This is a genomic window from Roseicella aerolata (assembly GCF_020523605.1).
In the GTDB taxonomy this organism is placed as follows: Bacteria; Pseudomonadota; Alphaproteobacteria; order Acetobacterales; family Acetobacteraceae; genus Paracraurococcus; species Paracraurococcus aerolatus.
The window spans coordinates 111,591-160,341 of sequence record NZ_JAJAQI010000007.1 but is presented as its reverse complement, the minus strand read 5'-3'; the positions used below and the strand labels follow the sequence as shown (position 1 = coordinate 160,341).

The window sequence follows — 48,751 nt, the reverse complement described above, 5'->3', positions numbered from 1 at the left end:
CGCGCCCGCACCTTCACCACATAGGACGGACTGACCAAGAGCCGCTCGGCCACCTCGCGTATCGGCTCGCCCTCGGCCGCCAGAACCCGATCCCGCAGGTCCTGCCCATAGGCCTGCCCGCGACGCCACGCCATCGAAGCCTCCAGCCCAAGCTGGACACCTACGAATCACACCACCTCGCGCCGCAGCCAATCACAAGCCGATTCCAGCCAGGGCTACTCGGGTCTAGGTCATGGATGGCAGGGCAGAATCTCGCTCCCGGGCGTTCACGCCCGTCCGCGACCCGCTCTGGCCAGGGCCGGAGTATTCTCCCGCCGCACGGCCGGCATGAGGATGCCTTGATGCCCCGGCCGGACGCGCCGGCGGAGCGAGGAGTGGCGCATGATCCAGGCCCTGCAACCCTCTCTCCGTCTCCTGCCCGGGATCGCCCTCTGCATCGGCATCGCGCTGGCCGCGCATCTGCTGGAGGCAGCGGAACGGCAGGCCTTCCGCCATCCCTGGCTGGATACGCTGGTGCTGGCCATCCTGCTCGGGGCCGCCCTCCGGACGGGGTGGGAGCCGGGGGAGCGATGGCGGCCCGGCCTCCGCTTCAGCGCCGGGCCGCTGCTGGAGACGGCCATCGTCCTGCTTGGCGCCTCGCTCGACCTGCGGCTGGTGCTTGCCGCCGGGCCGGCCCTGCCGCTCGGCATCGCCGCCGTCGTCCTGCTCTCCCTGCTGGCGAGCTACGGCGCGGGCCGGATCCTCGGCCTGCCGCATCGCATGGCCGTGCTGGTCGCGGCGGGCAACGCGATCTGCGGGAATTCGGCGATCGCGGCGGTCGCGCCCATCATCGGCGCGGGCGCGCGGGAGGTCGCCTCCGCCATCGCCTTCACCGCCGTGCTCGGCGTCGGGCTGGTGCTCGGCCTGCCGCTGCTGGCGCCGGCCCTCGGCCTCTCGGCACAGGGTTACGGCATGCTGGCGGGAATGACGGTCTATGCCGTCCCGCAGGTGCTGGCGGCCACCGCGCCCTTCGGCAGCCTCAGCATGCAGGCGGGCACGCTGGTGAAGCTGCTGCGCGTGCTGATGCTGGGGCCGCTCGTGCTGGCGCTCTCCCTCCTGGCGCGGCGCCTCCGGCCGCCAGCACCCGGGGAGGCGGCGGGGCGGCGCCCGGCCGGCTACATGCCGTGGTTCATCATCGGCTTCCTGCTGCTGGCCCTGCTCAACGCCCTCTCCCTGGTGCCGCAGGCCGCGCTGGCGCCGCTGCGCCTGGCGGCGGGGCTGCTGACGGGCATCGCCATGGCGGCGCTCGGGCTCGGCGTCGATCTGCGGGCGCTGGGGCGGGTGGGCGTGCGGGTGACCGCGGCGGCGGCGGCCTCGCTGCTGGTCCTCATCGGGCTCAGCCTTGGCGCGATCCGCCTGCTCGGCCTGGCATGAGAGGCATCCAACCCCCAGGCACCGGCGCGCCGTCCCGGCGGGAACGATGCCATGGGCCTCGCGCTTACCGGGCGAGACCGCAGGACGGCGACGGGAGCCGGAATTTCGTGCGCAGCCTTCACGACGCAACCGTCGTCCTCCAGCGGCACCGGCCCGGCGCCCGGCTGGCCCTCGCACGGCGGGCGGGACGCCACCGCTCTCACCACCCGGCCCCGCGCGCGTTGAACGGCCCCTGGTGATGGGCGGAGAGGAGGACAGCTGGCCATGGCGGCGACATCCGGTGGCATGGCGCGCCGCGCCGTGCTCGGCCGCGGATTTGCGGTGATGGCGGCCTCCCACGCCGGCGGGGCGGGCGTGCCGCCCGGCCATGTGGTCCTGCTGGGGGATTCGATCCTCGACAACAAGGCCTATGTCGGGGGCGGCCCGGATGTCGTTACTCAGCTCCGCTCCCGCCTGCCGGCGGGCTGGCAGGCCAGCCTGGCCGCGGTGAACGGCGCGGTGACGGTGGATGTCGCCCGCCAGCTCGCCGGCGCCCCGCGGGAGGCGACGCATCTCGTCGTCAGCATCGGCGGCAACGACGCCGCGCGGCAGGAGCCGGTGCTGGGCGAGCCGGCGCGCAGCGTGGGGGAGGGGCTGGCGCGGCTGGCCGGCGTGCAGGACCGGTTCCGGCAGGACTATCGCGCGATGCTCGCCACCGTGCTGGCGCAACGCCTGCCCACCGCCCTCTGCACCATCTACGACCCGCGCTTCCCGGATGCGCAGCGGCGGCGGCTGGCCATTGCGGGGCTGACGCTGTTCAACGACGTCATCGCGCGCGAGGCCTTCGCGCGCGGCCTGCCGCTGATCGACCTGCGGCTGGTCTGCAGCGAGGAGGCCGACTTCGCCAATCCCATCGAGCCCTCGGCACGGGGCGGCGCGAAGATCGCGGCCGCCATCGCCGGCTTCGCGGCGGCGCAGGAGGCCGGCGGGCGGCGCTCGATCGTCCATGGCGGTGGCTGATCCCCTGGCGCCGGGGCTGCGAGGCCCCGGGACGGAGGCCGGCACCGCTTGCGGCGCCCGGCCAGGGCCGGCAGAGGCCGCGACGCAGGCACGGCGTCCTTGTCCGGATGCGGTGACGCATTCGGGCCACTGGTATTGTATGGCAATGATGGCCAGGCGGATTCACGCCTGTCCGCGATCCGCCCCGGCGCGTTGATGGCGGGACGAGGCCCGCCCGGGACAGAGGTGCGAGGATGGGTGACGGCACGGCAATCAGCGGGGAGGAGCGGGCCGGGCCGGGCACGGCCCCGGTGCTCCGTGGCCGCGTGCCGCTGCTCGGCATGCTGCCGGCGCTCGCCCGCGACCCGCTCGCGGTGTTCGAGCAGGCGCGCGCGCTCGGCGACGTGGTGCAGATCGCCATGCCGGGGCGCCACCCGCTCTTCCTGCTCGCCCATCCCGCGCATATTCGCGCCGTGCTGCAGGAGAACCATGCGAATTACCGCCGCACCCCCTTCCATGACCGGCTGAAGGCGGTGCTCGGCGAGGGGCTGGTCACCAGCGAGGGCGCGCTCTGGCAGCGCCAGCGCCGCCTGCTGCAGCCGGCCTTCCGGGCCGAGCGGATCCGCCGCTTCGTCCCCGCCATGGCTGCCGCGGCGGCGGAACTGGCCGGGCGCTGGGAGGCAGCGGCCGCGGCCGGCCGGATCCTCGACATCTCGCAGGAGATGTCGGACCTCGCGCTCGACGTCGCGGTGCGCTGCATGTTCGGGCGGGAGCAGCGCGGCGGGGATGCCGCCATCAGCGCGGCGCTGCTGGTGGTGCAGGAGTGGATGTCCGGCCGCTTCTGGTCGCTCGCGCCGGACTGGACGGAACGGCTACCGACGCCCGCCAACCGCCGCTTCCGCCACGCGCTGGCGACGCTCGACGCGGCGGTCGAGGGCATCATCGCGGCCCGCCTCGCCGCCGGCGAGACCGGCGAGGACCTGCTGGGAATGCTGCTGGCGGCGCAGGGGGAGGACGGCACCGGCGTGGATGCCCACCAGGTCCGTGACGAGGCGATGACCATGCTGCTCGCCGGGCACGAGACCTCGGCCGCGGCGCTGACCTGGACCTGGCACCTGCTGGCGCAGCACCCGGAGGCGGCGGAGGCGGTGCGCGCGGAACTGGCCGGCGCCCTCGACGGGCGGGCGATGCCGGAGGCCGGCGATCTGGGAAGGCTGGAGTTGACGCGGGCGGTGCTGCAGGAGGCGATGCGGCTCTACCCGCCGGTCGGCTGGTTCGGCCGGCTGGCCGCCGGCCCGGACCGGATCGGCGGCTGCGCGATCCCGCGCGGCGCCATCCTGGCCCTCAGCCCCTGGCTGGTGCAGCGCGACCCGCGCCACTGGTCCGACCCGGCGCGCTTCGACCCGGGGCGCTTCGCCGGCGGGTCGCGGCCGGCGCCCTACACCTATTTCCCCTTCGGCGGCGGGCCGCGCACCTGCATCGGCAACCACTTCGCCATGACGGAGATGCTCGCCGCCCTGGCGGTGCTGGTGCCGCGGGTGCGGCTGCGCCATGCGACGGAGGCGCCGGTGCGCCCCGAGCTGATGATCACCCTGCGCCCCGCCGGCGGCCTGCCGATGCGCGCGGAGCGCCTGCCGCAGGCGCCCTGACCGCCGGGGCCCGAGGCCGGCGCGCCGCTCAGCCGCGGCGGATGTTCCAGAACAGCGGCAGCCCCTTCAGCATGCCCGTCAGATCCTCGCGGAAGGCCGTCGGCTGGTAGAACTGGCCGAGCGGCACATAGGGCACGTCGAGGAAGGCCTGGCGCTGCATCTCCCGCCCGATGCGGCGGCGGGCATCGTCCGAGTCCGATTGCAGCCATTCGTTCCGCAGCTCCTCCAGCCGCGGGCTGGTGGACCAGCCGAAGGTGGCGCTGAGGCCGCTGCCGCGGATGAAGTTGTGCGCCGCCGGGTTGAACTGGTTCACCCCCGCCGTGTAGGTGCAGAAGGCGTTGTAGCCGCCGCGCTCCGGCAGCTCGCGGTTCGCCTGGCGCCGCAGGGCGGAGCCCCAGTCCATCGCGGCGTAGTCGAGGTTGAGGCCGAGCTGGCGGAAGGTGTCCGCCACCACCTCGCTCATCGCATTGATGGCCGGGAAGTCGGTGGGCGCCATCAGCAGGACCTTCTCGCCCTTGTGGCCGGCCTGCTCCAGCGCGCGGCGGGAGGCGGCGATGTCGCGCGGGCGGGTCAGCGCCTCCATCCCCTCCTCGCTCGCCATCAGGGAGCCGGGCGTGAAGAAGCCGACGCCATCGCGCCAGAGCGCGCGATCGGTGCCGGCGACCGCCGTCATGACATCCGCCTGGTTGATGGCGCCGAGCAGGGCGCGGCGGATCGCCGGATTGTCGAAGGGCGGGTGCAGGTGGTTCGGGCGCAGCATCCCGATCGCGCCGGTCGGGTCCAGCACCTCCACCTTCAGGCCCCGCGCGCGGCGCAGCGTCGGCAGCAGGTCGGAGGTCGGCTGTTCCCACCAGTCCACCTCGTTGCGGCGCAGCGCCGCGGCGGCGGTGCTGGCATCCGGGATGGTCAGCCACTCCACCCGGTCGAACTGCGCCAGCTTGGGCCCGGCAAGCAGGCTGGCCGTGCCCCCCGGCCGCGGCACATAGCCATCGAACTTCGCATAGACGGCGCGGGAGCCGGGCACGCGTTCGGAGGCCAGGAAGCGGTACGGGCCGCTGCCGACCATCTCGCTGATCGGCAGGGCCGGGTCGGTGCTCGCCAGCCGCTCCGGCATGATGAAGGCGACATTGGCGCCCGGCTTGCCCAGCGCATCGGGCAGCATGGGGAAGGGGCGCCGGAGGCGCCAGCGGACCACACGGTCGGAGGGGGCCGCGATCTCCTCCACCACCGCCATGACGGCCAGGCCGAACTGGTCACGCGCGCCCCAGCGCTTCACGCTCGCCACCACGTCGCGCGCCCGCACCGGCTCGCCGTCATGGAAGCGCAGGCCCTCGCGCAGCGTCATCACCCAGGTCCGGCCGTCATCCTCGATGACATGGCCTTCCACCATCTGCGGCTGCGCGCGATAGGCATCATCCCAGCCATAGAGCGTGTCGAAGACCAGGAAGGCATGGTTGCGGGTGACGAAACCCGTGGTGGTGATCGGGTCGAGGATCGCCAGGTCGGCCTGCGGCACGAAGCGCAGCACGCGCTGTTCCTGCGCGGCGGGGAGGCGCGGCGCCGCGAGGAGTGCGGCACCGGCGGCGGAGGTCCTGAGGAGGTCGCGACGCTGCATCGGCTGGTCCCTTCCCGAAGGGGCGGCAACCCGGACAGGTGCCACCCGCCGGCGCGAGCGTGCAGAGGCCGCGCTGCACTGGCAAGGGTTCCGGGACCCGGGGCCAGGCACGGCAGCCTGCCCACTCCCCCGGATGCGCCTTGCGCTCGGCAAAGACGGCATGCCGGGGAAGGCCGCGGCCGGCGATCGGCCCGCACCCCGGCCCTTGCCGCCCCGGCCCTGCGGGGCTTGGATGGCCACCAGCCAGACGAGGAAACGAGCATGCGGAAACGCCAGATCCTGGCCGGGGCGGGGGCCGCCGCCCTGGCGATGCGCCTGCGTCCGGCCCTTGCGCAGTCCTCCTTCCCGAACGCGCCCATCCGCCTCGTCGTGCCCTTCCCGCCGGCGGGCACCACCGACATCTTCGCCCGCATCTTCGCCGAGCGCTTCGGCCGCGAGCTCGGCCAGGGCATCGTCGTGGAGAATCGCGGCGGCGCCGGCGGGCTGATCGGCGGCGCGGAGGTCGCCCGCGCCCGGCCGGACGGCCATACGCTGATCTTCCACAGCCCGACCTCCGGCGTGACCGGGCCGCTGACCCGCCGCGTGCCGCCCTATGACCCGGTCACGGGCTTCGCGCATGTCGCCATCCTCGGCATCACGCCGATCGTGCTGGCGGTCAGCCCGCGCCTCGGCGTGCGGACGCTGACCGAACTGGTGGCGATGATCCGCGCCAAGCCGGGGGAGCTCAGCTACGGCAGCTCCGGCATCGGCGGCGGTCCGCACCTCTCGGCGGAACTGCTGCGGGTGCGGGCCGGCGGGCTCGACATGGTGCATGTCCCCTATCGCGGCGCGGCGCCGGCGATCCAGGATGTGCTGGCGGGCAACCTGTCCTTCATGGTGGATACCTTCACGCCGCTGCTGCCGATGCACCGTGATGGGCAGCTCCGCATCATCTCCGTCTTCGGCACCGAGCGCGCGGCGGTGGCGCCGGACATCCCGACGGCGCGGGAGGAGGGCCTCGACCTCGTCACCCGCATCGCCAACTACCTCTCCGCCCCGCCAGGCACGCCGGCCGACCGGCTGGAACGGCTCGGCGCCGCGGCCCGCGCGGTGATGTCGAGCCCGGAGATGCGGCGGGAGCTCGAGGGCATCGCCTATGTGCCCATCACCGACTCCGGCCCCGAGCATGCGCGCCGCTTCATCGCGGAGGAAGCCGCGCTCTGGGCCCCGGTGATCCGGGCCGCGAATATCGAGATCGAATAGCGGCGCGGGGCGCCCAGGGAGGATCCATGCTGAAGCTGACGGACAAGGTGGTGTTCCTGACCGGCTGCGGCTCCGTCGGGCCCGGCTGGGGCAACGGCAAGTCCATCGCGGTGCTCTTCGCCCGGCAGGGCGCACGCATCTATGGCGTCGACATCAATGAGGCGGCGGCGCGCGAGACCCGGGCGATCATCGAGGGCGAGGGCGGCACCTGCGTCACTGCCGCCGGCGACGTCACCGATGAGAGGCAGGTGGAGGCGCTGGTGGCGGACTGCCTGGCGCGCTTCGGCCGGATCGACATCCTGGTGAACAATGTCGGCAAGTCCGAGCCCGCCATCGCCGGGGAGATGGAGGTGGCCCTCTGGGACCGCCAGATCGACATCAACCTGAAGAGCGCCTTTCTCTGCTGCCGGGCGGTGCTGCCGATCATGGAACGGCAGGGCAGGGGCGCGGTGGTCAGCATCGCCTCCACCGCCGGCATCCGCTACACCGGCAAGCCGCAGGCGGCCTATTGCGCCGCCAAGGCCGGGCTGATCCATTTCAGCAAGACCACCGCCATCAGCTACGCCCAGCGCGGCATCCGGCTGAACTGCGTGCTGCCGGGCCTGATGTACACGCCGCTGGTGCAGAAGCTGGCCGAGGAATTCGCGGGCGGCGACCTGGAGGGCTTCGTGGCGAAGCGCAACGGCCAGGTGCCGATGGGCCATATGGGCGAGGGATGGGACGTGGCCCATGCCGCGCTGTTCCTGGCCTCCGACGAGGCGAAGTACATCACCGGCACCGAGCTGGTGGTGGATGGCGGGCTGACCGCGGCGACACGCTGAGCCCGGATGCGAGAAGGCCCGGCCGCCGTGGCAGCCGGGCCATCCTGTTCTACTCCTCCAGCGCTTCCAGCACCTTCGGCGGCGACATCGGCAGGCTGTAGAAGCGCTTGCCGAGCGCGTCGTAGACCGCGTTGGCGATGGCCGCGAGCGGCGGGACGATCGGCGCCTCGCCCACGCCGCGCACGCCCTGCGGGTGCTTCGGGTTCGGGATCTCGAGCATCACCGGCTCGATCATCGGCACGTCGGAGCAGACCGGCATGCGGTAGTCGAGGAAGCCGGCATTGTCGAGGCGGCCCTGCCGGTCATACAGGTATTCCTCGCTCAGCGCCCAGCCGATGCCCTGCACCACGCCGCCCTGGATCTGCCCCTCGACATAGCTCGGGTGCAGGGCGCGGCCGACATCCTGCGCCGCGGTGTAGCGCAGCACCCGGACGATGCCGAGATCGACATCCACCTCGACATCCACCACATGGGTGGCGAAGCCCGGATCGGCGCCCTGGGTGTTGAGCTGCACGCCGGCGCCGATAGGCCCGCCCATCTCATTCGCCTTGGCCGCCAGCTCCTTCAACGTCAGCGGCGGGAACTGGCCGGCATTCGGGCCGGCCGGTCGCGCCTCGCCATTCTCCCAGGTCACCGCCTCCGGGTCGATCTTCCAGATCTTCGCGGCGCGCTCGCGGAGCTGGGTGATCACCTTCTCGGTCGATTGCGTGACCACCATCGCCGAGGCGAAGGTGACGCGGCTGCCGCCCGTGAGGTTGGAGAAGCCGATGGAGGAGGTGTCGCCGATCTGCACCGAGACACGGCCGTGCTCGATCCCCAGCAGCTCCGCCGTGACATTGGCGATGGAGGCGCGGGAGCCGCCGACATCCGGATGGCCGGTGGTCACCAGGACATTGCCGTCCTCGGTGATGTTCACCTGTGCCGAGGATTCACCGCCGGCATTGTACCAGAAGCCGGAGGCGACGCCGCGGCCGCGCCTGACGCCCGGGCGCGGGTTGCGCTCGAGCGGCGCCTTGTAGTGTTCGTGAGTCCTGATGGCCTCGACCGTCTCCTCGAAGGTGACCTTGCCGAAAGTGGCGCCATAGGCGGCCTTGCTGCCGGGCTTGGCGCTGTTCTTCAGCCGCAGCTCCAGCGGGTCCATCCCCAGCTTCTCGGCCACCTCGTCCAGCACGCATTCGGCGGCATAGGCGCCGAGCGGCGCGCCCGGCGCGCGATAGGCCGCGACCTTGGAGCGGTTGGAGACGACATCGAAGCCGACCGAGAGGACGTTCGGGATCTCATAGGGCGCGAAGGCGCAGCCGACCGGCCCGCGCAGGGGCCCGCCGGGCAGGCAGCCCGCCTGGATGTAGAAGGTGCCCTGGGCGGCGACGATGGTGCCATCCTTCTTCGCGCCGATCCTGACGGTGCTGAAGGAGCCGGAGGTCGGGCCGGTCGCCCGCATCACCTCCTCCCGCGTCATCACCATCTTCACGGGACGGCCGGACTTCTTCGACAGCAGCAGGGCCAGCGGCTCGAGATAGATGATGGTCTTGGCGCCGAAGCCGCCGCCGATCTCGGCCGGGATCGCCTTGATGTTGCTCTGCGGCACGCCCGTCAGCAGCGAGGTCATGGCCCGGACCATGAACTGCCCCTGGGAGGAGCTCCAGATCGTCGCGCGCCCATCGGCGGCATAGCTGACGGTGCAGGCCTGCGGCTCGATATAGCCCTGGTGGACGGGGCGGGTGCGGAAGGTCCGCTCCACGATCACATCCGCCTCGGCGAAGCCGGCCTCCACATCGCCGAGCTTCGCGGTCATCGTGCCGGCGATGTTGGAGGGCTTGCCCTCATGCTTCAGGAAGTCATGCAGGATCGGCGCGTCCGGCCTGATCGCGTCCTCGATCTCGATGACATGCGGCAGGACCTCGTAGTCCACCTCGATCAGCCGGCAGGCCTCGGCCGCTACCTCCTCGTTGATGGCGGCGACGGCGGCGATGGGGTGGCCGTGGAACAGCGCCTTCTCCCGCGCCATCACGTTGCGGCACATCCAGCGCATGTCCTGGATGCCGAGCATGACGGACTTGTCGACGGGGAAGTCCACGATGTCCCTGGCCGTCACCACCGCCTTCACGCCCGGCAGCGCCTCGGCCTTGGACGTATCGACCGAGCGGATGACCGCATGCGCATGCGGGCTGCGCAGCACCTTGCCCCAGATCATGCCGGGCATGGTGTTGTCGGCGGCATAGGCGGCGCGGCCCGTCACCTTGTCCGCCCCGTCCGGGCGGACGGTGCGGGTGCCGATCCACCTGTTGCCCTCGACCTGGAGCTTGTCGCTGATGACGTTCATTGGGCAGTCTCCCGCATCTCGGCGGCGGTCTCGAGCACCGCGCGGACGATCTTGTCATAGCCCGTGCAGCGGCAGAGATTGCCGGCCAGGCCGAAGCGCACCTCCGTCTCCGTCGGGTCCGGGTTCTTCTCCAGCAGCGACTTCGCCGCGATCAGCACGCCCGGCGTGCAGATGCCGCATTGCAGCGCCGCCATCTCCAGGAATTTCTGCTGCAGCGGGTGCAGCGCCTCGCCCCGGGCCATGCCCTCGATGGTGCCGATCTCATGGCCTTCGGCCTCGGCGGCCAGCATCAGGCAGGCGCAGACCAGGCGGCCATCCACGGTGATGGAGCAGGCGCCGCAATCGCCGGTGCCGCAGCCTTCCTTGGTGCCGGTCAGGCCCAGGGTGTTGCGCAGCACGTCCAGCATGCTCTTGTCCGGCTCGCAGAGGAACTCGGCCGGCTCGCCATTGATGGTGGTGGTGACATGGACCTTGGCCATGGCGATCAGTTCCCCCCTGCCCGCTGCGCGGCGATGGCGGCGGTGCGCTTCAGCAGCACCCCGGCGACCTTGATGCGGTAGGCGATGGTGCCCCGCTTGTCGTTGATGGGCCTGCAGGCGGCGCGGCAGGCGGCGGCGGCGGCCTCCAGCGCCTCCTCCTCCAGCCGGCTGCCGATCAGCGCCCTGGCGGCGTCCTCGACCAGCAGCACGGTGGGCGCCACGGCGCCCAGGCCGACGCGCGCCGCGGTGACGGTGCCGCCCTGCAGGGTCAGGCTGACGCCGCAGCCGACGACCGCGATGTCCATCTCGGTGCGCGGGATCATGCGCAGATAGGCGTCGCCCGAGCCTGCCGGCCGCGGCGGCAGGGTGAAGCTCACCACGATCTCGCCCGGCGCCAGATGGGTGCGGCCCGGCCCGGCCGGCACGGCTTCCACCGGCATCTGCCGGCGCCCGTTCGGGCCCTGCACGGTCACCACCGCGCCCGCCGCGATCATGGCCGGCACGCTGTCCCCGGCGGGCGAGCCGTTGCACAGGTTGCCGCCGGGCGAGGCGCGGCCCTGCACCTGCTTGGAGCCGATGAGGTTGATCGCCTCCAGCACGCCCGGCCAGGCCTTGCCGAAGCGCGGATGCTCGGCGAGCGTCGCGCCGGAGATGGCGGCACCGATGCGGAACCCGCCCTCCGGCGTCTCCGCGATCTCGGTCATCTCCGCGATCTTCTTGATGTCGACGATCAGGCCGGGCTTCACCACGCCGTTGCGCATCTGCACCAGAAGGTCGGTGCCGCCGGCCAGGATGCGCGCCGCCCCCTGGGCGGCGGCGAAGGCGCTGACCGCTTCCTCGAGCGATCGTGGCGCCAGGTATCGGATATCCGTCATGGTCGATCCCTTGGTCGTTTCCGGTCCCCGCTGCCTCCCGTTGGCTCGGGAAGACGCCCCAGGTCAGGCGCAAGGGGGTGGAACGAGGCTAGTCTGGCCGGCGGGACCGGCATAGCCCCCTCCGGGCCCCGGCGGGTACGGGGGCCCTTGGCCACATGCCGCCCGGCGGCGCATCATCGCGGTCCCTCCGCAAGAGATGACTGCGCCATGGCCCTCCACACGCTCCGCGCTGCGCCCGAGACCGTCCGGGCCGGCGCCTTCAGCGCTGGTTTTCCGCCCGTGCTCCACATCGCCTCCGGCGACAGGGTGGAGGTGCAATGCGTCTCCGGCCGGGCGGAGGTGCTGCCGCCACCGGGCAGCGGCATGGCGGTGCCGCCCGAGCTTTCGGCCATCATCGCCGCCAATCCCGGCGCCGCGACGGGGCACATCCTCACCGGCCCGATCGCGGTCGAGGGCGCCGAACCGGGCGATACGCTGGAGGTGCGGATCGAGCGCATCGAGCCCGGCGCGGACTGGGGCTACACCATGGTCGCGCCGCTGATGGGCACGCTGCCCGAGGATTTCCCCGAGTTCCACCTGTTCCACAGCGCGGTGGACCGGGCGCGCCGCACCTGCCGCCTGCCCTGGGGGACGGAACTGGCCCTCGCCCCTTTCTTCGGCGTGATGGGCGTGGCGCCGCCGCCCGCCTTCGGCCGGATCTCCTCCAAGGAGCCGCGGATCCATGGCGGCAACCTCGACAACAAGGAGCTTCAGGCGGGCAGCACGCTCTTCCTGCCGGTGCATGTGCCGGGCGCGAATTTCTCGGTGGGCGACGGGCATGGCGTGCAGGGCGATGGCGAGGTCTGCGTCACCGCCCTCGAGATGTGCCTGACCGGTACCTTCACCTTCCTGTTGCACAAGGGGACCGGCCAGCGGATGCCGCGGGCGGAGACGCCGACGCACTACATCGCCATGGGTCTGAACGAGGATCTGGACCAGGCGATGAAGCAGGCGCTGCGGGAGATGATCGCCTTCATCTGCGGCCGGACGAACCTCTCGCGCGAGCAGGCCTATGCCTTCTGCTCGCTGGCCGTGGATTTCCGCGTGACGCAGACGGTGAACGGCGAGAAGGGCGTGCACGGGATGCTGCGGAAGGGCCTGCTGTTCTGATCCGGCGGGCGGCAGGCGCCGCTCAGCGCGGTTCCGCCGCCTCCTCGTCCTCCGCCTCCGCCGGCCGGTCCTGCGGGCAGGTGGCGGCGCGCCGCTGCCGGTAGGCGCTGCGCAGCACCGCATAGGCGTCGAGCGACTCCGCCTCCAGCCGCGCCAGCGCGTGGTGGATGCCGGCATAGCCGACCAGCGCATCCCCCGTGCCCCAGGCGAGGACGATATCCGGCCCCAGCGCCTGGGCGAGCGCGGCCGTGGTGGCGAACTGCGCCCCGGCATCGCGCAGCGTGGAGGGGCCGAGCAGCGGCAACACCAGGAAGGGGCCGCTCGGCACCCGCCAGGCGCAGAGCGCATCCGCGACACCGAAGGGACGCCGCGGATAGCCGAGCGCGGCGGCCCGGTCCTCCACCCCGCCCAGGCCGAGCGTGGAGTTGATGCCGAAACGCGTCGCCGCGTTCCAGGCAAGCCCGGCCTGCCCGGCGGCGAGGCCGCTCGCCGCCGTCACCGGCTCGTTCAGGTTGGCGAGCGCATTGGCCAGGCCGCGCCGCGCCTCCGGCGTAGTGGTGGCGTGGTAGATCTCCACCAGCGGGCCGAGCAGCCGGGCCTGGACGCCCTGGTTGAAGCCGTGGATGCGGCGGTTCACCGCCTCGAAGGGGTCCGGCGCGGCGCGGGCCGGGGCGGGCTGTGCCGCCAGCAGCGCCGCGCCGAGGAGCAGGAGGCGGATGCCTTGCCGCCAGGTCATTGCCATTCCGTTCTCCCGGCCATCGCCCTCGCTGCCATGCGCGTCACTCCAGCCGCGCCCGCCGCAGCCTGAGCGCATTGCCGACCACGCTGACCGAGGACAACGCCATTGCCGCCGCCGCGATCACCGGCGAGAGCAGGATACCGAAGGCCGGGTAGAGCACCCCGGCCGCCACCGGAACGCCTGCCGCGTTGTAGGCGAAGGCGAAGAAGAGGTTCTGCCGGATGTTGCGCATCACCGCGCGCGACAGCCGACGCGCCCGCAGGATGCCGGTGAGGTCGCCGCCCAGCAAGGTGACGCCCGCGCTCTCGATCGCCACATCCGTCCCGGTGCCCATGGCGATGCCCACCTCGGCCGCCGCCAGCGCCGGCGCGTCGTTCACCCCGTCGCCCGCCATGGCCACGCGCCGCCCATCCGCGCGGAGCCGGTCCACCACCTTCTGCTTGTCCTCCGGCAGCACCTCGGCCACCAGCTCGGCAATGCCGAGCCGGCGGGCGACCGCCTCGGCCGTGGTGCGGTTGTCGCCGGTCAGCATCACCACCCGCACGCCCTCCTCGGCCAGGCCGGCGAGGGCGGCCGGCGTCGTCTCCTTCACCGGGTCGGCGACCGCGACCAGCCCGGCGGGCCGGCCATCCACCGCGACGAAGAAGGCCGTCGCGCCCTCGCCGCGCAGCCGCTCCGCCTCGGCGGCGACCGGGGTCGCGTCGACGCCCTGCTCCTGCATCAGCCGGGCATTGCCGACCGCGACCTGCCGGCCCTCGACCCGCCCGGTGACGCCGCGGCCGGTCGGGGCGTCGAACGCCTCGACCGCCGGCAGGGGAAGGCCGCGGGCCTCGGCGGCGCGCACCACCGCCTCGGCCAGCGGGTGCTGGCTCGGCCGTTCCAGCCCCGCCGCCAGGCGCAGCACCTCCGCCTCCGCAAAGCCCGGCCCCGGCGCCACGGCGACCACCTCCGGCCGGCCGCGGGTCAGCGTGCCGGTCTTGTCCACCACCAGCGTGTCGATGCGCTCCATCCGCTCCAGCGCCTCGGCATTCTTGATCAGCACGCCGGCCTGCGCGCCGCGCCCGACCCCGACCATGATGGACATCGGCGTGGCCAGGCCGAGCGCGCAGGGGCAGGCGATGATCAGCACCGTGACCGCCGCGACGATGGCATAGGCGGCGCGGGGATCGGGGCCCCAGACCAGCCAGGCGACCGCGGCGAGGACGGCGATCGCCACGACGGCCGGGACGAACCAGGCGGAGACCTCATCCGCCAGCCGCTGGATCGGCGCGCGGGAGCGCTGGGCCGCAGCCACCATCTGCACGATCCGCGCCAGCACCGTGTCCTGGCCCACGCGGTCGGCGCGCATGACGAAGGCGCCCTGGCCGTTCAGCGTGCCGCCGATGACGCGCGCGCCCGGCGCCTTCGCCACGGGCACGGACTCACCGGTCACCAGGCTCTCGTCCACATGGCTGCCGCCCTCCAGCACCTCGCCATCGAGCGGCACCTTGTCACCGGGGCGGATGCGCAGCCGGTCCCCGACCGAGACCTCCTCCAGCGGCACCTCCTCCTCCGTCCCGTCCGCCCTGATCCGCCGGGCCATGGCCGGGGCGAGGTCGAGCAGGGCACGGATGGCGCCGCCGGTGCGCTCACGCGCGCGCAGTTCCAGCACCTGGCCGAGCAGCACCAGCACGATGATCACCGCGGCCGCCTCGAAATAGACCGCGACCGATCCGTCCGGGGCACGGAAGGCGGGCGGGAAGAGGCCGGGCGCGATGGTCGCCACCAGGCTGTAGACCCAGGCGACGCCGGTGCCGAGCGCGATGAGGGTGAACATGTTGAGGCTTCGGTTCACCACCGAGAACCAGCCGCGCTGGAAGAAGGGCCAGCCCGCCCAGAGCACGACCGGCGTGCCGAAGAGCAGTTGCAGCCAGTTCGAGGTGGAGCGGCCGACCAGATGCTCGAGCCCCAGCAGGTGCCCGCCCATCTCGAGCGCCAGCACCGGCAGGGTCAGGACGAGCCCGATCCAGAAGCGGCGGGTGAAGTCCACCAGCTCCGGATTCGGCGCGGCCTCCGCGGTCGCCAGTTCTGGCTCCAGCGCCATGCCGCAGATCGGGCAGCTGCCGGGGCCGATCTGGCGTATCTGCGGGTGCATGGGGCAGGTGTAGATCGTGCCGGGCGCGACCGGCTCGGCGCGCAGGTCCCGTGTCTCCGGGCCGCCGAGATAGCGGGCCGGGTCGGCCAGGAATTTGGCCCGGCAGCCCGCGGAACAGAAATGGAAGGGCTGCCCGGCATGGTCCGCGCGGTGCTGCGTCCGGTGCGGATCGACCTTCATGCCGCAGACCGGGTCCGTCACCAGCCCGGCGCTGGTGGCGGCGTCATGGTGGTGGCCGTGCGCGGGGCGGCGCGTGCCGGTGGGCTGCGGCTCCATGGACTCCACTCCTTCTGGCGGTGGCAAGGGCAGTACCGGGCGGCACCTGCGTGGCCCGCCATGGAGGGCGCGATCCACATCACGCCGCCCGCCTGGCGCGCCGCCGTTCCCAGGCCCGGATCGCCCGGACTGTGCCCGGGCGATCCGGGCCTGGCTTTCTCGAGCCAGCGATTCACGCCCTGGCGTGCCCGCCCGCGGCGCGCGCACTCAGGGCGATCGCGGGCTAATGCGTGCCGTGGGCGGCCGCGCCTTCCGCCACCCCCGGCATGCCATGCACCATCCCCGGTGGCACGGCGATGGCGTCGGCATCGCCGGGATAGGCGGCCATGGTCGCACGCATCAGCGCGATCTCCTGGCTCTGGTCGGTGATGATGTTGACGTTGAGGATCTTGAGGAAGCCGTTGCGCGCCTCCGGATCCGCGTTTTAGCCGCGCGCCATGTCGAGCGCCGCCGCGTGATGCTCGATCATGCCCTTGGCGAATTGCACGTCGCGTGCGCTGACCGGCCCGGCGGGGTCGAGCGGGCCCGGGATGGGCACCGGCAGCACGCGCCAGTGCTGGCCGAGATTCTCGGTGGCCATGGCGCGGATGGCGAGCCGGGTGATGCCGAGATCGAGGATGCGCACCGGCTCCTCCAGGCGGCGCGCGACGTCGTCCATCAGCGCGATCTCGTAGCGCTGGTTGGCGATGATGGCGCGCGCGAGCCGCCGCATCCGCGGGCTGGAGGAAGCCGGGTCGCGCAGATACGCCTCCGACATCGTCACCGCCCCCTCATGGTGGCGGCGCATGCCGTCGACATAGCGCCGGTCCGCGCGGATGGCGGCGTCGAAGGGCGCCTGCTCGCCGGGCGGGAGCAGCATGACGTCATGCCAGGTGCTGGGGCCGGCGGGCGCGTTCGGCTCATAGGTCCGGGTAGGATCGTAATTGCCTTCGAAATCCTCGGTCTGCTGGGCAAGGGACGGTGCCGCGAGCAGCGCCGTCGCGATGGCCAGCACGCCGAGCAGGTGCTGCCGCATATGAGGGCCTCCTGCGCTGGCACGAAGGGAGGAGGGCGGCGGGTCCGCCGCCGGGCGCAGGTCGGGATGGGCCGGTGCCTCCTCGTGCCGTCCTTGCGGCGGCAACGCCGCTGATGCGGCGCGGATGTATGCCGCAATGCTTTGTCGCACTGTGTCGGCCTGGATGCGTGATCCTTCGGCTTGCACCTGCCTGCTGTCAGGGGCTTGATTCTGCATGCCGAAAGGGGGACGGAGCCTGCGCCTGCCGCGCCCGGCTTCCGCATGGTCCGGCGATGCGGCACAGACCCGGCCTCCTGCGTTGATCCAGGACAAGGCCGACGCGCCGGGCGCAGGTGAGGCTGGCACGGCATCGCGGCCAGGCCGGCCGCCCGGCAGCAAGGCCGTTGGAGGGACGCCATGACAGGAGTTTCGGTGATGGGTATCCGCGGCGCCTTCGCCCTTGCCCTCGCGCTGGGGTTCGCCGGTCCCGCGGCGGCGCAGCAGGCGCAGGACGCGGACCATGCCGCGCATCATCCGGAGGGCCAGCAGGTGGCGCAGCAGCCGGCGCCGCCCGCGCCGCCGCCAGCCGCCCCGGCGCCAGCGCGGCCCGGGACACCCGGCATGGGCATGCCGGGGATGGGAATGCCCGCCCCGGGCGGCATGCCGGGGATGGGCATGCCAGGAATGGGCATGCAGGGCGAGATGGGCCAGATGATGCAGATGATGCAGCGCATGATGGCGATGCGCGGCGGCATGCAGCCCTTCCGGCGCATCGAGGGGCAGATCGCCTATCTCCGCACCGAGCTTCGCATCACCGACGCCCAGGCACCGCAATGGAATGCCTTCGCCGATGCGGTCCGCACCGCGGCCGGGCAACTGCGCCAGGCCCATGCCCAGCCGGGCCAGGCCGGCCAGACGCCGACCGCGCCGGAACAGCTCGAGCGGCGCGCCGCGATGCTTGCCACCGAGCTGGAGGCGACGCGCGCGGTGGCGGCGGCCGCCGGCTCGCTCTACGCCGTACTGTCCGAGGAGCAGAGGCGCACCGCCGACGAGTTGATGGCGGAGCATCTCCGCGGCATGCGGATGCGCGGGCTGTGACCGGCCGGCGCGGCGCGCTGCGCCTCGGGCTCCTCGCGCTCGGCGCGGCCGCGATGCCCGCCTGGGCGGCCGGCCCGCGGATCGAGGTGTGGAAGGACGCGAATTGCGGCTGCTGCGAGGGCTGGGTCCGCCATCTGCAGCGCGCCGGCTTCGCGGCGCAGGCGCGCGACGTCGCCGACATGGCGGCGGTCAAGCGCGCCCATGCCGTGCCGGAGCCGCTGTGGTCCTGCCACACCGCCCTGCTCGAGGGTTATGTCATCGAGGGCCATGTCCCGGCCGGCGACCTGCGCCGCCTGCTGGCCGAGCGGCCGGCGGCGCGCGGCCTCTCCGCCCCGGGCATGCCGGCCTCGGCCCCCGGCATGGACATCCCCGGCGAGCCCTATGACGTGATTCTGTTCGGCGCGCCGGAGGGGGAGCGCCTCTTCGCCCGGCACTGACCCGCCGGGCCCCATGACGAAGATCCCGCCCACCTGATATCCATCCGGCAAAAGGACAAGCCTGGGGGTGGGAAGCGCATGGCGGACGCGGCGGAGGAATTCGACTTCATCGTCACCGGGGCTGGCTCGGCCGGCGCCGTGGTGGCCGCCCGCCTGTCCGAGAGCGGACGGCACCGCGTGCTGCTGCTGGAGGCCGGGCCGCCCGACACCAATCCCTGGATCCATATCCCGCTCGGCTTCGCCCGGACCTATGTGGACGGACGGGTGAACTGGCGGTTCGAGAGCGAGCCGCAGCCGCGGCTGAACAACCGCCGCATCTATGCGCCGCGCGGCCGCACCCTGGGCGGCACCAGCTCGATCAACGGCATGGTCTATATGCGCGGCCATCCCCGCGACTATGACGAATGGCGCCAGCGCGGCTGCACCGGCTGGGACTGGGATTCGGTGCTGCCCTTCTTCCGGAAGGCGGAGAACCAGCAGCACGGCGCGAACGAGTTCCATGGCACCGGAGGGCCGCTCGAGGTCTCGGACCAGGCGGCGGGCTCGGCGCTGGCGGATGCCATGATCGCCGCGGCAGAGAGCCTCGGCATCCCGCGCAACCCGGATTTCAACGGCGCGCGCCAGGAGGGCACGGGCTATTACCAGACCACCACGGGCGGGCGCCGGCGCTGGAGCGCCGCGAGGGCCTATCTGAAGCCGGCGCGGGGACGCCCGAACCTCGTCATCCGCACCCTGTCCCAGGCGACGCGCGTGCTGATCGAAGGCGGCCGCGCCACCGGCATCGAATACCATTCACCGCAGGGCCGAAGGTCGGCACGGGCGAGGCGGGAGGTAATCGTCTCCGGCGGCGCCTACGGCTCCCCGCAACTGCTGCTGCTCTCCGGCCTCGGCCCCGCGGAGCATCTGCGCGGGATGGGGATCGAGGTGGTGCGGGACATGCCGGCGGTCGGCGCCAACCTGCACGACCATTTCGGCATCTACCTGATGTGGCGCTGCACCCGCGCCATCACCATGAACGACCTGGAGAACAGCTGGCCGCGCAAGATCCTGGCGGCGGCGCAGTACGGGCTGTTCCGCTCCGGCCCCATGGCGGTGAACGGCATCCGCGCCGGCGTCTTCACCCGCACCGACCAGCGTCTGGAGCGACCGGACCTGCAGATCAACCTGCTGGAATGGAGCACCCGGGAACGCTCGCGCGACCGCGTCATTCCGCACGACTTCCCGGGCTTCACCCTGGGGCCGGTGCATCTGGCGCCGGACGGCCGCGGCACGGTGCGGCTGGCGAGCCCCGATCCGCTGGCGCCGCCCGCCATCAGCTTCGGCTTCCTGCATTCCGACTACGACATGCGCGCCATGGTGGCCGGTGTGACGCTGGCGCGGGCCATCGCCGGCCAGCCGGCCATGCGGCCCTTCGTGGCGGAGGAGATCCTGCCCGGCCCGGCCTATGGGGACGGGGCCGATCTGGAGCGCTTCGTGCGGGAGAACGGCGTCTCCAACCACCACCCGACCAGCAGCTGCGCCATGGGGGCGGGGAGCAACACGGTGGTCGATCCGCGGCTGCGCGTGCACGGCATCGGCGGGCTGCGGGTCGCGGATGCCTCCATCATGCCATCCGTCCCGGCGGGCAATACCAACGCCCCCTCCATCATGGTCGGCGAGAAGGCGGCGGCGATGATCCTGGAGGATGCGGACTAGGTCCCGGGCCGGTCTGGGCAGGCCCGGGGAGCGGCGGCGGGTTCCGGCCCGGCTGCGCCGGCGATAGGCTGGCGGAAACGGAGGACCGCCGCATGCCCGACCCCACCCGCCTGCTGCTCTGGACCGATACGCCCGGCCCCTATCAGGAGGCGATCACCGCTGCGGGCCTCGCGCCGCGCCTGCGCATCGACACCCTGGCGCGCACCGCCACGCCGAGCGGGGAGCAACTCGCGGAGACCGAGGCGATGCTCGGCTGGGGCGTGCCGCCCGGCCTGCTGCCGCGGATGCCGAAGCTGCGCTGGGCGCAGTCCCTGACCGCGGGCGTGGAGGGCTGGCTGGCCCTGCCCGACCTGCCGCCGGACCTCATCCTCACCTGCGCCCGCGGCACGCATGGCGAGTCTATGCCGGAGAACATCCTCGGCGCGCTGTTCCACCTGACCAAGCCCTATGCCGCCATTGCCGAATCCCAGAAGGAGAGCCGCTGGGTCCGCCGCGTGTCGCAGCCGCTGAACGGCCGGACGCTCGGCATCCTTGGCCTCGGCGCCATCGGGCAGGAGGTGGCGCGGCTGGCGCATGCGCTGCGCATGACGGTCATCGGCACCCGCCGCAACCCGGCGCCGCTGCCGGGCGTGGAGGTGCTGCCGCCCGAGCGGACCGACGAGGTGCTGGGCCGCGCCGACTTCCTGCTGCTGCTGCTGCCGGCGACGCCGGCGACCGAGAATTTCATGAATGCCGAGCGCCTGGCGCGCATGAAGCCTGGCGCCTGGCTGCTGAATTTCGGCCGCGGCAACGCCATCGTCGATGCCGATCTGATCGAGGCGGTGGCGGCGAGGCGGATCGCCGGCGCGGTGCTGGACGTGTTCCGGGAGGAGCCGCTGCCGTCCAGCCACCCCTTCTGGACCACGCCGGGAATCATGGTGCTGCCGCATATCGGCGGCCTGCACCCGGAGCGTGACAGGGTGGTGGCGCGGCTGCTGGTGGAGAATCTCGGCCGGTTCCTGGATGGCCGCCCGCTGCTGCAGGTGGTGGACCGCGCCATCGGCTACTGATACCGACCCGCATAAATGCTGACGCATTTCTGCGGCCTCAGTCGCCGGCGCCGCCTCCGGCGGCTTGGCTACGCGCCATAGGGCGCGGCGCCCATCCGGGCGCTCAGCCGCCTGCGGCGGCTGCAGGTCAGCCATTATGCGGGACAGTATGATACCCGACCGCGGAAGATCCTGGCTTTCCGCGGCGGGTACCGCGTTGGGTTGGTGTGGCGGCTGCGCGCCCAACACGTCCAGCAAGAGAGTCATACCGGCCGCACGACCGCCAACCATCGGTCAGGAATTCGCGCGACCAGCATGACGCCCGGCGCCTCCGCCCTTCGGGGAGGGGAGGCGCCTGGGCATGTCGGCCGGCCGCAGGAAGGCCGGTCAGCCCCGCTCCTGCAGCCAGTCCAGCGCCCCGATGCCGGGCAGGAAGAAATATTCCCCGCCGGCGAAGCGGACGAAGGTCTTCACATCCACCTTCCAGCGCAGCGGCCGGTCCGGCACGGTGAAGGGGCCGGCCGGGCCGCAGAGCGGATCCGTCTCTCCCTGCAGCGTGGCGAAGGCCTTGTTCAGCACCCAGGTCTGCTGGATGAACTCGAACTGCCGGGTGATGTCCGTGTTCAGCGCCATGAACAGCAGCCCGCGTTCCCGCTCGCCATCCCTCTCGCCCTCCTCGAAGTCGGGGCCGAATTTCCGGCCGCGGCGCAACAGGCGGTGGTTGTTCGCGGACTCCAGCGCATCGGCGCAGGCCGCCGCATCCGGGGCCAGGCCGTCGCGCGGATTGGCGCGGCGCACATGCGAACCGATGGGACAGCCGAGGCCATGCCGGTCCGTCCCGAAAAAGCCGAAGGCATTGTCCGGCCCCTGCGCCGTGCGCGCCATCTGCCGGTTGCCCGGCAGCAGCAGGTCGCCATCCCTCTCGCGCCCGACCACCCGCTCCGCCAGCCAGACGGCATCCTTCCGGAGCTCCGCCGCGGCGGCCCGCATGGAATCCCAGAACGCCTCGACATACTGGTGCAGCTCGCGCACCACCAGGTAGCTGCCGTTGCGGCCGAGGTCGAAGAGGTCCGAGTTCTCCCGCTCGCCGACCGGGATCAGCGGGCCCGGCGCCGGCTCGTCATGCGCATTGCTATGGCCGAACAGGAACTCGCCGAGCGGCACGCCATGCCACGGGTCGCGCGCCTGCCCGGCATGGTGGCCCGCCACCCCTGGGCCGTAGGGAATGGGCTGGGAAATGCCGTCGGCGAAGCCGAAATGCTCCCGCGCCACATGGTCCGGATCGAAGCGCAGCGAGAGCGGCAGGCGGCAGGCGACCTGCACGCCCACATCCTGCAGGGCCTCGGTCACCTGCCTGGCCCAGTCCTGCGCGTCCTGGTCGTCGCGGGCATAGAGCACCAGCAGCGCATGCACCGTCAGCGTCGTCGCGTCCGCGCCGGGGGGATTGCAGCTCCAGCGCGGCGCCTCCCCGTGCAGCAGCCCGTGATCCGAGAGGTCACCCAGCCGGCGACGGCGGTCGGGGTGGTGCATGCCTTCCCAGAAGGGGCGCTCGAAGCTCGCCTGCACGGTCCGGCGATCGAGCCCGAGCCGCTCGAGCCCGGTCGCGGTGAAGGCGATGGCGGCGGATCTGGTGCGGTTCGCCTCCTTGTCCGCCGCGGTGGTGACCGGTGCCACCTGGCGCAGCGCCCGGAGCCAGCCGCGCTCCGACCCGCTGGCATCGAGAAAGAGCGCGACCGCGACGGGCAGGTGGGCAAAGGCGCTGACCACGAAGCCTTGGGTATCCCGGGCAATCCCGGGCGCCAGCGCCCAGTGCTGCTTCGGCGCCCTGCCTAGAGCCGTGCCGTCCATGCCTCTGCCTCCTCCGCTTCCATCCCGGCCTTGCGCAGGCCCTCCGCGATCGCGTGCTGGCGCTCGATCTGTTCCACCGTCAGCGTCGGATAGGCGCTGAACCAAAGGTTGCTGGCCGCCATGGAGGAGCGCGCCCAGGCCTTGAAGCGGCGGCCATGCGTCGCGCCCTCGAACCAGAGGAAGCGGGTGGGCGGGAAGCCGACGCCACTGCTCCAGGCGAGCGTCAGGCCGTTATGTGCCTTCTCGATGAAGTCATCGAGATAGCTCTCCCAGGTGCCGTCGAAATTGCTGAAGAACATCAGCCGGCCGCCATTCGAGATCAGCGCCCAGTGCGCGAAGTGGATGGTGCGCATGCTGGCGAGGTAGCCGGCGCGGGCGCGGGGGCGCACGCGCAGCAGCAGGCCGAGGCCGCGCAGCCCGGCGCGGATGACGATGGCGCGCAGCACGCCGGGCTTCACCAGCACCACGCTGCCCATGTGGTTCTGCGTCAGCCTGTCCTCGCGCGCGGACATGCGCGCCACCTCTGCCTCATCCACCGGCGGCGCGTCCTGCGGCGGGTCGCAGCGTTCCAGCCGGCGGATGCGGGCAAGCAGGGCGAGCAGGACGGGCAGGATGCCGAGGACGAGGAGCACCGCCGCCGCGCCGAGGATGGCCGGCGAGCGTGGGACCTGCACGGTTGGCCCGGCCTCCCGCAACTCCCGCCGCAGGAGGACGAGGCTCGGCAGGCAGGCGAGCAGCGAGAGGACCGGCACCGACCACCAGGGCAGCAGCGCCCAGGCAAGGATGGCGGGCAGGCCGAGCCCCAGCAGCACGAGGCCGGCGAAGCCGAGGAGACGCGCCCAGTCGCCATAGTGCTCGGCATCCGCAATGCGCGGCGGCCCGGCGCTGTCCAGCCAGGGGAACTCCCGCCGCATCTCGGCGCGCAGCCAGGCATGGATCTGCTGCGCCGTCATGCCGGCGAATGTCGCGCGCGGTTCCCGCCGCAGCCTCTCCTGCACCGCATCGAACAGCACCGTCTCCTGCTCGATCCGCGCGCGGCTGAGGCCGCGATTGCCCTGGTGGCTGATCGCCGGGAGGGTGGCGCGTTTCGCGAGGTAGGGCGCGAGCGGGGCGGTCGCGCCGTCCCGGGTGATGGCCTGGAACAGCGCCGCATCGGCATCGCGCGGCGGCTTGCAGCAGCGGAGCATGTCGCGCAGATGCGGGCCGATATGCGTCTCCAGCATCTCCCAGAAGGGGGCGGGCGGGCCGTCGAAATTGGCTTCGATCACCAGGACCGGGTCGTGATGATCATCCGGGAAGATCGTCACGGACAGGAAGTGCAGCACCGGCACCTCCCGGCAGAGCTCGTTGAAGGGCGGGTGCGTCCCGCTCTCCTCCTCCCGCAGCGCGTCCAGCTTCCGGCGCAGGATCTCCGCCCGCTTCGGCTCCACCTCCAGCACGACGGAGAGGATGGTCTGCCGCGTCGCGTGGCGGGCCGCCTCGTCCCGGGCCCTGGCGGCGGTGGGGGCGGCCCGCGCGGGGGCGGTCCCCGGGCGGAAGGCGGCGATGCTGCCAGGGGCGGCCTCCGCGCCCCTGGCCAGGGAAGGCGTCAGCTCCGCGCTCTGGCTCGACATCCTGTGGCCTCCGGTCCGACGCGAAATCCTAGGCGCCGGGTGAGGGATGTCACCACCGGAATGGCGGGCGCCCTGCCTGCGGTGTGACCGGGCGCACAGCGAAACCGGTGTGCCGTTCAGCTCTGCGTGGGCCTGCGGAACAGCGCGTCCGCCAGCAGCACGACGACGCCGCAGACGATGGCGGCATCGGCGATGTTGAAGACGTACCAGTTCCAGCCCCAGGCATGGGCACGGATGAAATCGACCACCGCGCCGAAGCGCAGCCGGTCGATGACATTGCCGATCGCGCCGCCGATGATGGCGCCGAGCGCGACCGCGACCAGCCGCGTCTCGGCCTTGGCCAGCCAGCGCAGCAGGAAGCCGGCGATGACGGCGGCCAGCAGGGCGAGCATCAGGTGGTTCAGCGGCCCGTCGCCGGAGAGCAGGCCGAAGGTGACGCCGCGGTTCCAGACCATGGTGAAGTCGAGCCCGAAGGGCCCGGCTTCCAGCAGCGGCAGGTTGCGCAGTTCCGGCAGGCGGAGGCCTTCCAGGATCCACCACTTGCTCGCCTGGTCGGCCAGGAGCAGCAGGGCGGCGACGACGAGTCCGAGGCGCAGGCCGGCGCGGGCCGGCAGCACCGCGGCCCCCTGCGTCCCGGCCGGGGCGGCGTCGCTCACTGCGCCTCCACCACCGCCTCGCAGCGGCGGCAGAGGGTGGGGTGGGCGCCGGACTGGCCGACCTCGGGCAGGACGCGCCAGCAGCGGTCGCATTTCGTGCCAAGTGCAGGCTCAACCCTAGCAGCGAGTGGGCTTGTTGGCTTTGGACCCGAAGCGCCTTGAATGATACCTACGGCGGAGACGATCAGAACCTCTTGCCAGTCTTCTTCCAACAACAACTCGGCATCGGCCTCGGTCAAAGAAGTCTCCTCACCCTCTTCGACCTCTTCGCCGACCCCGAAGAACACGGCAGCTTGCAAAGATGAACCAATCTTCCCAGCGCGCCGCATGCCTTCAAGCGAAGGATAAACAAATCGGCGCACTTCGCGCACTTTCCGCCATTTCTCGGCAAGCGCCGCATCCTTCCACCCCTCCGGCACCAGCGGGAAGTCGGTCAGGTGCACGCTGCCAGTCTCGTCCGGGAAGCGGGCCAGCCAGGCTTCCTCGGCGGTGAAGACCAGCACCGGCGCCAGCCAGGCGCAGAGGCAGCGGTGCAGCACGTCCAGCACCGTCCGCGCGCTGCGGCGGCGGTGGCTGTCCGGCGCGTCGCAGTACAGCGCGTCCTTGCGGATGTCGAAATAGAAGGCCGAGAGATCGGTCGCGCAGAAATTGTGGATCTCGGGATAGATCCCGGTCCAATCGTAGTCCTCGGCCGCCTTGCGCACCCGCGCATCCAGCTCCGTCAGCCGGTGCAGCACCCAGCGCTCCAGCTCCGGCAGCTCGGCATAGGAGACGGTCTCGTTCTCCTCGAAGCCCGCGAGGTTGCCGAGCAGCCAGCGCAGCGAGTTGCGGATGCGCCGGTACAGCTCCGCCTGCTGCTTCAGGATCTCCGGCCCGATGCGGAGGTCCTCCGCGGTGTCCGAGTTCATCACCCACAGCCGGAGGATGTCGGCGCCGTACTGCTTCATCACCTCCTGCGGGGCGGTGACGTTGCCGAGCGACTTCGACATCTTGCGGCCCTGCTCGTCCAGCACGAAGCCATGCGTCAGGATCGCCTTGAAGGGGGCGACGCCATTGGTGCCGACGGATTCCAGCAGGGAGGAGTGGAACCAGCCGCGATGCTGGTCGGAGCCTTCCAGGTAGAGATCGGCCGGGAAGGGCAGCTTGTGGTCGGGCAGGACGAAGGCGTGGGTCGAGCCGGACTCGAACCACACATCGACGATGTCCATCACCTGCTCATAGGCCGCCGGGTCGCGTCCCTCGCCGAGGAAACGCGCCGCCGCACCCGGCCTGTACCAGGCATCCGCCCCTTCCGTGCGGAAGGCCTCGACGATGCGCTCCATCACCGCCGGGTCGCGCAGCGGCTCGCCACTCGCCTTGTCCACGAAGACGGCGATGGGCACGCCCCAGGCGCGCTGGCGGCTGATGCACCAGTCCGGCCGCGCCGCCACCATGCTGCCGATGCGGTTGCGGCCCTGGTCGGGGACGAAATGCGTGGCGTCGATCGCCGCGAGCGACTTCTCCCGGATGCGGTTGGCATCGTCCATGGCGATGAACCACTGCGGCGTCGCCCGGAATATCACTGGCTTCTTGGACCGCCAGCTATGCGGGTAGCTGTGCGTCAGCCGCGACTTCGCCACCAGCGTCCCGGCGGCCTCGCAGGCGGCATAGACCGCGTCATGCGCCTTGAAGACATGCAGGCCGGTGAAGCCGGGCGCCTGCACCGTGAAGGTGCCGTCGTCATGCACCGTCTCCGGCACCGGCAGGCCGAACTGGCGCCCGAGGTTGAAGTCATCCTCGCCATGGCCGGGGGCGATATGGACGAAGCCGGTGCCGGCCTCGGTCGTGACGAACTCGCCGGGCAGCAGGGGGACGTCGAAGTCATAGCCGCCATGGCCCGCTGGGCCGCGCAGCGGATGCGCGGCGATCGCGCCGGCCAGCTCCGCGCCCTTCAGCACGCGCCGGATGGTATGCGCGCCGAGCTTCGCATCCTTCTCGAATTGCGGCAGCAGCGGCAGGGCGATCAGCAGCGTCTCGCCGACCTTCAGGTGGCTGCCCTCGCCCACGCCTTCCACATGCACCAGGGCGTAGTCGATCTCCTCGCCATAGGCGACGGCGCGGTTGCCGGGAATGGTCCAGGGCGTCGTGGTCCAGATCACCACGCTGGCGCCGGCCAGGTCCCCGGCCGCCGCCCGCTCCAGGCGGAAGCGCGCCCAGAGCGTGGGGGAGACATGATCGTGGTACTCGATCTCGGCCTCGGCCAGCGCCGTCTTCTCGACCGGGCTCCACATCACCGGGCGCAGACCGCGATAGAGCGAACCGTTCATCAGGAACTTGCCGATCTCCCGCACGATGGCGGCCTCGCTCGGCAGGTCCATGGTCGCGTAGCGCCCGGCCCAGTCGCCGAGGACGCCGAGGCGCTTGAACTCCTCCCGCTGCACGCCCAGCCAGTGCTCGGCATAGGCGCGGCACTCCGCGCGGAATTCCAGGACGGGCACGGCGTCCTTGTTCTTGCCCCGGGCGCGGTACTCCTCCTCGACCTTCCACTCGATCGGCAGGCCGTGGCAGTCCCAGCCCGGGACGTAATCGGCATCCCTGCCGGCCATCTGGGCGGCGCGGTTGATCACGTCCTTCAGGATCTTGTTGAGGGCGTGGCCGATATGCAGCGGACCATTCGCATAGGGCGGGCCGTCATGCAGGACGAAGGTCTCGCGGCCCCTGGACTGCGCCCGCAGGCGGTCCCGCAGGCCCAGGCGCTCCCAGCGCTCCAGCCATTGCGGCTCCCGCTTCGGCAGGTCGCCGCGCATGGGGAAGGGGGTCTCGGGCAGGAAGACGGTGCCGCGGTAGTCGCGGGCGGGGGCTTCGGTCGGGCTGTCGGTCATGGTCTGGTTCCTGGCCGCCGGCAGCGGGCGCCGCGGCGGAGCGGTGGATGCGCGCGGAAGATCCCGGCCCTTGTCTGACGGGCGGGCCGATTCAGACCGCCGGGGCCGGGCGCGGCCATGCCGCGACCCCTTCGGTCATCGGACCGCCTCAGGCGAGGACCGGGCCAGGAATTCGGCCGGTGCCGGCGTGACGCGCCCAACGCTGCATGAAGCGGTTATGCGGAGCGGAGCGGGGCCGGGTCAAGCGCCCGCGGCACCGGGGGGAGCTGAGGGAGGGGCGGCGCTCAGGGCTCCCATGCCGCCAACAGGGGGGCGGGCGGGGCGAGCAGCACCTCCTCGCAGCGGCGCCGCGCCTCCGCCCCGCCCTCCAGCCCCGCCAGCAGGGTGCAGAATAGCCGGGCCCGCAGCGGCCATTGCTCCGCGGCCGGGGGCGCGGCACCGGCCTGGAACCGCGCCGGCCCGAAGCCGCCCAGCGCCGCGGCAGCCGACAGGAGGGGCGGCAGCACCCCTTCCGCGCTGTCCTCCGCCGCCCGCAGCGCGACCTCCCCCGCCGGGCCGAGGCCGATGGCGACCATCAGGCCGGCCCCGGCATCCCGCCGCAGGGCGAGGAACGCGGCCGCCAGGACGGGGCGCAGCACGGCGGGCACGACCGCCGGCAGGCCGGGCATGGCGCCGCGCGCCGCCTCCGGGTTCAGTTCCAGCACCGCCGCATCCGCGGCCAGCATCGCCTCGACCACCCGGTGGTGGAACGGGCCGGGCTCCGGGCCTTCGGGCAGCACCAGCACCGCGGCATCGCCGAGCAGCCAGCCGGGGGGCAGGGTCAGCAGGGCGGGGAAAGGCGCATCGGCGCCGGGCGGGTAGAGCCAGAGCGGCTCCCGCCACAGCGGATCGGCCGCGACCGGGCCGGGCGCCAGGGCGAGGAGGACGAGGAAGACCAGGGCGGAACGCCGGCGCGGTGCGGACACGGGCAGGTCTCCCTTGGCCGGAACGGCCGGGCCGGCAGAATGGGAAAGGCCCGAAGCGGGAGCTGTGCTGCGCGGCACACTCCTTTGTCAGGGAGCCCCGATAGCGACCGGCGCAAGTCGGCGGGTGGTCCGGCAGGCGGCCGCAGGGGCGGCCCGCCATCAGCCCAGGGCGGCCCTCGCATCCTCCGCGTCCTGCGCGATCGCCGCCTTCAGCTCCTCGAGTCCGGCGAATTTCGCATCCGCCCGCAGGAATTTCACCAGCCGCACCCCGATCTCCTGGCCGTAGAGGTCGCCCGACCAGTCGAAGATGTAGGTCTCCAGCCGGGTCTCCGGATCGCCGCCGAGGGTCGGCCGGCGGCCGATATTCGCCACGCCCTTCGCCTCCGTCCCGTCCGGCAGGGCGACGGTCACGGCATAGACCCCGCGCGCCGGCTCCAGGTGCCGGCCCATCCACATATTGGCGGTCGGCCAGCCCAGCACGCGGCCGAGCTTGTCGCCATGCACCACCGCGCCGCGGATCTCCCAGGGCCGGCCGAGCATCGCCGTCGCCCGTTCCGGATAGCCGTCCTGCAACACGCGGCGGATCCGGGTGGAGGAGATGGGCCCCTGCGCATCCACGACCGGCGGCACGATGGTGGTGCCGATCCCGGCCGCCTCGGCCAGGCGGGCCAGCACCGTGGCATCCCCGCCGCGGCGGTGGCCGAAGGCGAAATCCTGGCCGCAGGAGAGGTGGACGGCGCCCAGGCCCTCGCGCAGCACCTCCGCGAAGAAGGTCTCGGCCGGCATGCCGGCCAGTGCGGCGTCGAAGCGCAGCGCGAAGACCACCGCGGCGCCGGCCGCCCCCAGCGCCGCCGCCTTGGCCGGCAGCAGGGTCAGGCGGAAGGGCGGGTCGTCGGGGCGGAAATGCTCGCGCGGATGCGGCTCGAAGGTCACGACGCCGAGCTTCGCGCCGGGCCTGGCCGCATGCGCCGCCTGCAGCACCGCGTGATGGCCGCGATGCACGCCATCCATGTTGCCCAGCGCGATGGTGGCGCCGCGCAGCTCGGGCGGTACCTCGCGCCAGTCCTGGATGATGACGGGCGGCGCCGATCCGGACCTCCGGGGCTCCGCCCTCCGGTCATCGGAGCCGTTCGAGGGCGGCGCCGATTCAGACCTCCGGGCCTTCGCCCTCCGGTCATCGGAGCCGTTCGATGGCGGCGCCGATTCAGACCTCCGGGCCTTCGCCCTCCGGTCATCGGGACCGTTGGCGGGCGTCATTCCGCCGCCTTGGCCCGCGCCGCGCGGGAGGGGACGGAGACGAAGGCCTCGCCCTCCAGCACCGGCTCGCCCCGCACGGTGCAGAGGGTGCGCAGCGTGGCGCGGTGCTTCTCCGGATGCAGCGCCAGGACCTCCACGGTCGCCGTCACCGTCTCCCCGATCCGGACCGGCGCGCGGAATTTGAGGCTCTGCGACATGTAGATGGTGCCGGGGCCGGGAAGCTGGGTGCCGAGCACCTTGGTGATCAGCCCGGCGGCCAGCATGCCATGCGCGATGCGCTCGCCGAAGATGCTGTCCTTCGCATAGTCGGCGTTCAGGTGCATCGGGTTGGTATCGCCGGTGACCGCGGCGAAGAGGACGATGTCGGCCTCGGTGATGGTCTTGCCGAAGCTGGCGGTCTGGCCGACCGAGAGATCCTCGAAGAAGAGACCGTCGGACATGAGGGATCCTGCCTGATGCGCCGGCCGGTCTAGCCCTCGGGGCTGCGAGCGACAAGGATGGCGCCCCCAGCCCCGAAAGGATTCGCCGCATGCCCGTGACCGAGATCGGCCCCTCCGACCGCCTGCTCGCCGAACTCAGGACCTGGGTGGAGCACGAGACGCCGACCACCGATGCGCGGGCGGTGAACGGGCTGCTCGACCGGGCGGAGCGGGATCTGCGCGGCCTGGGCGCGGCGATCGAGCGGCTGCCGGGCCGGGACGGCTTCGGCGACACGCTGATCGCCCGCACGCCGGGGGAGGGGGCGCCGGTGGTGGTGGCCGGGCATCTCGACACGGTCTGGGACCACGGCACGCTGGCCGGCCCCATGCCCTTCCGGGTGGAGGGCGAGCGCGCCCATGGTCCCGGGATCTACGACATGAAGGCCGGCAGCTTCATGGCCTTCCACAGCGTGCGGGAGATCCTGCGCCAGGGGACGAAGACGCGGCGCCCGATCACCCTGCTGCTGACCCCGGATGAGGAGGTGGGCAGCCCGACCTCCCGCGCCCCCATCGAGGACGCGGCCCGCGGGGCCTGCGCCGTGCTGATCCCGGAGCCCGCCGGCGGCCCGCAGGGCGCCTGCGTCACGGCCCGCAAGGGCACCGGCGGCTTCACCCTGCGCGTCGAGGGCCGCAGCGCACATGCCGGCGGCAATTGGTCGGAGGGGCGGAGCGCCGTCGTCGCCCTCTCCCAGGCGATCCTGAAGATCCATGCGCTGACCGATCTGGAGCGGGGCGTGACCACCAATGTCGCCCCGGTCTGGGGCGGCACCCGGCCGAATGTCGTCCCGCCCGAGGCCGGCTGCCGGATCGATTTCCGCGTGCCCAGCCTGGCCGAGGCGGAGCGGGTGGTCGCCGCCATCCAGGGCCTCGCCCTGGAGGAGGACGGCATCCGCATCACCCTGGAAGGCGGGCTGAACCGCCCGCCGCTGGAGGAGAGCCCGGCCAACCTCGCATTGTATGAAACCGCGCGGGCGATCGCGGCGCGGCAGGGCTTCGACCTGCCGAAGCAGCATCGCGGCGGCGGCTCGGACGGCAATTTCACCGCCGCCATGGGCATCCCGACCCTGGACGGGCTCGGCTGCACCGGCGCCGGGGCGCATGCGCCGGAGGAGCATATCCGCTGGCCGGACCTGGCGCCCCGCTGCGCCGTGCTGTGCGAGTTGCTGGAGACCCTGGGATAGGGCGGCCCGGGGGAGGAAGGTGGACCGCCCGGGAGCCTGCGCCGGCCTGACGCGCCGGAGCGGATCGGCCTCGGGCGGCCTTCCGGACCTTCCGCCAGGGCCGGCGCTGGCCGGGCGGCGGCGCGACCCGCCTGCCCCCCGGCCCGGCGATCAGAAGAAGTTCGCGCGGTCATCCGCCAGCAGCACGGGATAGGCGCGGCTGGCACGATCCCCGCCATCCAGCCGATCCGCCAGCGCGTCCAGCCAGCCGGCGAACCAGGCGCGGCCGTAATGCCCGCTATTGGCCAGCGGGTTCTCGACCACCGAGGCGCCGGCCTCGAAGGCGGCGCGGCCGGCGGCATAGAGATCATCCGTCACCCGGCGGTTCTCGGGATCGACATGGGTCGGCATTGGCTGTTCCCCGGCTGTGCCGGGCAAGGATAGCCTGCCGCGCGGCGGATGGCGCGGGTGCCGCATGCTCGCTCCGCGCCCGGAGGTGACGCATGCCACAGGCCCTGATCATCGGCGCGGGGGATGGCCTCTCGGCCTCGCTCGCCCGGCGGCTGGCGCGGGAGGGCTACGAAGTGGCCCTCGCCGCGCGGAACACCGCCAAGCTCGCCGCGCTGGCGGCGGAGACCGGCGCTGCCACCCATGCCTGCGGCGCCGCCGATGCCGCGCAGGTCGGCGCGCTCTTCGCGGCGGCGGGGGAGGCGGAGGTGGTGGTCTACAACCCCAGCTACCGCACCCGCGGGCCGGTTGCCGAGCTCGAGCCGGAGGAGGTTCAGAAGAGCCTGCAGGTCTGCGCCTTCGGCGCCTTCCTCGCGCTGCGGGAGGCGGCGCGGCGCATGCTGCCCCGGGGGCAAGGCACCATCCTGCTGACCGGCGCCTCGGCCGGGGTGAAGGGCTATCCGCAGAGCGCGGCCTTTGCGATGGGGAAATTCGCCCTGCGCGGCCTGGCCCAGTCCGCGGCGCGGGAGCTGCACCCCAAGGGCGTGCATGTGGCGCATGTCGTCATCGATGGCGGCATCCGCAGCGCGCGCCGGCCGGAGACGGGGGAGGATACGCTGCTCGATCCCGATGCGATCGCCGAGACCTATTGGCAGCTGATCCGCCAGCCCCGCAGCGCCTGGAGCTGGGAGATCGAGCTGCGGCCCTGGATGGAGCGGTTCTGATACGCGCCGCGGCAAGTTCTGCCTTGCCGCGGCGCGTATCGCGCGCAGGGTTGGTGTGGCGGCTGCGCGCCCAACGGGAGAGTGATGCCGGCCGCACGACCGCCGACCATGGGTCAGGAATCCGTGCGGCCGGTATGAGGCCGCCGGGACGGCCCGGATCCCGGCCGGGCTTCAGCCTCTTGCCGGGTTGCAGCCGGGCCGCTGGCAGGCAAGGGCAGTGTTCTGTGTATTCTCAGTAGAAAACGCGAGATCATTAATCTCGTTTTTTACAATTGGGCGGAAAATCCAGCAATCCGGCCGTGCCTGGCGCCGCCGGCAACGACTTCCGCCTTGCTGCGTTACCTCGTCACTAGTATGTGTGGGCTGCAAGTTCACAATAACCGGAGCCGCTCGATGCGCGCTGCGCCTCAGACCGTGGAAGCTGAGTCCGATACAACCGACCATTCCGCTCTGCGGCTGATGCTGTCCTATGTCGAGGCCGAGTGCCTGCGCATGGGCGCGACCGACGCGGCGCGGCATGCGGCGCTGGCGGCATCCCTGATGCCGGAGGCCCCGAAGGGCGGGGCGGCAGGCGCCGTCCGCCGCCCCCGGGGTGCCCGGCTGCACTGAGGGCCGCTGCGCGCTCCCGCCGCGCCGCTGGCGGCAGGCCCCGGCCGCCAGGCATGGCGCACCCCGCGCCTCCCTGCTTCGCACGGCGCCGGGGTGCCCCGGGGGGGTGAATCCGCCGCCGAGCGCCTTGCCGAGGCCGTGGAGCGCGCCGCGCGCTAGCCTCGCCGCAGCAGGAACAGCGCCTGCTCCCCGAACAGATTGGCCAGCCAGGGGGAGCGGGTCCAGGGCGCCTTCAGCCCGCGGTCATCCACCGCCAGCCAGCGCTCCACCACATAGCCATCCAGCGCGCAGAGGTCGAAGAAGTCCCTGATCGTGCAGGGATGGATGTTCGGCGTCTCGTACCACTCGCGGTGCCAGGTCTCGGTCATCGGCATCCGCCCCGTGCTGACGAGCTGCCAGCGCAGCAGCCAGTGGCCGAAATTCGGGAAGGACACGATCGCATGCCGGCCGATGCGCAGCATCTGCCGCAGCACCTCCCGCGGCCGCTCGACCGCCTGCAGCGTGCGGGAGAGCACCACGTAATCGAAGGCGCCATCCGGATAGAAGGCCAGGTCGTGGTCGGCATCGCCCTGGATCACGGCCAGCCCGGCCGCGACCGCCTGGGTGGCCTGGGCCATGTCGATCTCGATCCCCCGGGCATCGGCGCCCTTCTCGGCGGTCAGGTGCGCGAGCAGCGCGCCGTCGCCGCAGCCGATATCGAGCACGGTCGCGCCGCGGGGGATCATCTCCGCGATCAGCCGCAGGTCGAGCCGCATGTTCTTCGCGACATAACGGATGGCGCCGCGGCGCTCGGTCGGGCGGATGTCGTCGGGCATGGTCAGACCCCCAGCCGGTCGGCGCAGCCCGCGAGGAAGCCGCCCAGCGCGCGGTGGAAATCCGGCTCCTCCAGCAGGAAGGCGTCGTGCCCCTTGTCGGACTCGATCTCGACGAAGCTGACATTCGCCGCCGCGGCGTTCAGCGCGCGGACCAGGGCGCGGCTCTCGGCTGTCGGGAAGAGCCAGTCGGAGGAGAAGGAGGAGACGAAGAAGCGCGTCTTCGTCCCCCGGAAGGCCGCCGCCAGGTCGCCGCCATGCTCCGCCGCCAGGTCGAAATAGTCCATCGCCCGGGTGATGGTCAGGTAGGAATTGGCGTCGAAGCGACGGACGAAGGTGCTGCCCTGGTAGCGGAGATAGCTCTCCACCTCGAACACGTCCTCGAGGAAGGTGAGCGCCGCCGCGCCACGCAGCCGTCGGCCGAATTTCCGGGTCAGCGCCTGTTCGCTCAGATAGGTGATGTGCGCCACCATGCGGGCCACCGAGAGGCCCTTGGCCGGCACCCGTCCATCCTCCCAGTAGCGGCCGCCCCGCCAGTCGGGGTCGGAGTGGATGGCGGCGCGGCCGACCTCATGGAAGGCGATGTTCTGCGCGCTGTGATGGGCGGCGGTGGCGATCGGGGCGGCGGCGAAGACCGCATCCGGATAGGTCGCCGCCCATTCCAGCACCTGCATCCCGCCCATGGAGCCGCCGACCACGCCGAGCAGCCGCTCGATCCCCAGATGCTCGGCCAGCCGCTTCTGGGCGCGGACCATGTCGCGGATCGTGACATTGGGGAAATCCGTGCCCCAGGGGCGGCCGAGGCCGCGCCCCGCGGCATCCGTCTTCTCCTCCCGCGGGCCGGTGCTGCCCATGCAGCCGCCCAGCACATTGGCGCAGATCAGGAAGTAGCGGTCGGTGTCGAGCGGCCTGCCGGGTCCGACGATGTTCTCCCACCAGCCGGCGCGGCCGGTCAGCGGGTGGGTCTCCGCCACATACTGGTCGCCGGTCAGGGCATGGCAGATCAGCACGGCATTGCTGCGCGCCGCATTCAGCCGGCCATAGGTCCGGTAGGCCACCGCCAGCGGCGCGATCGTCATGCCGCAATCGAGCGCCAGGCCATCGGGGAAGACGGCACGCTGGTGGTCGACCTGCGGGAAGGGGGCGATGGGGGCTGACATGACAGGGGCGATCCTTGCAGCGGCCTGCATAGAGCAAGCCCGCCCGGGGTGGAAACACCAAGGCCGGGAGAGGTGCCGGCCCGCGCCGCGCCGCGGGATCGGCTTGGCGGGCGGGCCGGCCGCGTCTAAAGCACTCCGGAAAGATGTTGAGGACGATGACCGCAGCCTCCGACACCGACATCGCGCCCGCCCCGCCACCGGAGGCCGCGCCCCAGGGCAGCTCCGCGGATGCGCTCGGCGCGCTGCGGACCGAGATCGACCGGCTGGACGACCAGATCCACGACCTGGTGATGCGCCGGGCCGCGGTGGTGGCGGAACTCGCCAACAGCCGGGTGAAGGGCGGCGCCAGCCCGCTGCGCCCGGGGCGGGAGGCGATGATCCTGCGCCGGCTGCTCGGCCGCCATGCGGGCGCGCTGCCCGGCGGCGCCGTGGTGCGGCTGTGGCGGGAGATCTTCGGCGCGAGCAGCGCCATGCAGGGCGGCTTCACCGTCGCGCTGCATGCCCGCCGGCCGGAGGAGGCGCGGCTGGCGCGCGACCATTTCGGCGGCGCCATCCCGATCCGCCCCCTGCCGAGCGCGGCGCGGGCGCTGGCCGCCGTCGCGGCCGGGGAGGCGCAGGTGGCGGTGCTGCCCCTGCCGGAGGAAGGCGAGCCGGACGAGCAGGCCTGGTGGACGAGCCTCGATGCCCCGCGGCTGCAGGTGGCGGCGCGGCTGCCCTTCTGGGCCGCGAAGGGCGAGAGCCCGCCCGAGGCGCTGGCGGTGAGCCTCGGCGCGCCGGACCCGAGCGGCGCCGACCGCTCGCTGCTCAGGATCGAGATGGCGGAGGATCGCGGCCGCGCCCAGCTGGTGGCGGCGCTGACCGCCGCCGGCCTGCCGCCGCGCAGCCTGCTGCTGCGCCGAGATGGCGGCGTGGTGCGGGCGCTGGCGGAGCTGGACGGGGTGGTGGCGGAGGGCGATCCGCGCCTTTCTGCCCTGCCGGTCGCGCGCGCCCTGCCGCTCGGCTTCTACGCCGTGCCCGAGAGAGGAGTCCTAGGCTGATGCCTGCCCCCTTGCCCCGCCCCTCCATCCTCTCGATCGAGCCCTATGTCGGCGGCGAGTCGAAGATCCCGGGCGTTAACCGGATCGTGAAGCTGTCCTCCAATGAGGGGGCCTTCGGCGTGCCGCCCGGCGCCCAGGCGGCCTATGCGAAGCTGGCCACCGAACTGCACCGCTACCCCGATGGCGGCGCGACCGCCCTGCGGGAGGCGATCGGGGCGCGCTTCGGGCTCGATCCCGCGCGGATCGTCTGCGGCAACGGCTCGGACGAGCTGATCGGCGCGCTGATCATGTCCTATGGCGGCGAGGGCACCGAGCTGGTGATGAGCGCGCATGGCTTCGTCATGTACGACATCGCCGGGCGCTATGCCGGCAGCCAGGTGATCAAGGTGCCGGAGAAGAACTTCACGGCCGATGTGGATGCCATGCTGGCGGCCGTCGGCCCGCGCACGAAGCTGGTCTTCCTGGCGAACCCCAACAACCCGACCGGCGCCTTCCTGCCAGCCGCCGAGGTGGCGCGGCTGCGCGCCGGCCTGCGGGAGGACGTGCTGCTGGTGCTGGACGCGGCCTATGCCGAATATGTCACACGGCCGGACTACGACCCGGGCACCGGGCTGATCGAGGCCGGCACCAACACGGTGATGACCCGCACCTTCAGCAAGGTCTTCGGCCTGGGCGGCATCCGGCTGGGCTGGTGCTACGCCCCGGCCCCCGTGGTCGACATCCTCAACCGCGTGCGCGGACCCTTCAACGTGAACGCGCCCGCCATGGCGGCCGGCATCGCGGCGCTGGCCGAGCCAGGCTGGGTGGAGAAGTCCGTCGCGCACAATGACGAGTGGCGGGCGAAGGTCTCGGACGGGCTGCGCACCGCGGGCATCACCGTCCATCCCAGCGAGGGCAATTTCATCCTGGCCGATTTCGGCACGCCGGCGCGGGCGAAGGCCGCGGATGCGGCGCTGAAGGCGCGCGGGCTGATCGTGCGGGCCATGGGGTCCTATTCGCTGCCGCATTGCCTGCGCATCACCATCGGCACCGCCGAGGAATGCGGCATGGTGCTGGACGCGCTGACCGGCTTCCTGCGCAGCGCGCCCGCGGATGCCTGAGCCGATAGTCAGTCGTGCGGAGAGCGCGCCCATCTTTGAGCGTCTCTGCCTCATCGGCGTCGGGCTGATCGGCAGTTCCATCGCGCGCGCCGCGAAGGAGAAGGGCGGGATCGCCCGGACCATCGTCGCGCATACCCGCCGGCCGGAGACGCTGGCGCGGGTGCGGGAACTCGGCTTCGCCGATGTGGTCGAGGAGGATGCGGCGCGCGCCGTGGAGGGCTGCGACGGCGTCATCCTCTGCGTCCCCGTCGGCGCCTATGCCGGCGTGATGCGGCAGATCGCGCCGCATCTGGCGCCGGGCTGCGTCCTGTCCGATGTCGGCTCGACCAAGGGCAGCGTCATCCGCGACCTCGCGCCGCTGCTGCCGCCGGGCGTCCACCTGGTGCCGGCGCATCCCATGGCGGGCACCGAGCACAGCGGGCCGGATGCCGGCTTCGCCAGCCTGTTCGAGGGGCGCTACTGCATCCTGACGCCGCTGCCGAATTCCGACCCGGCGGCGGTGGAGAAGGTGGCGGAGCTCTGGCGCCGCTGCGGCTCCATGGTGGAGCGGATGGATGCCGAGACGCATGACAAGGTCGTCGCCATCGTCTCCCACCTGCCGCACCTGATCGCCTTCACCATCTGCGGCACGGCCGACGACCTGGCGGAGGAGACGCGCGAGGCGGTGCTGAAATTCGCGGCCAGCGGCTTCCGCGACTTCACCCGCATCGCGGCCAGCGACGTGGACATGTGGCGCGACATCTTCCTGAACAACCGCGACGCGCTGCTGGAGATGCTGGCCCGCTTCACCGAGGACAGCCATGCGCTGGCGCGTGCCGTGCGCTGGGGCCAGGCGGAGTTCATCGAGGACCGCATCCGCCGCGGGCGGCGCATCCGCCGCGGGCTGATCGAGCGGAAGCAGGCCTGATACCTGGCCGCATAATGGCTGACCTGCAGCCGCCGCAGGCGGCTGAGCGCCCGGATGGGCGCCGCGCCCTGTGGCGCGTAGCCAAGCCGCCGGAGGCGGCGCCGGCGATTGAGGCTGCACAGATGCGTCAGCATTTGTGCGAGTCGGTATGAGACCTGGCTCAGGACATGCTGACGCATGTCCTGCCTCGAACGCCGGCGGCCCTCCGGGCCTTGGCTTCGCGGCATGGGCCGCGGCGCGCCCTCGCGCGCCCGGCCCGCTCCGCAGGCCGCAGGTCGGGACGTCATGCGCCAGGCATGAGGCGAGACCCCGGCCTGGTGCCGGAGGCGGCGCCGCGGGTCCTGCGACCGGCGGCCTGACGCTTCAGGCCCGCCGCCGCAGCCACAGATAGCCCAGGCTGCACACCACCAGCGCCACCGCGAAGGTCGCCAGCGCCGCCCCCAGCCCGCCCCAGCCGGCCGCAAGGCCCGAGAGCGCCTGCAGCACCGCCGCGCCGCCGAAGAAGGCGATGTTGTTGGCCGACAGCGCCCGCCCGGTCTGTTCCGGCGGCACCGCCGCCCGCACCTGGGCGAAGACCAGGATCTGGAAGGAGATGACGAGGCCGAAGGCCACCATCAGCGCCGCATCGAACCAGGCCGGCAGGGCCGGGACCCCGATGAGGGCGGAAAGCCAGCCGCCGGGCCCGCCCGCCACCAGCAGCAGGACCAGCCCCGCCACCGCCAAGTGGCTGCCGGCCATCAGCAGGATCGGCCGCCCGACCCAGCGCTGCACGATGCCGGCGATCGCCGGCCCGGCGACCAGCGCCATCGCCACCAGCAGCATGACATGGCCGGCCTCGACCCGGGTCAGCCCCTTCACCTCCATCAGCCAGGGCCCGCCCCAGAGGCCGCGCACCCCCAGCACCACGCCGAAACTGGCGAAGGCGAAGACCATCAGCGCCCGCAGCCGCGGGGAGGCGGCGATCGCCAGGATCTCCCGCGTATCCTGCCAGAGCGAGCGGTGGCCCTGCCGCGCCGGCGGCGGTTGCCGCACCGTCGCCGCGACGGCGAGGAAGGCGAGCGCCGCCAACCCCCCGCTGGCCCAGAAGCCGGCCCGCCAGCCCTGCCATTCCACCAGCAGCGCCAGCGGGCTGGCCGAGAGCAGCATGCCGGAGTTGCCGACCGCCTGGATGATGCCGGACCAGAGCGCAAAGCGGTGCGCATCCATGGCGCGCGCCGCATAGGTCATCGGGCACATCAGCGCGCCGGCGCAGCCCATCCCCAGCACGCATTGCGCCACCAGCATGCCGGCCGCCCCCCCGGCCAGCGCCGCCAGGGCGGAGCCCAGCATGCCGATCGCCAGCAGGACGAGGGCGGTGCGCCGCACCCCCCAGCGGTCCAGCCCGACGCCGACCGGGACCATGGCGAGGGCGAAGGCGGCCGGGAAGGCGCCGGTCAGCGCCGCCAGCCCCTCCGGCGTCAGGCCGAGGTCGCGGGAGAGGACATCCGCGGCGATCGCCGGCAGGGTGCGCACGGCGTTCGAGAAGACATGGCCCAGCGTGAGCGCCAGGATCGGCAGCTCTGGGCCGCGCAGTGGCGGCACGTTTCCCCCTTCATCCTTCTTGCCGGACCGGGCCGCGGGTGCCCGGCCGGCTCGGCCAACGGCCCCCATGCGCGCGCCGGCGTTGCAGCGGGTTGCGGTGTGCGCGGCATTCCGGCCGGAGCGCCCCGCGCCGGTGCCGGCCTGCGGCGCGGGGCGAGGGCGGCGCGCCGGACCGGCGGCGGCTGCCGCGCCCGGCCCCGGCCGTGCCGGGACGGCAGGCTCAGTTCCGGAACATCTTGCCCGGGTTGAGGATCCCCTTCGGGTCGAGGCTGTTCTTGATGCCGCGCATCACCGCCAGCGCCTCGGCGCCGTGCTCGGCTTCCAGGAATTCCCGCTTGCCCAGGCCCACGCCATGCTCGCCCGAGCAGGTGCCGCCCAGCGCCAGGCCGCGCGCGACGATCATCCGGTCCAGCTCCCAGGCGCGCTCCAGCCCCTGCGGGTCGTTCGGATCGAAGAGGATGATCTGGTGGAAATTGCCGTCGCCGACATGGCCGACGATGCAGGTGGTGTGGCCGGAGGCGACGGCATCCGCCTTGGCGCCGAGGATCGCATCCGCGAGCTTCGAGATGGGCACGCAGACATCGGTGGTGATGCCGCGGAAGCCCGGCTTCAGCGCCATCCCCGCCCAGTAGGCATCGTGCCGCGCCTGCCAGAGCCGGGTGCGCGTCTCCGTGTCCGTCGCCCAGGAGAAGCCCTCCCCGCCATAGTCGGCGGCGATCGCCTCCACCGCCTCGGCCTGCTCGGCCACCGCGGCATGGGTGCCGTGGAATTCCAGGAACAGGGTCGGCACCGGGCGGTAGCCCTCGAGCTTCGAATACCGGATGCAGGCCTCCATCTGGTCGGCATCCAGCAACTCGATGCGCGCGACCGGGATGCCGGACTGCATGGTGGCGATGGTGGTGTTCACCGCCGCTTCGAGGTCGGGGAACTGGCAGACGGCGGCGGACATCGCCTCCGGGATGCCGTGCAGGCGCAGCCGGATCCGGGTGATGATGCCGAGCGTGCCTTCGCTGCCGATGAAGAGCCGCGTCAGGTCGTAGCCATTGGCGCCCTTGCGCGCCCGCCCGCCGGTCTGGATGACGCGGCCATCGGCCAGCACCACCTCCAGCGCCAGCACATTCTCCCGGATGGTGCCGTAGCGCACCGCATTGGTGCCGGAGGCCCGGGTGGCGCACATGCCGCCGATGGTGCAGACGCTGCCCGGATCCACGGGGAAGAACATGCCCTGGTCGCGCAGGAAGTCGTTGAGCTGCTGGCGCGTCACGCCCGGCTCGATCAGGCAATCCATGTCCTCGGCATTGACCTCGAGGATCGCGGTCATGCGCGAGAGATCGACCGAGATGCCGCGCCGCACCGGGTTGACATGCCCTTCCAGGCTGGTCCCGGCGCCGAAGGGCACCACCGGCACCTCATGCCGGTGGCAGAGGGCGAGCAGGCGGCTCACCTCCTCCGTCGTCTCCACGAAGGCGACGGCGTCCGGCAGGGTCGGCGGGGTCTGGTCCTCGCCGCGGCTGTGCTGCTCCCGCACCGCCTGGGCGGTGGAGAGGCGGTCGCCGAGGAATTCCCGCGCGGCGGCAATGACGGCGTCGACCGGGCGCGGGGCGATGGTGTTCATGGGGTCTCCTCCACCCTGGTGGGAGGGCAGGTCAGGCGTCCCGCGCAAGCGGGCAGGTCAGACAATGCGGGCCGCCGCCGCCGGCGGTGAAGAGGCCGAGAGCGGGGTCGAGCACCGTCAGCCCCTCCGCCCGCAGGGCGGCATTGAGGCCGCGGCTTTCGGCCGCCGATATAACGCGCCCGCCGCCGAGGGACAGTATGTTGCAGCCGAGCCGCATCGCTTCCCGGTAGGGCACGGGGAGGCAGCGGATGCCATGCCCGGCCAGCCAGGTGGTGAAGCCTTCCTCCAGCACGTCCAGGCAGGCAACGGCGAGGCCGGGCGCGGCCAGGCAGAACAGCACGTCGAGATGCAGGAAATGCTCGTCGAACTCCTCGATCCGCACCTCCCAGCCCTCTTCCCGCAGCCAGCCCGCCAGTTGCCCGGCGCCGTCCAGGTCGGTGCGGCCCCCTGAGGCGCCGATCACGGCGAGGCCGGGGCGGAGGATATGGACATCGCCGCCCTCGAGCGTCCCGGCCGAGGATTTCCGCCAGAAGCGGGACCCCTGCGCCTCGTGCCAGTCGAGCAGATGGGCGTATTCGCCGCGGCGCTGTGGCCGCTCCAGCTGGCAGAGCACCGGCCCGCGATGGGTCACCACCACGCTGTCCCGGGTATAGGCCATGTAGGGCAGGTGGGGCTGGGGCGGCAGGTGATGCACCCGAACGCTGGCCTGCTCCAGCGCCGCCACCAGTTCCCGGTGCTGGGCCTGCAGCCCCTGCAGGTCGGGCTGGCCCCCGGCCGCGAGGGTCCGCCGCGCGATCGCATTGGTCGGGATCCAGCGGTAGTGGTCGGGGGCGCAGACCAGGACATCGGCCAGGCGCCCGGTCTCGGAAGCGACGGTCCAGGGGGGCATCGCCCCAGAGTGGCGGGGCCGCCGCCCCGCGTCCAGGCGGTCAGCCGGCCTCCTCCCCGAAGAAGGCCAGCAATTCGGCGAGCACCCAGTCCGGCCGTTCCTCCGGGATCCAGTGGCCGCAGCCCTCGGCGATGCCGCCGCGGACATCCATGGCCACCCGCCGCCAGGAATCCAGGGCGGCGGGGCCGCGGCCCCGGCCGGTCGCCCCGCCATAGCAGAGGATGGGCATCGGCAGCTTGCCGTCCCGGGCCAGGAAGCCCTCGTTGTCCCGCTCATCCTGCGGCGTGGCGCGGTAGAATTCGAAGCCCGCGCGCATGGCGCCCGGCTGGCGGTAGGCGCGGAGATATTCCTGCTGCGCCGCCTCCTCGATCGCATCCGGGCGGGCGCCCCAGCTCCGGTAGAAGAAGCGGAGATAGACCTCCTCCTTTCCCGCCAGCAGCTCCTCGGCCAGGCCCGGCTCGCGGTGCAGGCCGTGGTGCCAGCGGTTGAGGTGGAAGACCGGCGTGCCATCCCCGGGAACCGGCACGTCGAAGATCGCCATGCGCCGCACGGCATCCCGGTGCTGCGCCGCCAGGGCGAAGGCGGTGGGCCCGCCCCAGTCATGGCCCGCCACGAAGAAGCGCCGCTCGCCCAGCACCTCGGTCATCAGGCGCCAGGCATCCTGCGCGACCGTCTTCTTGTCGTAGCCGCCGGCGGGGCGGGAACTGTCCCCCAGCCCCCGCAGGTCCGGCGCCACCACGCGGTAGCGGGCCGCGAGGCCGGGCATCACGTGCCGCCACATATGCCAGGTCTGCGGCCAGCCATGCAGCAGGAGGACGGCCGGACCCTCCCCGGCCGTCACGTAGTGCAGGCGGACCTCGCCGAGATCGGCCTGCGCATGGTGCAGGGTGGGTGCCATGGCTCAGCGGTCCGCCAGCACGAAGCCTTCGTAGCCCTTCGCCGCCACCTCCTCGCATCTCCGGCGATAGGCGGCGACGCCGCCGACATAGGGCATGAAGACCCGCGGCTTGCCCGGGATGTTGGCGCCGACATACCAGGAATTGGCGCGCGGATAGAGCGTGCGGTCGGCCACCTCGTTGACATGCGCGACCCAGGCCGCCTGGGCCTCCGGCCTCGGCTCGATGCGCGACAGGCCGCGCGACCGCAGATGCGCCAGGCACTCCACGATCCAGTCCACATGCTGCTCGATGGAGTGGATCATCTGGCTCTTCACGCCCGGGCTGCCCGGCCCGGTGATCATGAACAGGTTCGGGAAGCCCGCGACCATCAGGCCGAGATAGGTCAGGGGCCCGCCCGCCCAGGCATCGGCCAGCGCCTCCCCGTCCGGCCCGCGGATGTCGATCTCGCGCAGCGCGCCGGTCATGGCATCGAAGCCGGTGGCGAAGGCGATGGAATCGAGCGCGTATTCCCGGCCGCCCGCGAGGCGCAGGCCGGCCGGCGTGATCTCCGCGATCAGGTCGCTGCGGACATCCACCAGGGTGACGTTGTCCCGGTTGAAGGTCTCGTAGTAGCCGCTGTCGAGGCAGAGGCGCTTGGAGCCGATCGGGTGGCCCTTCGGCGCCAGCAGCTCGGCGGTCTCCGGGTCCTTGACGATGCCGCGGATCTTCTCCCGCACGAATTCGGCGGCGGTCTCGTTGGCCTCCTCGCTGGTGAGGAAGTCGTTGTAGCAGTTGAGCAGCGGGATGGTGCCGCCCCGCTCCCACATCGCCTCGTAGTTCCGCCGCCGCTCCTCCGGCGGCACGGCCAGCGCCGATTGGGTCGGGATCGGGATGCCGGAGACACCGAAGGCGGTTTGCCGCGCATCGAGCAGGCGTTCCGCATAGCGCGCCCGATGGTCGCGCTCCCTCTCCGGGTCCATCGGCGCGTTGCGCGCGGGCAGGCTGAAATTGGCGGTGCGCTGGAAGACGGTGAGATGGCTGGCCTGCTCGGCGATGAGCGGGATCATCTGGATGGCGGTGGAGCCCGTGCCGATCACCCCGACGCGCTGGCCGGTGAAGTCCACGCCCTCATGCGGCCAGAGGCCGGTGTGGTACCACTTGCCCCTGAAGTCCTGGATGCCCTTGAAGTCCGGCACCCGCGGGGTCGAGAGGTTGCCGGTCGCCATGATGCAGTACCGCGCCCGGATCACCTCGCCCTCCGTCGTGCGCAGCGTCCAGAGGCCGTCGGCCGCGCCGTGATGCGCGGAGGCAATGCGGGTGTTGAGCTGGATGTCGCGCCGGAGGTCGAACCGGTCGGCGACATGGTTGATGTAGTCGAGGATCACCGGCTGGGTCGCGTAGCGCTCCGGCCAGTGCCACTCGTTCTGCAGCGCCTCGGAAAAGGAGTAGGAATACTCCAGGCTCTCGATGTCGCAGCGCGCGCCGGGATAGCGGTTCCAGAACCAGGTACCGCCGATGCCGCTGCCCGCCTCGTAGCCGCGCGCGGTGAGGCCGAGCCGGCGCAGCCGGTAAAGCGCGTAGAGCCCGCCGAGGCCGACGCCGACCACCGCCACATCGAGCGGCGCCGCGGCCATGGGGGTTTCCTGGGCTGCGCTGGATGCCATGCTCGGTTTCCTCCATTCTTGTTCCGGCCGTCCCGGAAGGTCCGGCAGGGGCCGGTCCGGCCGCGGTGGCCGGGCAAGCTGACCACGGGACGCCCGTGCCGTCACGCGGCACCGTCCGGGCTGCGTTGACGCCCCGGCACCCCCCGCCTAGCGTCGCAAGGGAGCGACACCCGAGGGGGAAGCGAGATGCCCAACAAGGTCAAGGAAGCGTGGAAGGCCGGCAAGGCCGTGGTGAACGGGTGGCTCGCCATCCCCAATGCCTTCAGCGCCGAGATGTACAGCCAGTGCGGCTGGGACAGCGTGACGGTGGACATGCAGCACGGCGTGCAGGACTACCTCTCCTGCGTCGCCTGCTTCCAGGGCATCCAGCCCTCCGGCGTCACCCCGATGGTGCGGGTGCCGTGGAACGAGCCCGGGATCATCGGCAAGGTGCTGGATGCCGGCGCCTATGGCGTGATCTGCCCGATGGTGAACACGCCGCAGGAAGCCGCCGCCCTGGTGCAGTACTGCAAGTACCCGCCGCAGGGGACGCGCTCCAACGGCCCGATCCGCGCCGGCGTGTACGGGGAGGCCGGCGGCTACCAGACCACCGCCAATGACAACATCCTCGTCATCCCGATGATCGAGACGAAGACCGCGATCGAGAACATCGAGGCGATCCTCGACGTCCCCGGGATCGACGCGATCTATGTCGGCCCCTCCGACCTCTGCTTCTCCTACGGGCTGACGCCGAAGCTGGACGTGGAGGACCCCTTCGTCCTCGGCATCTACGAGAAGCTGCTGAAGGAGACGGGCAAGCGCGGCATCGCCGCCGGCCTGCACAACGGTACCCCGGCCTATGCCAACCGCATGATCCAGATGGGCTTCAAGCTGGTGACGATCAGCAACGAGGTCGGGCTGATGGTCAATGCCGCCAAGGCGGCGGTGAAGGAAGCCCGCGGCGGCTGAAGGCCCCGGCCCGCGCGCCGGGGATCGCCCCGGCGCGGCGGCCGACCCTGCGGGGGCGGGGTTCGGGCGATGACCCATGCCGGGGAGCGGCGGGCCGGGGCTTTCCGGCCCGGCGGCCGGTAACCTTCTGGCAAGAAATGTGACGCCGAAGGGCGGTCCGATCCGTGCCAGTTTGGTATTCTGATGATCGCCGGATACCTGCCGCGGGCCCGTCCGGCCTGTGGCGGTCCTGCCGGCCTGGACCGACCGGAAGCGCGCCGCTGGCCCGCTCGGCCCGTGGCGGTCCGGTCATCCCTGGGGCCGCCGGATCCATGCCGCGGGCCGTTCCGGCCTTCGGCGATCCGGTCACTCAGGGATCGACCGGCTTCACGCCTTCGGTCGTTCCGGCCTTCGGCGATCCGGTCACTCAGGGATCGACCGGCTTCACGCCTTCGGTCGTTCCGGCCTTCGGCGATCCGGTCACTCAGGGATCGACCGGCTTCACGCCTTCGGTCGTTCCGGCCTTCGGCGATCCGGTCACTCAGGGATCGACCGGCTTCACGCCTTCGGTCGTTCCGGCCTTCGGCGATCCGGTCATTCATGGATCGACCGGATTCACGCCTTCGGCCGTTCCGGCCTTCGGCGATCTGGTCTAAGGACACGCCATGCGCACGCGCCACCGCCCTCTGCCCCTCGCCTTTGCCATGCTCGCGCTCGGCCTGCTCTCGGGCTGCGGTCCGGAGACGCAGCGGACCTTCGGCTTCACCCGTGACGCGCCGGACGAATTCCAGGTGACCACCCGCGCGCCGCTGTCCATGCCGCCCGCGCTCGGCGAGTTGCCGACGCCGCGCCCCGGCGCCGCCCGGCCGCAGGAACTCTCCTCGCGCCTCGCCGCCGAATCCACCCTGGTGCCGGGCGCCGCCCTCGGCACCGCCGCCGCCGCGCCCGCCCGGCCGAGCTCGGGCGAGAGCGCCTTCCTCTCCCAGGCCGGCCGGCCGGTCGGCTCCGACATCCGGCGCCGGGTGGATGAGGAGAGCCTGAGGCTCGATCAGACGGATCGTGGCCTGGCCGACCGGCTGATCTTCTGGCGGGCGCCGGAGCCGCCGGGCACCCCGCTCGATGCCCGCCGGGAATCCCAGCGGCTGCGGGAGAATGCCGCGCTCGGCCGCGAGGTGACGGAAGGCGAGACGCCGATCATCCAGCGCAGCCAGAGCGGCAACCCGATCACCCGGCTGTTCGAGAGCATCTTCTGACCCGGCGGTGGCGGTCGCGCGCGTCCTGGCCCGGAACCCCACATGGGGCGGGGGCGGCGGTGGCGTCGGCGGCGGCCTGACCGAAGCCCGGACCGGGCCCGCCGGACCGCGCCGGCCCGGCCATGGCGGCAACAGCCGGCCGGCGCTGCCCGGCGGCGGCGCCGGAGCGCCAGGCCCCTTCCGGCCACGTCCCGGATCTTCGGGCCATGGCATGGCCTTCCGCCGCATGGCGCATTTGCGCTCCCCCCGCTCCGCCCCACATGCTGAGGCATGCCCGACGTGACCCGCCGCACCGCCATCGCCTCAGCCGCCGCCCTGCCGGTCGCCCTGTCGCTGAGCCCGACCGAGGGGCTCGCCACCCCCGCCGTCCAGCCCTCGCCGGAGGACAAGGCCAAGCTGGCCGGTGACCGCCCGCTCTTCGGCGCCACAAGCTGGACCCTGCCGAACGGCCTGCGCGTGGTGCTGGCCGAGACGCGCCGGGTGCCGGTGGTCGGCCACTACCTTTTCTATGCCGCAGGCTCGGGCGAGGACCCGGCCGGCCGCTCCGGCGCCGCGCATTTCCTCGAGCACATGATGTTCAAGGGCAGCCGGAACGTCCCGCCCGGCCAGCTCTCGCTCGTGGTGGCGCGGGAGGGCGGGCAGGACAACGCCTTCACCTCGCGCGACGTCACCGCCTATCACCAGACCGTCGAGGCCTCCCGCCTGCCCCTCGTCATGCGGATGGAGGCGGACCGCTTCGCGCATCCGCTGCTGCCGCCGGACACGCTGGAGGCCGAGCGGCAGGTGATCCTGGAGGAGCGCCGCCAGCGCACCGACAGCAACCCGCGCGCCCGCTTCTGGGAAGCCTTCGAGGCCGGGCTCTGGGGCCCGCAGCACTGGCGCGGCCGGCCGATCATCGGCTGGGAGGAGGAGATCCGGGCGATCACGCTGCAGGATCTCCGCGACTTCTACGATTACCGCTACGCCCCCGGGAATGCCGTGCTGGTCGTCACCGGCGATGCGCGGGAGGCGGAGGTGCGGCGCCTGGCCGAGGAGCTCTATGGCGGCGTGCCGAGCCGGCCCGTCGCCACGCGGGACCGCGCCGCCCCGGCGCCGCAGGCGGCCGAGGCGCGGGTGATCCGCCACGATGCGGCGGTGCGGGAGGCGAGCTTCCTGCGCGCCGCCATGGCGCCGTCCCTGACCTTCGGCGACCGGAACCAGGCCTGGGCGCTGGAAGTGCTGGCGCATCTGCTCGGCGGTGGCCAGGGCAGCCGGCTGCACAAGGCGCTGGTCGAGACCGGCCTCGCCGTCGCCGCCAATGCCTCCTATGACGGCGAATCGGTGGGGGCGACCGCCTTCACCCTCTCCGCCACCCCCCGGCCGG

General features: G+C 72.4%; 42 protein-coding genes (1 of these 42 running past the window's edge). 20 read left to right on the top strand and 22 right to left on the bottom strand.

The genetic code is table 11. The features are described from left to right. Nucleotides 1-381 precede the first annotated feature (381 nt). The 3 genes from LHA35_RS06815 (at nt 382) to LHA35_RS06805 (ending at nt 4,040) form a co-directional block, all read left to right on the top strand. Nucleotides 382-1,413 carry a YeiH family protein gene (locus LHA35_RS06815; protein ID WP_226606156.1) on the top strand — a complete coding sequence of 344 codons (1,032 nt, stop codon included), beginning with the start codon at nt 382-384 and terminating at the stop codon, nt 1,411-1,413. A 264-nt stretch (nt 1,414-1,677) separates the two neighbouring features. After that, nucleotides 1,678-2,412 (top strand): SGNH/GDSL hydrolase family protein, encoded by a 735-nt coding sequence (locus tag LHA35_RS06810; RefSeq protein WP_226606153.1) that lies wholly within the window; start codon nt 1,678-1,680, stop codon nt 2,410-2,412. A 233-nt stretch (nt 2,413-2,645) separates the two neighbouring features. Then, on the top strand, nt 2,646-4,040 hold the full coding sequence (locus LHA35_RS06805) for a cytochrome P450 (RefSeq protein WP_226606151.1): 1,395 nt from the start codon (nt 2,646-2,648) through the stop codon (nt 4,038-4,040). 28 nt (nt 4,041-4,068) lie between these two features. On the opposite strand, the gene LHA35_RS06800 is transcribed toward LHA35_RS06805, so the two are convergent. After that, entirely contained in the window at nt 4,069-5,655 is a 1,587-nt protein-coding gene (locus LHA35_RS06800) for an ABC transporter substrate-binding protein (RefSeq protein ID WP_226606149.1), read from the bottom strand. Between the two features lie 261 nt (nt 5,656-5,916). On the opposite strand from LHA35_RS06800, the gene LHA35_RS06795 reads away from it, so the two are divergent. Together LHA35_RS06795 and LHA35_RS06790 are read left to right on the top strand one after the other, a co-directional pair. Continuing rightward, nucleotides 5,917-6,897 (top strand): Bug family tripartite tricarboxylate transporter substrate binding protein, encoded by a 981-nt coding sequence (locus tag LHA35_RS06795; RefSeq protein WP_226606146.1) that lies wholly within the window; start codon nt 5,917-5,919, stop codon nt 6,895-6,897. Between the two features lie 26 nt (nt 6,898-6,923). Further along, nucleotides 6,924-7,718, top strand: coding sequence for an SDR family NAD(P)-dependent oxidoreductase (locus LHA35_RS06790; protein ID WP_226606141.1), 795 nt, complete (start codon nt 6,924-6,926; stop codon nt 7,716-7,718). Between the two features lie 49 nt (nt 7,719-7,767). Here LHA35_RS06790 and LHA35_RS06785 read toward each other — a convergent pair whose 3' ends face one another. From LHA35_RS06785 to LHA35_RS06775, 3 genes are read right to left on the bottom strand one after another with little or no spacing between them, the layout of a single operon-like run. Continuing rightward, nucleotides 7,768-10,041: a xanthine dehydrogenase family protein molybdopterin-binding subunit gene (locus LHA35_RS06785; RefSeq protein WP_226606139.1), complete on the bottom strand. Its 2,274-nt coding sequence runs from the start codon at nt 10,039-10,041 to the stop codon at nt 7,768-7,770. Next, nucleotides 10,038-10,520: a (2Fe-2S)-binding protein gene (locus LHA35_RS06780; RefSeq protein WP_226606136.1), complete on the bottom strand. Its 483-nt coding sequence runs from the start codon at nt 10,518-10,520 to the stop codon at nt 10,038-10,040. The genes LHA35_RS06785 and LHA35_RS06780 overlap by 4 nt, the downstream gene beginning before the upstream one ends. A gap of 5 nt (nt 10,521-10,525) precedes the next feature. After that, a complete protein-coding gene (locus LHA35_RS06775; protein WP_226606133.1) occupies nt 10,526-11,395 on the bottom strand; it encodes an FAD binding domain-containing protein in 870 nt (289 codons plus the stop codon). A 207-nt stretch (nt 11,396-11,602) separates the two neighbouring features. Between LHA35_RS06775 and LHA35_RS06770 the strand changes: the two genes are divergently transcribed. Then, on the top strand, nt 11,603-12,544 hold the full coding sequence (locus tag LHA35_RS06770) for an acetamidase/formamidase family protein (protein WP_226606130.1): 942 nt from the start codon (nt 11,603-11,605) through the stop codon (nt 12,542-12,544). Between the two features lie 22 nt (nt 12,545-12,566). Here the strand turns inward: LHA35_RS06770 and LHA35_RS06765 are convergent, their stop codons facing one another. The 3 genes from LHA35_RS06765 to LHA35_RS06755 form a co-directional block, all read right to left on the bottom strand. Further along, on the bottom strand, nt 12,567-13,286 hold the full coding sequence (locus LHA35_RS06765; protein WP_226606127.1) for an MlaA family lipoprotein: 720 nt from the start codon (nt 13,284-13,286) through the stop codon (nt 12,567-12,569). A gap of 37 nt (nt 13,287-13,323) precedes the next feature. Then, the gene (locus tag LHA35_RS06760; protein ID WP_226606125.1) at nt 13,324-15,693 is read right to left on the bottom strand and encodes a heavy metal translocating P-type ATPase; all 2,370 of its coding nucleotides are present in this window, start codon (nt 15,691-15,693) and stop codon (nt 13,324-13,326) included. A gap of 424 nt (nt 15,694-16,117) precedes the next feature. Next, complete coding sequence (locus tag LHA35_RS06755) at nt 16,118-16,708, bottom strand: DUF305 domain-containing protein (RefSeq protein WP_226606124.1); 591 nt, start codon at nt 16,706-16,708, stop codon at nt 16,118-16,120. A 396-nt stretch (nt 16,709-17,104) separates the two neighbouring features. On the opposite strand from LHA35_RS06755, the gene LHA35_RS06750 reads away from it, so the two are divergent. The 4 genes from LHA35_RS06750 to LHA35_RS06735 all read left to right on the top strand — a co-directional run bounded on the left by LHA35_RS06750 (nt 17,105) and on the right by LHA35_RS06735 (nt 20,966). Further along, entirely contained in the window at nt 17,105-17,785 is a 681-nt protein-coding gene (locus LHA35_RS06750) for a Spy/CpxP family protein refolding chaperone (RefSeq protein ID WP_226606122.1), read from the top strand. After that, nucleotides 17,782-18,222 carry a DUF411 domain-containing protein gene (locus LHA35_RS06745; RefSeq protein WP_226606120.1) on the top strand — a complete coding sequence of 147 codons (441 nt, stop codon included), beginning with the start codon at nt 17,782-17,784 and terminating at the stop codon, nt 18,220-18,222. Before LHA35_RS06750 ends, LHA35_RS06745 begins: the two co-directional genes overlap by 4 nt. 78 nt (nt 18,223-18,300) lie before the next feature. Then, on the top strand, nt 18,301-19,917 hold the full coding sequence (locus tag LHA35_RS06740) for a GMC family oxidoreductase (protein WP_226606119.1): 1,617 nt from the start codon (nt 18,301-18,303) through the stop codon (nt 19,915-19,917). Between the two features lie 92 nt (nt 19,918-20,009). Continuing rightward, nucleotides 20,010-20,966 (top strand): D-2-hydroxyacid dehydrogenase, encoded by a 957-nt coding sequence (locus LHA35_RS06735; RefSeq protein WP_226606116.1) that lies wholly within the window; start codon nt 20,010-20,012, stop codon nt 20,964-20,966. 366 nt (nt 20,967-21,332) lie between these two features. Here LHA35_RS06735 and LHA35_RS06730 read toward each other — a convergent pair whose 3' ends face one another. From LHA35_RS06730 to LHA35_RS06700, 7 genes are all read right to left on the bottom strand, one after another. After that, on the bottom strand, nt 21,333-22,793 hold the full coding sequence (locus LHA35_RS06730) for a Dyp-type peroxidase (protein WP_226606113.1): 1,461 nt from the start codon (nt 22,791-22,793) through the stop codon (nt 21,333-21,335). After that, a complete protein-coding gene (locus tag LHA35_RS06725; protein ID WP_226606110.1) occupies nt 22,775-24,406 on the bottom strand; it encodes a hypothetical protein in 1,632 nt (543 codons plus the stop codon). Before LHA35_RS06725 ends, LHA35_RS06730 begins: the two co-directional genes overlap by 19 nt. Nucleotides 24,407-24,522: 116 nt before the next feature. Continuing rightward, the gene (gene lspA / locus LHA35_RS06720) at nt 24,523-25,062 is read right to left on the bottom strand and encodes a signal peptidase II (protein ID WP_226606108.1); all 540 of its coding nucleotides are present in this window, start codon (nt 25,060-25,062) and stop codon (nt 24,523-24,525) included. Then, complete coding sequence (gene ileS, locus LHA35_RS06715; RefSeq protein ID WP_226606105.1) at nt 25,059-27,923, bottom strand: isoleucine--tRNA ligase; 2,865 nt, start codon at nt 27,921-27,923, stop codon at nt 25,059-25,061. The genes lspA and ileS overlap by 4 nt, the downstream gene beginning before the upstream one ends. 284 nt (nt 27,924-28,207) lie before the next feature. Next, complete coding sequence (locus tag LHA35_RS06710; RefSeq protein ID WP_226606101.1) at nt 28,208-28,888, bottom strand: hypothetical protein; 681 nt, start codon at nt 28,886-28,888, stop codon at nt 28,208-28,210. A gap of 159 nt (nt 28,889-29,047) precedes the next feature. After that, on the bottom strand, nt 29,048-29,962 hold the full coding sequence (locus LHA35_RS06705; RefSeq protein WP_226606172.1) for a bifunctional riboflavin kinase/FAD synthetase: 915 nt from the start codon (nt 29,960-29,962) through the stop codon (nt 29,048-29,050). 179 nt (nt 29,963-30,141) lie between these two features. After that, nucleotides 30,142-30,585 carry a MaoC family dehydratase gene (locus LHA35_RS06700; RefSeq protein WP_226606097.1) on the bottom strand — a complete coding sequence of 148 codons (444 nt, stop codon included), beginning with the start codon at nt 30,583-30,585 and terminating at the stop codon, nt 30,142-30,144. A gap of 89 nt (nt 30,586-30,674) precedes the next feature. Here LHA35_RS06700 and LHA35_RS06695 point away from each other — a divergent pair, with 89 nt between their 5' ends. Further along, a complete protein-coding gene (locus LHA35_RS06695; RefSeq protein WP_226606094.1) occupies nt 30,675-31,805 on the top strand; it encodes a M20 family metallopeptidase in 1,131 nt (376 codons plus the stop codon). Nucleotides 31,806-31,955: 150 nt separating this feature from the next. Here LHA35_RS06695 and LHA35_RS06690 read toward each other — a convergent pair whose 3' ends face one another. Beyond that, nucleotides 31,956-32,195, bottom strand: a complete 240-nt coding sequence (locus tag LHA35_RS06690; protein WP_226606091.1) for a hypothetical protein — start codon at nt 32,193-32,195, stop codon at nt 31,956-31,958. Nucleotides 32,196-32,287: 92 nt separating this feature from the next. On the opposite strand from LHA35_RS06690, the gene LHA35_RS06685 reads away from it, so the two are divergent. Then, the gene (locus tag LHA35_RS06685) at nt 32,288-32,956 is read left to right on the top strand and encodes an SDR family NAD(P)-dependent oxidoreductase (RefSeq protein WP_226606087.1); all 669 of its coding nucleotides are present in this window, start codon (nt 32,288-32,290) and stop codon (nt 32,954-32,956) included. Between the two features lie 393 nt (nt 32,957-33,349). Continuing rightward, nucleotides 33,350-33,565 carry a hypothetical protein gene (locus LHA35_RS06680; RefSeq protein ID WP_226606084.1) on the top strand — a complete coding sequence of 72 codons (216 nt, stop codon included), beginning with the start codon at nt 33,350-33,352 and terminating at the stop codon, nt 33,563-33,565. 155 nt (nt 33,566-33,720) lie between these two features. Here LHA35_RS06680 and metW read toward each other — a convergent pair whose 3' ends face one another. Then, nucleotides 33,721-34,320 (bottom strand): methionine biosynthesis protein MetW, encoded by a 600-nt coding sequence (metW, locus tag LHA35_RS06675; protein WP_226606169.1) that lies wholly within the window; start codon nt 34,318-34,320, stop codon nt 33,721-33,723. Nucleotides 34,321-34,382: 62 nt separating this feature from the next. Further along, the gene (gene metX / locus LHA35_RS06670; protein ID WP_226606081.1) at nt 34,383-35,537 is read right to left on the bottom strand and encodes a homoserine O-acetyltransferase MetX; all 1,155 of its coding nucleotides are present in this window, start codon (nt 35,535-35,537) and stop codon (nt 34,383-34,385) included. Nucleotides 35,538-35,692: 155 nt separating this feature from the next. Here metX and LHA35_RS06665 point away from each other — a divergent pair, with 155 nt between their 5' ends. The 3 genes from LHA35_RS06665 to LHA35_RS06655 are packed head-to-tail and all read left to right on the top strand — an operon-like array spanning nt 35,693 to nt 38,581. Next, nucleotides 35,693-36,574, top strand: coding sequence for a chorismate mutase (locus tag LHA35_RS06665; protein ID WP_226606078.1), 882 nt, complete (start codon nt 35,693-35,695; stop codon nt 36,572-36,574). After that, nucleotides 36,571-37,674: a histidinol-phosphate transaminase gene (gene hisC, locus LHA35_RS06660; RefSeq protein WP_456316073.1), complete on the top strand. Its 1,104-nt coding sequence runs from the start codon at nt 36,571-36,573 to the stop codon at nt 37,672-37,674. The genes LHA35_RS06665 and hisC overlap by 4 nt, the downstream gene beginning before the upstream one ends. After that, nucleotides 37,667-38,581: a prephenate/arogenate dehydrogenase family protein gene (locus tag LHA35_RS06655; protein ID WP_226606073.1), complete on the top strand. Its 915-nt coding sequence runs from the start codon at nt 37,667-37,669 to the stop codon at nt 38,579-38,581. The genes hisC and LHA35_RS06655 overlap by 8 nt, the downstream gene beginning before the upstream one ends. Nucleotides 38,582-38,944: 363 nt before the next feature. Here LHA35_RS06655 and LHA35_RS06650 read toward each other — a convergent pair whose 3' ends face one another. The 5 genes from LHA35_RS06650 to LHA35_RS06630 all read right to left on the bottom strand — a co-directional run bounded on the left by LHA35_RS06650 (nt 38,945) and on the right by LHA35_RS06630 (nt 45,208). Further along, on the bottom strand, nt 38,945-40,162 hold the full coding sequence (locus LHA35_RS06650; protein ID WP_226606070.1) for an MFS transporter: 1,218 nt from the start codon (nt 40,160-40,162) through the stop codon (nt 38,945-38,947). Nucleotides 40,163-40,382: 220 nt separating this feature from the next. After that, nucleotides 40,383-41,777 carry an FAD-binding oxidoreductase gene (locus LHA35_RS06645; protein WP_226606068.1) on the bottom strand — a complete coding sequence of 465 codons (1,395 nt, stop codon included), beginning with the start codon at nt 41,775-41,777 and terminating at the stop codon, nt 40,383-40,385. Nucleotides 41,778-41,808: 31 nt separating this feature from the next. Next, complete coding sequence (locus LHA35_RS06640; protein ID WP_226606064.1) at nt 41,809-42,666, bottom strand: dimethylarginine dimethylaminohydrolase family protein; 858 nt, start codon at nt 42,664-42,666, stop codon at nt 41,809-41,811. 40 nt (nt 42,667-42,706) lie between these two features. Next, nucleotides 42,707-43,564, bottom strand: a complete 858-nt coding sequence (locus LHA35_RS06635; RefSeq protein WP_226606062.1) for an alpha/beta fold hydrolase — start codon at nt 43,562-43,564, stop codon at nt 42,707-42,709. A 3-nt stretch (nt 43,565-43,567) separates the two neighbouring features. After that, on the bottom strand, nt 43,568-45,208 hold the full coding sequence (locus tag LHA35_RS06630; protein ID WP_226606060.1) for a flavin-containing monooxygenase: 1,641 nt from the start codon (nt 45,206-45,208) through the stop codon (nt 43,568-43,570). A gap of 186 nt (nt 45,209-45,394) precedes the next feature. Between LHA35_RS06630 and LHA35_RS06625 the strand changes: the two genes are divergently transcribed. From LHA35_RS06625 to LHA35_RS06610, 4 genes are all read left to right on the top strand, one after another. Beyond that, nucleotides 45,395-46,156, top strand: a complete 762-nt coding sequence (locus LHA35_RS06625; RefSeq protein ID WP_226606058.1) for an HpcH/HpaI aldolase family protein — start codon at nt 45,395-45,397, stop codon at nt 46,154-46,156. A gap of 311 nt (nt 46,157-46,467) precedes the next feature. Beyond that, entirely contained in the window at nt 46,468-46,791 is a 324-nt protein-coding gene (locus LHA35_RS06620) for a hypothetical protein (RefSeq protein WP_226606055.1), read from the top strand. 9 nt (nt 46,792-46,800) lie between these two features. Continuing rightward, nucleotides 46,801-47,388 (top strand): DUF3035 domain-containing protein, encoded by a 588-nt coding sequence (locus LHA35_RS06615; protein ID WP_226606053.1) that lies wholly within the window; start codon nt 46,801-46,803, stop codon nt 47,386-47,388. 270 nt (nt 47,389-47,658) lie between these two features. Continuing rightward, nucleotides 47,659-48,751, top strand: partial view of a M16 family metallopeptidase gene (locus LHA35_RS06610; RefSeq protein WP_226606052.1) — the 5' portion only. 335 nt of this gene lie beyond the right edge of the window; 1,093 of the gene's 1,428 nt are visible here — the first part of the coding sequence; its start codon is at nt 47,659-47,661; the stop codon falls past the right edge of the window.

Excerpts from the sequence above, each read along its gene's own strand:
- LHA35_RS06815 (WP_226606156.1), top strand. The coding sequence starts at position 382 with ATGATCCAGGCCCTGCAACCCTCTCTCCGTCTCCTGCCCGGGATCGCC.
- LHA35_RS06810 (WP_226606153.1), top strand. The coding sequence starts at position 1,678 with ATGGCGGCGACATCCGGTGGCATGGCGCGCCGCGCCGTGCTCGGCCGC.
- LHA35_RS06805 (WP_226606151.1), top strand. The coding sequence starts at position 2,646 with ATGGGTGACGGCACGGCAATCAGCGGGGAGGAGCGGGCCGGGCCGGGC.
- LHA35_RS06800 (WP_226606149.1), bottom strand. The coding sequence starts at position 5,655 with ATGCAGCGTCGCGACCTCCTCAGGACCTCCGCCGCCGGTGCCGCACTC.
- LHA35_RS06795 (WP_226606146.1), top strand. The coding sequence starts at position 5,917 with ATGCGGAAACGCCAGATCCTGGCCGGGGCGGGGGCCGCCGCCCTGGCG.
- LHA35_RS06790 (WP_226606141.1), top strand. The coding sequence starts at position 6,924 with ATGCTGAAGCTGACGGACAAGGTGGTGTTCCTGACCGGCTGCGGCTCC.
- LHA35_RS06785 (WP_226606139.1), bottom strand. The coding sequence starts at position 10,041 with ATGAACGTCATCAGCGACAAGCTCCAGGTCGAGGGCAACAGGTGGATC.
- LHA35_RS06780 (WP_226606136.1), bottom strand. The coding sequence starts at position 10,520 with ATGGCCAAGGTCCATGTCACCACCACCATCAATGGCGAGCCGGCCGAG.
- LHA35_RS06775 (WP_226606133.1), bottom strand. The coding sequence starts at position 11,395 with ATGACGGATATCCGATACCTGGCGCCACGATCGCTCGAGGAAGCGGTC.
- LHA35_RS06770 (WP_226606130.1), top strand. The coding sequence starts at position 11,603 with ATGGCCCTCCACACGCTCCGCGCTGCGCCCGAGACCGTCCGGGCCGGC.
- LHA35_RS06765 (WP_226606127.1), bottom strand. The coding sequence starts at position 13,286 with ATGGCAATGACCTGGCGGCAAGGCATCCGCCTCCTGCTCCTCGGCGCG.
- LHA35_RS06760 (WP_226606125.1), bottom strand. The coding sequence starts at position 15,693 with ATGGAGCCGCAGCCCACCGGCACGCGCCGCCCCGCGCACGGCCACCAC.
- LHA35_RS06755 (WP_226606124.1), bottom strand. The coding sequence starts at position 16,708 with ATGCGGCAGCACCTGCTCGGCGTGCTGGCCATCGCGACGGCGCTGCTC.
- LHA35_RS06750 (WP_226606122.1), top strand. The coding sequence starts at position 17,105 with ATGACAGGAGTTTCGGTGATGGGTATCCGCGGCGCCTTCGCCCTTGCC.
- LHA35_RS06740 (WP_226606119.1), top strand. The coding sequence starts at position 18,301 with ATGGCGGACGCGGCGGAGGAATTCGACTTCATCGTCACCGGGGCTGGC.
- LHA35_RS06735 (WP_226606116.1), top strand. The coding sequence starts at position 20,010 with ATGCCCGACCCCACCCGCCTGCTGCTCTGGACCGATACGCCCGGCCCC.
- LHA35_RS06730 (WP_226606113.1), bottom strand. The coding sequence starts at position 22,793 with ATGGACGGCACGGCTCTAGGCAGGGCGCCGAAGCAGCACTGGGCGCTG.
- LHA35_RS06725 (WP_226606110.1), bottom strand. The coding sequence starts at position 24,406 with ATGTCGAGCCAGAGCGCGGAGCTGACGCCTTCCCTGGCCAGGGGCGCG.
- ileS (WP_226606105.1), bottom strand. The coding sequence starts at position 27,923 with ATGACCGACAGCCCGACCGAAGCCCCCGCCCGCGACTACCGCGGCACC.
- LHA35_RS06700 (WP_226606097.1), bottom strand. The coding sequence starts at position 30,585 with ATGTCCGACGGTCTCTTCTTCGAGGATCTCTCGGTCGGCCAGACCGCC.
- LHA35_RS06695 (WP_226606094.1), top strand. The coding sequence starts at position 30,675 with ATGCCCGTGACCGAGATCGGCCCCTCCGACCGCCTGCTCGCCGAACTC.
- LHA35_RS06690 (WP_226606091.1), bottom strand. The coding sequence starts at position 32,195 with ATGCCGACCCATGTCGATCCCGAGAACCGCCGGGTGACGGATGATCTC.
- LHA35_RS06685 (WP_226606087.1), top strand. The coding sequence starts at position 32,288 with ATGCCACAGGCCCTGATCATCGGCGCGGGGGATGGCCTCTCGGCCTCG.
- LHA35_RS06680 (WP_226606084.1), top strand. The coding sequence starts at position 33,350 with ATGCGCGCTGCGCCTCAGACCGTGGAAGCTGAGTCCGATACAACCGAC.
- metW (WP_226606169.1), bottom strand. The coding sequence starts at position 34,320 with ATGCGGCTCGACCTGCGGCTGATCGCGGAGATGATCCCCCGCGGCGCG.
- metX (WP_226606081.1), bottom strand. The coding sequence starts at position 35,537 with ATGTCAGCCCCCATCGCCCCCTTCCCGCAGGTCGACCACCAGCGTGCC.
- LHA35_RS06665 (WP_226606078.1), top strand. The coding sequence starts at position 35,693 with ATGACCGCAGCCTCCGACACCGACATCGCGCCCGCCCCGCCACCGGAG.
- LHA35_RS06655 (WP_226606073.1), top strand. The coding sequence starts at position 37,667 with ATGCCTGAGCCGATAGTCAGTCGTGCGGAGAGCGCGCCCATCTTTGAG.
- LHA35_RS06645 (WP_226606068.1), bottom strand. The coding sequence starts at position 41,777 with ATGAACACCATCGCCCCGCGCCCGGTCGACGCCGTCATTGCCGCCGCG.
- LHA35_RS06640 (WP_226606064.1), bottom strand. The coding sequence starts at position 42,666 with ATGCCCCCCTGGACCGTCGCTTCCGAGACCGGGCGCCTGGCCGATGTC.
- LHA35_RS06635 (WP_226606062.1), bottom strand. The coding sequence starts at position 43,564 with ATGGCACCCACCCTGCACCATGCGCAGGCCGATCTCGGCGAGGTCCGC.
- LHA35_RS06630 (WP_226606060.1), bottom strand. The coding sequence starts at position 45,208 with ATGGCATCCAGCGCAGCCCAGGAAACCCCCATGGCCGCGGCGCCGCTC.
- LHA35_RS06625 (WP_226606058.1), top strand. The coding sequence starts at position 45,395 with ATGCCCAACAAGGTCAAGGAAGCGTGGAAGGCCGGCAAGGCCGTGGTG.
- LHA35_RS06620 (WP_226606055.1), top strand. The coding sequence starts at position 46,468 with ATGCCGCGGGCCGTTCCGGCCTTCGGCGATCCGGTCACTCAGGGATCG.
- LHA35_RS06615 (WP_226606053.1), top strand. The coding sequence starts at position 46,801 with ATGCGCACGCGCCACCGCCCTCTGCCCCTCGCCTTTGCCATGCTCGCG.